At 71.4% G+C, this 57671-nt stretch carries 39 protein-coding genes (1 of these 39 running past the window's edge); 24 read left to right on the top strand and 15 right to left on the bottom strand.

What is annotated here, in order from left to right; translation table 11 throughout:
• From ABT070_RS25040 to ABT070_RS25020, 5 genes are all read left to right on the top strand, one after another.
• On the top strand, positions 1-526 hold the 3' end of the coding sequence (locus ABT070_RS25040; protein ID WP_351764090.1) for a sugar ABC transporter ATP-binding protein. Its footprint begins 1049 nt before the window's first position; 526 of the gene's 1575 nt are visible here — the last part of the coding sequence; the start codon falls outside the window, past its left edge; its stop codon occupies positions 524-526.
• A gap of 2 nt (positions 527-528) precedes the next feature.
• A complete protein-coding gene (locus ABT070_RS25035; RefSeq protein WP_351764089.1) occupies positions 529-1569 on the top strand; it encodes an ABC transporter permease in 1041 nt (346 codons plus the stop codon).
• 84 nt (positions 1570-1653) lie between these two features.
• Positions 1654-2367: a FadR/GntR family transcriptional regulator gene (locus ABT070_RS25030; RefSeq protein ID WP_351764088.1), complete on the top strand. Its 714-nt coding sequence runs from the start codon at positions 1654-1656 to the stop codon at positions 2365-2367.
• A 116-nt stretch (positions 2368-2483) separates the two neighbouring features.
• Positions 2484-5693 carry a glycosyl hydrolase family 95 catalytic domain-containing protein gene (locus tag ABT070_RS25025; RefSeq protein ID WP_351764087.1) on the top strand — a complete coding sequence of 1070 codons (3210 nt, stop codon included), beginning with the start codon at positions 2484-2486 and terminating at the stop codon, positions 5691-5693.
• Between the two features lie 112 nt (positions 5694-5805).
• Positions 5806-6726, top strand: a complete 921-nt coding sequence (locus ABT070_RS25020) for an amidohydrolase family protein (RefSeq protein ID WP_351764252.1) — start codon at positions 5806-5808, stop codon at positions 6724-6726.
• Between the two features lie 150 nt (positions 6727-6876).
• On the opposite strand, the gene nadE is transcribed toward ABT070_RS25020, so the two are convergent.
• On the bottom strand, positions 6877-7707 hold the full coding sequence (gene nadE / locus ABT070_RS25015; RefSeq protein WP_351764086.1) for an NAD(+) synthase: 831 nt from the start codon (positions 7705-7707) through the stop codon (positions 6877-6879).
• A 150-nt stretch (positions 7708-7857) separates the two neighbouring features.
• A complete protein-coding gene (locus ABT070_RS25010; RefSeq protein ID WP_351764085.1) occupies positions 7858-8766 on the bottom strand; it encodes an SMP-30/gluconolactonase/LRE family protein in 909 nt (302 codons plus the stop codon).
• 85 nt (positions 8767-8851) lie between these two features.
• Here ABT070_RS25010 and ABT070_RS25005 point away from each other — a divergent pair, with 85 nt between their 5' ends.
• Positions 8852-9289 carry an Lrp/AsnC family transcriptional regulator gene (locus tag ABT070_RS25005; protein ID WP_351764251.1) on the top strand — a complete coding sequence of 146 codons (438 nt, stop codon included), beginning with the start codon at positions 8852-8854 and terminating at the stop codon, positions 9287-9289.
• Positions 9290-9447: 158 nt separating this feature from the next.
• Here ABT070_RS25005 and ABT070_RS25000 read toward each other — a convergent pair whose 3' ends face one another.
• The 8 genes from ABT070_RS25000 to ABT070_RS24965 form a co-directional block, all read right to left on the bottom strand.
• Positions 9448-10176 carry an esterase/lipase family protein gene (locus tag ABT070_RS25000; protein WP_351764084.1) on the bottom strand — a complete coding sequence of 243 codons (729 nt, stop codon included), beginning with the start codon at positions 10174-10176 and terminating at the stop codon, positions 9448-9450.
• Positions 10177-10385: 209 nt separating this feature from the next.
• Positions 10386-10844, bottom strand: a complete 459-nt coding sequence (locus ABT070_RS24995; RefSeq protein WP_351764083.1) for a DUF3237 domain-containing protein — start codon at positions 10842-10844, stop codon at positions 10386-10388.
• Positions 10841-11662: an ABC transporter ATP-binding protein gene (locus ABT070_RS24990; protein WP_351764082.1), complete on the bottom strand. Its 822-nt coding sequence runs from the start codon at positions 11660-11662 to the stop codon at positions 10841-10843. The genes ABT070_RS24995 and ABT070_RS24990 overlap by 4 nt, the downstream gene beginning before the upstream one ends.
• Positions 11652-12671: an ABC transporter ATP-binding protein gene (locus tag ABT070_RS24985; RefSeq protein WP_351764081.1), complete on the bottom strand. Its 1020-nt coding sequence runs from the start codon at positions 12669-12671 to the stop codon at positions 11652-11654. The genes ABT070_RS24990 and ABT070_RS24985 overlap by 11 nt, the downstream gene beginning before the upstream one ends.
• Positions 12668-13543 (bottom strand): ABC transporter permease, encoded by an 876-nt coding sequence (locus tag ABT070_RS24980; RefSeq protein ID WP_351764080.1) that lies wholly within the window; start codon positions 13541-13543, stop codon positions 12668-12670. The genes ABT070_RS24985 and ABT070_RS24980 overlap by 4 nt, the downstream gene beginning before the upstream one ends.
• A complete protein-coding gene (locus ABT070_RS24975) occupies positions 13540-14490 on the bottom strand; it encodes an ABC transporter permease (protein ID WP_351764079.1) in 951 nt (316 codons plus the stop codon). The genes ABT070_RS24980 and ABT070_RS24975 overlap by 4 nt, the downstream gene beginning before the upstream one ends.
• Positions 14487-16142 (bottom strand): ABC transporter substrate-binding protein, encoded by a 1656-nt coding sequence (locus ABT070_RS24970; protein ID WP_351764078.1) that lies wholly within the window; start codon positions 16140-16142, stop codon positions 14487-14489. The genes ABT070_RS24975 and ABT070_RS24970 overlap by 4 nt, the downstream gene beginning before the upstream one ends.
• A 93-nt stretch (positions 16143-16235) precedes the next feature.
• Positions 16236-17942 carry a CocE/NonD family hydrolase gene (locus tag ABT070_RS24965; protein WP_351764077.1) on the bottom strand — a complete coding sequence of 569 codons (1707 nt, stop codon included), beginning with the start codon at positions 17940-17942 and terminating at the stop codon, positions 16236-16238.
• A 145-nt stretch (positions 17943-18087) separates the two neighbouring features.
• On the opposite strand from ABT070_RS24965, the gene ABT070_RS24960 reads away from it, so the two are divergent.
• The 4 genes from ABT070_RS24960 to ABT070_RS24945 all read left to right on the top strand — a co-directional run bounded on the left by ABT070_RS24960 (position 18088) and on the right by ABT070_RS24945 (position 22043).
• The gene (locus ABT070_RS24960; protein ID WP_351764076.1) at positions 18088-18675 is read left to right on the top strand and encodes a TetR/AcrR family transcriptional regulator; all 588 of its coding nucleotides are present in this window, start codon (positions 18088-18090) and stop codon (positions 18673-18675) included.
• Between the two features lie 371 nt (positions 18676-19046).
• Positions 19047-20504 (top strand): amidase, encoded by a 1458-nt coding sequence (locus ABT070_RS24955; RefSeq protein WP_351764075.1) that lies wholly within the window; start codon positions 19047-19049, stop codon positions 20502-20504.
• Positions 20505-20836: 332 nt separating this feature from the next.
• Complete coding sequence (locus ABT070_RS24950) at positions 20837-21508, top strand: hypothetical protein (RefSeq protein WP_351764074.1); 672 nt, start codon at positions 20837-20839, stop codon at positions 21506-21508.
• A gap of 61 nt (positions 21509-21569) precedes the next feature.
• Entirely contained in the window at positions 21570-22043 is a 474-nt protein-coding gene (locus tag ABT070_RS24945; protein WP_351764073.1) for a GNAT family N-acetyltransferase, read from the top strand.
• Position 22044: 1 nt separating this feature from the next.
• On the opposite strand, the gene ABT070_RS24940 is transcribed toward ABT070_RS24945, so the two are convergent.
• Positions 22045-22872 carry an alpha/beta fold hydrolase gene (locus ABT070_RS24940; protein ID WP_351764072.1) on the bottom strand — a complete coding sequence of 276 codons (828 nt, stop codon included), beginning with the start codon at positions 22870-22872 and terminating at the stop codon, positions 22045-22047.
• A 417-nt stretch (positions 22873-23289) separates the two neighbouring features.
• On the opposite strand from ABT070_RS24940, the gene ABT070_RS24935 reads away from it, so the two are divergent.
• The 6 genes from ABT070_RS24935 to ABT070_RS24910 all read left to right on the top strand — a co-directional run bounded on the left by ABT070_RS24935 (position 23290) and on the right by ABT070_RS24910 (position 32217).
• Entirely contained in the window at positions 23290-24324 is a 1035-nt protein-coding gene (locus ABT070_RS24935; RefSeq protein WP_351764071.1) for a LacI family DNA-binding transcriptional regulator, read from the top strand.
• A 606-nt stretch (positions 24325-24930) separates the two neighbouring features.
• Positions 24931-26025, top strand: a complete 1095-nt coding sequence (locus tag ABT070_RS24930) for an ABC transporter substrate-binding protein (RefSeq protein ID WP_351764070.1) — start codon at positions 24931-24933, stop codon at positions 26023-26025.
• 79 nt (positions 26026-26104) lie between these two features.
• The gene (locus tag ABT070_RS24925) at positions 26105-27664 is read left to right on the top strand and encodes a sugar ABC transporter ATP-binding protein (RefSeq protein WP_351764069.1); all 1560 of its coding nucleotides are present in this window, start codon (positions 26105-26107) and stop codon (positions 27662-27664) included.
• Positions 27657-28619, top strand: a complete 963-nt coding sequence (locus tag ABT070_RS24920; protein ID WP_351764068.1) for an ABC transporter permease — start codon at positions 27657-27659, stop codon at positions 28617-28619. Before ABT070_RS24925 ends, ABT070_RS24920 begins: the two co-directional genes overlap by 8 nt.
• Positions 28616-29650, top strand: a complete 1035-nt coding sequence (locus tag ABT070_RS24915) for an ABC transporter permease (RefSeq protein WP_451102841.1) — start codon at positions 28616-28618, stop codon at positions 29648-29650. Before ABT070_RS24920 ends, ABT070_RS24915 begins: the two co-directional genes overlap by 4 nt.
• Before the next feature lie 206 nt (positions 29651-29856).
• Positions 29857-32217: an AbfB domain-containing protein gene (locus ABT070_RS24910; protein WP_351764066.1), complete on the top strand. Its 2361-nt coding sequence runs from the start codon at positions 29857-29859 to the stop codon at positions 32215-32217.
• A 137-nt stretch (positions 32218-32354) separates the two neighbouring features.
• Here ABT070_RS24910 and ABT070_RS24905 read toward each other — a convergent pair whose 3' ends face one another.
• The 3 genes from ABT070_RS24905 to ABT070_RS24895 form a co-directional block, all read right to left on the bottom strand.
• Positions 32355-34070 carry an MOSC domain-containing protein gene (locus tag ABT070_RS24905; protein WP_351764065.1) on the bottom strand — a complete coding sequence of 572 codons (1716 nt, stop codon included), beginning with the start codon at positions 34068-34070 and terminating at the stop codon, positions 32355-32357.
• Between the two features lie 207 nt (positions 34071-34277).
• Positions 34278-37583 carry a LamG-like jellyroll fold domain-containing protein gene (locus ABT070_RS24900; protein ID WP_351764064.1) on the bottom strand — a complete coding sequence of 1102 codons (3306 nt, stop codon included), beginning with the start codon at positions 37581-37583 and terminating at the stop codon, positions 34278-34280.
• A 157-nt stretch (positions 37584-37740) separates the two neighbouring features.
• Complete coding sequence (locus tag ABT070_RS24895) at positions 37741-38061, bottom strand: hypothetical protein (protein WP_351764063.1); 321 nt, start codon at positions 38059-38061, stop codon at positions 37741-37743.
• A gap of 304 nt (positions 38062-38365) precedes the next feature.
• Between ABT070_RS24895 and ABT070_RS24890 the strand changes: the two genes are divergently transcribed.
• Together ABT070_RS24890 and ABT070_RS24885 are read left to right on the top strand one after the other, a co-directional pair.
• Positions 38366-41500, top strand: coding sequence for an AfsR/SARP family transcriptional regulator (locus tag ABT070_RS24890; protein WP_351764062.1), 3135 nt, complete (start codon positions 38366-38368; stop codon positions 41498-41500).
• Between the two features lie 134 nt (positions 41501-41634).
• Positions 41635-42468 carry a class I SAM-dependent methyltransferase gene (locus ABT070_RS24885; RefSeq protein WP_351764061.1) on the top strand — a complete coding sequence of 278 codons (834 nt, stop codon included), beginning with the start codon at positions 41635-41637 and terminating at the stop codon, positions 42466-42468.
• A 132-nt stretch (positions 42469-42600) separates the two neighbouring features.
• On the opposite strand, the gene ABT070_RS24880 is transcribed toward ABT070_RS24885, so the two are convergent.
• Positions 42601-46029: a CARDB domain-containing protein gene (locus tag ABT070_RS24880; RefSeq protein WP_351764060.1), complete on the bottom strand. Its 3429-nt coding sequence runs from the start codon at positions 46027-46029 to the stop codon at positions 42601-42603.
• A gap of 538 nt (positions 46030-46567) precedes the next feature.
• Between ABT070_RS24880 and ABT070_RS24875 the strand changes: the two genes are divergently transcribed.
• The 6 genes from ABT070_RS24875 (at position 46568) to ABT070_RS24850 (ending at position 57558) form a co-directional block, all read left to right on the top strand.
• Entirely contained in the window at positions 46568-50851 is a 4284-nt protein-coding gene (locus ABT070_RS24875) for a discoidin domain-containing protein (RefSeq protein WP_351764059.1), read from the top strand.
• A 99-nt stretch (positions 50852-50950) separates the two neighbouring features.
• A complete protein-coding gene (locus ABT070_RS24870; protein ID WP_351764058.1) occupies positions 50951-51961 on the top strand; it encodes a LacI family DNA-binding transcriptional regulator in 1011 nt (336 codons plus the stop codon).
• A gap of 384 nt (positions 51962-52345) precedes the next feature.
• Positions 52346-53761 (top strand): ABC transporter substrate-binding protein, encoded by a 1416-nt coding sequence (locus ABT070_RS24865; RefSeq protein WP_351764057.1) that lies wholly within the window; start codon positions 52346-52348, stop codon positions 53759-53761.
• Between the two features lie 148 nt (positions 53762-53909).
• Positions 53910-54872 (top strand): carbohydrate ABC transporter permease, encoded by a 963-nt coding sequence (locus ABT070_RS24860; protein ID WP_351764056.1) that lies wholly within the window; start codon positions 53910-53912, stop codon positions 54870-54872.
• Positions 54873-54891: 19 nt separating this feature from the next.
• Positions 54892-55767, top strand: coding sequence for a carbohydrate ABC transporter permease (locus ABT070_RS24855; RefSeq protein ID WP_351764055.1), 876 nt, complete (start codon positions 54892-54894; stop codon positions 55765-55767).
• A gap of 174 nt (positions 55768-55941) precedes the next feature.
• Positions 55942-57558, top strand: a complete 1617-nt coding sequence (locus ABT070_RS24850) for a glycoside hydrolase family 13 protein (protein ID WP_351764054.1) — start codon at positions 55942-55944, stop codon at positions 57556-57558.
• The last annotated feature ends 113 nt before the right edge of the window (positions 57559-57671 follow it).

The raw sequence follows: 57671 nt of genomic DNA, 5'->3' as shown, positions 1-57671 counted from the left end.
GGTACCGGAGGACCGCCACGTCCAGGGTCTCGTCAGCAGTCGCAGCGTGGCGGAGAACGCGACCCTCACCGTCACCGACCAGCTCGGCCCGTTCGGCACCGTCCTGCCGGGCCGCACCAGGACCTTCGCCCAGCGCATGATCCGCGATCTCGACATCAAGACGCCGGGCGCGGGCACACCGGTCTCCGCGCTCTCCGGCGGCAACCAGCAGAAGGTCGTCGTGGCCCGGGCCCTGGCCACCGACCCCCATGTCCTGGTCGCGGTCCGGCCCACCAACGGAGTGGACGTCAGGTCCAAGGAGTTCCTGCTCGCCAGGATCCGGGGGGTCGCCGAAGCCGGGAAGGCCGCGCTGATCGTCTCCGACGAACTCGACGACCTCCGGGTGTGCGACCGGGTCGTCGTCATGTTCCACGGACGCGTGGTCGCGGAGTTCGACCGCGGCTGGAAGGACGATCAGATGGTCGCCGCCATGGAAGGCGTCGCCGGTACCCCCGCAGCAGCCGACACCGAAGAGCACGGAAGGTAGTCATGTCCGCCACCACCGATGTCACCGACCCCGCAGCGAGCGTGGCGCAGACGACCGCGAAGGGCAGCCGGCGCGGACTCGATCTCGGCCGCTTCCGTGAACTGTCGCTCGTCCCCGCCATCCTCGTGCTGGGCCTGATCGGGTTCATCGTCTCCCCGGCCTTCCTCACCTCCGACAACCTCATCGGCGTGGCCCAGCAGTCCACCGAACTGAGCCTGCTCGTCCTCGCCACGGCGATGATCCTGATCGTCGGCCGGATGGACCTGTCCCTGGAGTCCACGATCGGGGTGGCGCCCGTCATCGCCGTCTGGCTCGTCCTGCCCACCAGCGGCGGCCGGTTCAACGGACTGGGGCTCTTTCCGCAGTGGACGGCGATCCCGCTCTGCCTGCTGGTGGGGGTGGCGATCGGCGCCCTCAACGGATTCCTCATCCTCAAGCTGCGCCTCAACGGGTTCATCGTCACGCTCGGCGGGCTGACCATGCTGCGCGGGCTCCAGGTGGCGCTCTCCGAGGGCCAGTCCATCGTGGATCTGCCCCCTTCCTTCACCTACCTGGGCAAGGCCTCCTGGCTGGGTGTGCCGGCCGCCATCTGGATCTGCGCGGTGCTGTTCGCCGTCGGCGGGTGCGCACTGGCCTGGCTGCGGCACGGGCGGGCGCTCTACGCGATCGGCGGCAACGCGGAGGCCGCCCGGACGGCCGGCATCCGGGTCGACCGGATCGTGTGGGTCGTCCTGATCATCGGCAGCCTGCTGGCCGCGTTCGCCGGCATCCTCTACAGCGGCCACTACGGTTCCATCTCCGCCACCCAGGGCAGCGGCTGGATCTTCCAGGTGTTCGCCGCGACGGTCATCGGCGGGGTCAGCCTCAACGGCGGCAAGGGCTCGGTGTTCGGCGCGCTCACCGGTGTGCTGACCCTCCAACTGGTCGTCAACGTCATGACACTGGCGGGCGTACCGCCGCTGTGGAACCAGTTCCTCAACGGCGCGATCATCATCGTCGCGCTGATCATCTCCCGCTTCGCCTCCGGCGAGAAGCAGGAGTAGACGCGGTACTCGGGGCATCGCGCGGGCCCGCCCGGGGTCCGTGCGGATCCCCGTCGTGTTCCTTCGGGACAGAGAGGCGTCCTCGTGGCACTGACGGACGAGGCGATGGAGAAGATCAAGGCGATGATCGTCGCGGGGGAACTCGCGCCCGGCTCCCGCCTGCCCAAGGAGGACGCGCTCGCCGGCCAGCTCGGTCTGTCCCGGAGTTCGCTTCGTGAGGCGGTCCGCGCGCTGACCGCCATGCGCATCCTGGTCACCCGGCAGGGCGACGGCACCTATGTGTCCAGCCTGGAACCGCACCTCCTGCTCGAGACGATGTCCTTCGCCGCCGACGTCTCCCGCGGGCGGACCGCCCTTCAACTGCTCCAGGTGCGCAGGCTGCTGGAGCCGCCGGCGACCGGGCTGGCCGCCACGTCGCTGACCTCCCGGGACATCGAGGAGCTCGGCGGCATTCTCGAACGGTCCCGGGCGGCCGCCACGGTCGACGAGTTCGTCGCCCACGACATCGCGTTCCACCTGCGCATCGTCGAGGCCGTCGGCAATCCGGTGCTCTCCATGCTGCTGCGTGTCCTCTCCACCCGTACCCAGCGGGTCCGCATCGTGCGGGGGAGCCGGGCCCAGCGCGCCGTGGAGCGTGCGCACGCGGAGCACGACGACATCCTCCGCGCGCTCGAGGCACGTGACGCGCTGCTGGCCGTGTCCGCCGCGACGGTCCATGTGGCGGCCGTCGAGCACTGGCTCGCGGCGAGCTGCGCCGACGCGGACGGGCCGTCAGCCGACGCCCCGTCACTCCTCTAGACATCCGATCTATCTTGCCGCGAAGATGGCCGACGACGACAAAGCCCTCGGCAGATGTCGATGTGGCTGCTCATCCCTCCGTGAAAGAGCCGATGAATGGGCCAGGAGATCTTGCTGTGATCAATGAATCCCAACCGCTGAGACGAAGCATCCTCAAGTTCGGCGGTGCTCTCGCCGTCGCGCCGCTGGCCACTCAGCTGACGGGCGTCACGCCTGCCGGACGGGCCGTCGCCGCCGGGGCCAGAGCGTCGGCGGGCATCCAGTGGCCGACCCTGTCGCGCAAGGCGCTCAAGTACTCCGTCCCCGCCGCGGACTGGCAGTCGCAGGCCCTGCCGATCGGCAACGGACGGCTCGGCGCCATGCTCTTCGCCGATCCCTACGAGGAGCGCATCCAGTTCAACGAACAGAGCCTGTGGGGCGGGGTCAACGACTACGACAACGCCCTGGCCGGCAAGCCGGACAGCGACTTCGACACCGGCATGACCGGCTTCGGCTCGTACCGCGACTTCGGCGACCTCGTCGTCACCTTCGCCGCCCGCCCGAAACCCACGGTCACGGCTCCGGGGGGACCGTACAGCTCCTCCGCGTCGGAGGGCGTCGACAAGACGTACGACGGCGAATCGAGCACCAAGTGGTGCATCGAGGGGCCCGGTTCGAAGGTGCGGTGGCAGGTCGAACTGCCCGACCCCGTCGCGGTCGCCTCCTACCGTCTGACCAGCGCCAACGACGTGCCCCAGCGGGACCCGCAGGAGTGGACGTTCTCCGGTTCCGCCGACGGCGCCACCTGGACCGCACTCGACAGCCGCACCCTGGAGGCGCCCTTCGAGAGCCGCTTCCAGACGAAGGAATTCACCTGTGCCGAGACCTCGGCCTACCGCTTCTACCGGTTCGACTTCGTCCCCGAGGCGGGCGTCAGCCACTTCCAGGTGAGCGAGATCGGCCTGGCAGGCGTCGACCTCGGCGGGGACGGCTCGGTCTACCTGTCGTCGCCGAGCGGGCACTCCCAGGGATCCGGTGCCCGGCCCGGGTCCCGGGCCACGGACATCTCACGTTCGGTGGACCGCGATCCGGCCACCGTCTGGCGGGTCGACGGCACCGCACCCGCCGTCGTCTGGCAGGCCGACCTGCCCCGCCCGGCCGCCGTCACCTCGTACACCCTGACGGCGGCCCCCGACCGCCCGCGGGACGACCCCCGGCAATGGACGCTCGAGGCGTCGCAGGACGGGACCGTCTGGACGACCCTCGACACGCAGAAGCCGGGGACGCCCTTCGCCGGCCGCGGCGAGACCCGGACCTTCGCCCTCACCAACAGCACGGCCTACCGCGTCTACCGGCTCACCCTGACCCCCGGCGCGTCTTCCGCCGGTCTCCAGATCGCGGAGATCGCCCTGGCGGGCAAGGGCTTCGACACCCGCGCTCAGCGCGCGGTCGTCGACTACCGGCGCACCCTCGACTTCGTCGAGGGCCTCCACGTCACCCGCTTCGGCGCGCCGGGACAGCGGGTCCTGCGGGAGGCCTTCGCCGGCCGGTCCGCGGACGTCATGGTCTTCCGGTACACGTCGGAGAGCGCCGAGGGGCTCTCCGGGTCGATCGCACTGACGTCCGCGCAGGACCAGGCCCCCACGACCGTCGACGCCGGCGCCGGTCGTATCGCGTTCAGCGGTGTCATGGGCAACGGACTCAAGCACGCGTGCACCGTCCAGGCCGTACACACCGACGGCGACCTGGACGCCGACGGGCCGGTGCTCCGGTTCAGCGGCTGTACGAGCCTGACCCTGTTCCTCGACGCCCGCACCGACTACAAGCTCGACGCCGCCGCCGGATGGCGCGGAGCCGCTCCGGAACCGGTCGTCGCCAGGGCGCTCGCCAAGGCGGCCGCCCGGCCCTACGGCAAGCTGCGCGACAAGCACATCGCCGAGACCCGCGCCCTCATGAATCGCGTCTCGGTCGCCTGGGGCACCTCCGCCGCGGCCGTCGTCGCCCTGCCCACCGACGCGCGGCTGGCGCGATACGCGGCGGGCGGGGAGGACCCGACACTCGAACAGACGATGTTCGACTACGGCCGGTACCTGCTGATCAGTTCCTCCCGCCCGAACGGCCTGCCCGCCAACCTCCAGGGCCTGTGGAACGACAGCAACCAGCCGGCCTGGGCCTCCGACTACCACACCAACATCAATGTCCAGATGAACTACTGGGGAGCCGAGACGACGAACCTGTCGGAGTGCCACGAGGCGCTCGTCGGGTTCATCGAGCAGGTGGCCGTGCCCAGCCGCGTGGCGACCCGTAACGCCTTCGGCCAGGACACGCGCGGCTGGACCGCCCGCACCAGCCAGAGCATCTTCGGCGGCAACTCATGGGAGTGGAACACCGTCGCGAGCGCCTGGTACGCCCAACACCTCTACGAGCACTGGGCGTTCACCCAGGACCTGACCTATCTCCGAACCGTCGCCCATCCGATGATCAAGGAGATCTGCGAGTTCTGGGAGGACCATCTCAAGGAGCGCGAGGACGGACTCCTCGTCGCGCCGAACGGCTGGTCCCCCGAGCACGGGCCGCGCGAGGACGGCGTGATGTACGACCAGCAGATCATCTGGGACCTGTTCCAGAACTACCTCGACTGCGAGGCGGTGCTGAAGGCGGATCCCGCCTACCGGGCCAAGGTCGCGGACCTCCAGGCGCGCCTCGCGCCGAACAAGATCGGCCGGTGGGGGCAGCTCCAGGAGTGGCAGGAGGACATCGACAGTCCCACCGACATCCACCGCCACACCTCGCACCTCTTCGCGGTCTACCCGGGCCGCCAGATCACCCCCAGGACAACCGACTTGGCCGCCGCGGCCCTCGTCTCCCTCAAGGCGCGGTGCGGCGAGAAGGAAGGCGTCCCGTTCACGGCCGCGACGGTGTCGGGCGACAGCCGCCGCTCGTGGACCTGGCCCTGGCGGGCGGCGCTCTTCGCCCGCCTCCGTGACGGCCGGCGCGCCCAGATCATGCTGCGCGGACTGCTGACCTACAACACGCTGCCCAACCTGTTCTGCAACCACCCGCCCTTCCAGATGGACGGCAACTTCGGCATCTCGGGCGCCGTCGCCGAGATGCTCCTGCAGAGCCACGACGGAGTCATCGACCTGCTGCCCGCCCTGCCGGACGGCTGGAAGGCCGAGGGATCCTTCACCGGGCTCCGCGCCCGGGGCGGCTACGAGGTCGGCTGCGCGTGGCGGAACGGAAAGGTGACGTCGTACGAGATCGTGGCCGACCGGGCGCGGAACCGGAAGGACGTCACCGTGCGGGTGAACGGCGTCGACAGGAGGGTGAAGCCGGCCAGGCCCTGACGGCGGCACCGGCCCGCCGCCCCGGTGACGGATCCCTCACGGAATTCCCGCGCAAAGGAGTGGACCCGCGGCCTCACCCGGGCCGATCGTGGGCCCCATGGATGATCACCACATGGAACCCGTCGACCCTGGTGGTACCGCCGGACCCGCCTTCGTGGGGGAGGAGGCCGGGGAGGTGCGCCGATTCTGGGGCCGGCTCGGTCTTCCCGGCCTGGTCGACGTCCACACGCACTTCATGCCCGAGCGGGTCCTGCGCAAGGTCTGGGCCTACTTCGACGCACTCGGCCCGCAGACCGGCGGGCTCGAGTGGCCGATCACCTACCGGGACGAGGAGACGGAACGGACGTCCCTGCTGAGGGAGTTCGGCGTACGGGCCTTCACCGCGATGCTCTACCCGCACAAGCCTGGCATGGCCCGGTGGCTGAACGACTGGGCCGTCGACTTCGCCAGCCGCACCCCCGACTGCCTGCACACCGCCACCCTCTACCCCGAACCGGGCGTCGAGACGTACGCCCGGGAGGCCGTCGAGGCGGGCGCACGCGTGTTCAAGGCGTATGTGCAGGTGGGGGCGTACGACCCGGCCGACGAACTCCTCGATCAGACCTGGGGGTTGCTGGCCGAGGCGGGGATCCCCGTCGTGATCCACTGCGGTTCCGGTCCCGCACCCGGCAAGCACACCGGACCCGAGCCGATCGCGCGGGTGCTGGCGCGGCACCCCCGGCTGCGACTGGTCGTGGCGCATCTGGGGATGCCCGAGTACGAGGAGTTCCTGGGCCTCGCCGAGCGGTTCGGGGAGGTGCGGCTGGATACGACGATGGCGTTCACCGACTTCGCCGAGGGGATGATGCCGTTCCCGCACCGGGCCCTGCCCCGGCTGGCCGGGCTCGGCGACCGCGTCCTGCTCGGCTCCGACTTCCCCAACATCCCCTATCCGTACGTGCATCAGCTCCACGCCCTGGAGCGGCTGGGCCTCGGGGACGAGTGGCTGCGGGCGGTGTGCCACGACAACGCGGCGGAGCTGTTCGGCCTCTGAGCGGGACGCCGTACCGGAGCGGTGTTCCGACGGAGCGATGTCGCCCTGGCGATGCGGCTGACGGGCGGCCGGACCGCGGCGAACCACGCCGAGTCCGTCGAGTCCGTCGAGTCCGTCGAGTCCGTCGTGTGCGCCCGGGCCCGCCGGGTCTCAGGGCGCGAGGGGCAGCCGGCGCTTGTGGTCGGTGAGCCGATAGCGGTCGACGATCGTCTTGAAGACGCCTTCGTCCACCGGCTTGCCCTCCAGGAAGTCGTCGATGTCGTCGTAGGTGACCCCGAGCGCCTCCTCGTCGGTCTTGCCGGGATCGAGGGTCTCCAGGTCGGCCGTCGGCACCTTGTGCACCAGCTCGGCCGGCGCCCCCAGCGCGTCCGCGACGGCTCGCACCCGGCGTTTGGTCAGGCCGGTCAGCGGGACGAGGTCCGCCGCGCCGTCACCGAACTTGGTGAAGAAGCCGGAGACCGCCTCGGCGGCGTGGTCGGTGCCGACGACCAGTCCGTGGTGCCCGCCGGCCACCGTGTACTGGGCGATCATGCGCTGTCGGGCCTTGATGTTGCCGAGCACGAAGTCCTGGTGGTAGGCGTCGCGGAAGCTCACCTCGGCGCCCAGCGCGGCGTCGAGCGCGGCGTCGCTCGCGGGCTTGATGTCCACGGTCAGCACGTGATCGGGCCTGATGAAGGAGAGCGCGAGCTGGGCGTCGTGCTCGTCGGCCTGGACGCCGTAGGGCAGCCGCATCGCGTAGAACCGTGCCTCGTGCCCGGCTTCGCGGGCTCGCTCGACGGCGAGCTGGCACAGTCGGCCGGCGGTCGTGGAGTCGACGCCGCCGCTGATGCCGAGCACCAGGGAGGACAGGCCGGTGGAGGTCAGCCGCTCCGCGAGGAAGCCCACCCGGCGCTCGATCTCCGCTCCGGCCCCGAAGGTCTCGGCGACCTCGAGTTCCCGGGCGATCTCCTGCTGAAGGGTGAGGGGGGCCTGCTCGTTCACATCTGCTCCTGGTTCCGGTTCGCGTGGCGCCGGCGCCCCACCTCTCGGGGACGGGGAGGATCGCCGGTCGATCAGTGTCGGACGGCCTCGACCGTCCGGCGCCGGGGCGCGCGGGACGGAGTCGCCCGGCCCCTCGGCGGGATGTGCGCGCTAGACGCGGGGGGCTCCCGTCACCGACATCACCAGCGAGTACAGCGAGGTGGTGGCGGTGATGAACAGGCGGTTGTTCTTCGGCCCGCCGAAGGTGATGTTGGAGACCGGTTCCGGCACCCGGAGCCGTCCGATGAGGGTGCCGTCGGGGTCGTAGCAATGAACGCCGTCGTCCAGGGCGGCCGCCCACATACGGCCCCGGTCGTCCAGGCGGATGTTGTCGAAGTGGACGCCCGCTCGTGCTTCGGCGAAGACCTCCTGCCCGGAGAGCGTGCCGTCGTCGTGGACGTCGAAGGCGTAGATGCGGGCGCCGCGCGAGTCGGACACGTACAGCCGCTTCTCGTCCGCGGACAGGATGACGCCGTTGGGCCCGTCGAAGCCGTCGGCGGCGAGCACCACCCGGTCCGTCGCCGGGTCGATCCGGTAGAGGTTGCAGGCGCCGATCTCGGACTCGGCCCGATGGCCCTCGTAGTCGCTGGTGATGCCGAAGTCCGGGTCGGAGAACCAGAGAGTGCCGTCGGATCGCACGACGGAGTCGTTCGGGCTGTTGAGCCGCTTGCCCTGGAAACGCTCGGCCAGGACCGTCACCGTGCCGTCCGGTTCGGTGCGGGTGACCCGGCGGTCGCCCTGCTCACAGGTGACCAGGCGGCCCTGCCGGTCGAGGGTGTTGCCGTTGCTGTGTCCGGCCGGGGCACGGAAGACGCCGACCGCCCCGGTGGCCTCGTCCCAGCGCAGGATGCGGTCGTTCGGGATGTCGCTCCAGATCAACTGACGCCAGGCGGGCAGGTACAGCGGACCCTCCGCCCAACGGCAGTCGCTGTGCAGCACCTCCAGCCTGCCGTCGCCGCTCGTGCAGCGTCCGGTACGGAAGCGCTCGTCCAGGATCTCGTACAGGCCATCGGCGGGCATAGCGTCCCCTCGCATACGCTGATCAGGATCTGATTCAACGTAACACGTAGATCACCGAACAGGATATGGTCGAATCATGAAGCCGATAGATGACATCGATCGTGGCTTGATCGCACTGCTCCAGCAGGACGCGACCCGGTCCTACGCCGACCTGGGCAGGGGCGTAGGTCTGTCGGCGGGCGCGGCCCATGAGCGCGTGCGCAGGCTGCGGGAGCACGGGGTCATCCGGGCCACCACGATCGACGTGGACCCCGAGGCCCTCGACCGCGGGGTCCTCGCCTTCGTGCACATCGACTCGACGGCCTGGATGGGCGACCGGGCCGAGGACTTCGCCGGCGTACCGGAGATCCAGGAGGCCCACGTCGTCGCGGGCAGCGCGACGGTCCTGGTGAAGGTGCGCACGGCGAGCACGGAGCAACTCCAGGACGTACTGCGCCGGCTGTACGCGATCGACGGGGTCAGCGGAACACGGGCGACCGTGGTCCTGGAGACGTTCTTCGAACGGCCCCTGGACGCGGGGTAGTTGAGCCGGGCCTCAGATCGTCCCGCGCCGGGCGGACGGACGGACGCTTCATGGTCCCGACGGCGTCGGGTGACACCAGGTGACCCATCCATGCCGTGCGCCCCGTTCCCGGCGGTCGTGATGCCGGGAACGGGGCGTGCGGGGCTGTTCGTGCGGGGTCAGGAGGCGACGAAGTCGGCGATCTGGCCGAGGACGACCGTGTCCGTCAGGTAGCCGATGTGGGTCTGGCAGAGCACGTTGTTGTTCGTCGCGCCGGTCAGTCGGGTGCTGGTGTACGGGATGATGACGCCGTCGCACGCCGAGTACCAGGTGGCGTACGCGGTGGTGCCCGGTGTCTCGTCGCCCGCGGTGATCTGGGAGATGAACGACGAGCCCGGGTACATCTGCTGACAGGTCGTGTAGATGAGGCAGGCGCCGGCGTACGTCGTTCCGTGGTTCGCGCCCGCGATCGAGGCGAGGTGGCTGACGCTCGTGTTGCCGCCCAGGACCTTCAGGTAGTACTGGCTGACGAGGCCGCCCATCGAGTGGTTGACGATGGCGACCTTGCTCGCGCCGGTCCGCGCCTTCACGGTGTTGACGAAGGTCGCGAGGCCCTGCGCGTTGGTGATGTTGTTGCCGTAGGAGTTGTACTCGTAGGCGAAGAGGTTGGAGCTGGACCAGCCGTTGAGCCGGAAGACGCTCATGGCGGTGGTCCAGTTGGACGCGCTGCCGGTGTAGCCGTGGACGAAGACGACCGGTGTGCTGGTCGAGAGCGGCTGGGCGGCGGAGGCGACCGACGCGGCCGGGCCGGCCGTGGTGGCGCCGGCCGTCGGCGCTGCGGAGAACAGGGTGAACGCGAGGGTGGCGGCCGCGAGAACACCGAGGAGCCGGCGCGGGGCATGACGCATGAAGCCCTCCTGACGAGGATGCGGGTGGCTGGACCTGACCAGAGTCCTGGCGCCGGACGAGGGCGCAATCAGCGAAATCACCGGCGTACGCGATGACGCCGGGCGCCTTGGATCGTGGAGCCCTTCCCGCTGGTCTGCCGCTGTCTCCGCAGCCGGTCTCCGCAGCCCGTCTCCTCCGCCCGTCTTCTCCGGCCTCGCGCCGACGTCGTTCAGTCCACGGTGTAGCAGCGGATCACGATGTGTCCGTCCTCCTCCCGGGCGAGGCCCACGAAGACCGTGCGCGCGAGCCAGCGGTGTTGCGCGGCGTCCGTGCGGAAGACGGGAGCGGTGCGGAAGTAGGTGCCGGCCTCGGCGAGGCGGAGGTCGCCGTCGTAGAGGTCGGGGCTGTCGGCGTGCTCGTGGTAGTAGCCGCGGTTGACGATGTCGATCACGGCACCGTCGTCGGCCCGCAGGAGGTAGCGGGCCTCGAGTGCGCAGACGGTGCCGCGGGTGTCGGACCAGTCGCCCCCGCCGGCCAGGACGGTGCCGTTGAGACGGGGGCCGTGGACCGTACCGCCGGTGATCGGGGTGAACTCGGTGCGCTCGCCGTCGCCGTGGCCGATGTGCAGGCTGGGGGCGACCGCCGCGCGGATCTCGAAGGCGTAGGTCAGGGAAGGTGTCACGGTCATGCCTGGCTTCCGTTCTGAGCGGTGTGGCGGGTCGGCTTCCAGCCCCGGCGGGGCACGGAGTCGCGCAACCTACGGGTGTAGGGGGCTTCGGGGGCGGTCAGGACCGTCTCGGCGCGCCCGCGTTCGACGACGCGGCCGCGGTGCATGACCAGCACGTCGTCGCAGACGTGCCGGACGATGCCGAGATCGTGCGTGATGAACAGGTAGGCCACCTGGGTGCGCCGGCGGATGTCGGTGAGCAGGGTGAGGATCTGGGCCTGCACGGAGACATCCAGTGCGGCGACCGCCTCGTCGAGCACGAGCAGACGCGGCCGGACGGCCAACGCGCGTGCGATGGCGACCCGTTGTCGCTGCCCGCCGGACAACGCGCGGGGCAGCGCGGCGCCCTGGCGTTCGTCGAGCCCCACCTGATCGAGCAGTTCGGCCACGCGGTCCGCGAGGGGCGCGCCACGCAGGTCCGTGTGGAGGGCGAGGATCTCGGCCAGGCTGTCGCCCACCTTCTGGCGGCGGTCGAGCGAGGCGTACGGGTCCTGGAACACCATCTGCACCTCCCGGGCGAAGCGCCGGCGCTCGGCGGTGGAGGCCCGGCGGCCCGGATGGGCACGGCCGCCGAGGAGCACCGTGCCGGCCGTGGGTTCCTCCAGGCCGACGATCATCCGCGCGGTGGTGGTCTTGCCCGACCCCGACTCGCCGACGACGGCCAGGGATCCGCCCGGCACGATCTCCAGGTCCACGTCGTCGACGGCGACGAAGTCCCCGAACGTCTTGCGCAGGCCGGTGACCCGGAGGGCGGGAAGGGAGGTCGGTTCATCGGCCATGGGTGGTGCTCCTCGCGCCGGGGTGCGGTGTCACGGGGGCGTCGGCGACCGGGAAGTGGCACGCGGCCAGGCCCTCCCCGGCCGGCGACGGCGTCGGTCGTTCGGTGTGGCAGATGTCCTGGGCGTGCGCGCAGCGTGGGGCGAAGGCGCAGCCCGGGCCGGTCTCGAAGGCGGACAGGGGGCGCCCGGGGACGGCCCGCAACGGCTCGGCGGTGGCCTCCGGGTCGGGCCGTGAGGCGAGCAGGGCGCGGGTGTACGGGTGGGTCGAACGGTCGTGCAGGTGCCGGGCCGGCAGCTCTTCCACCACGCCGCCGGCGTACATGACGGCGATCCGGTCGCAGACCGCCGCGGCGAGCGCCAGGTCGTGGGTGATGAAGAGCATGGCCAGGCCGCGTTCGGCCCGCGCCTCGTCGATGATCGCCATGACTTCGGCCTGGGTGGTGACGTCCAGGGCGGTGGTGGGTTCGTCGGCGATCAGCAGGCGGGGTTCGCCCGCCAGCGCCGCGGTGATCATCACGCGTTGCAGCAGACCGCCGGAGAGCTCCGGTGGCCGCTGGCGCATCCTGCGGGACGCGTCCGCGATGCCCACCTCGCGCAGGAGCGCGGTGACCCTGGCTTCCGCCTCCCGTGGCCGGACACCCCGTGTGGTGATCAGCCCTTCCGTGAGGAAGTCACCGACCGTGCGCACCGGATTGATGTGGGCCCGCGGGTCCTGGAAGATCATCGCCACGTCGTGGCCGCGCAGTCTGCGCAGCCCGGCCGCGCCCAGCGAGGTGACCTCGGCGCCGTCGAAGCGGACCGAACCGGTGGTGCGGGCCCGGGAGGGCAGCAGCCGCAGCACCGCTCGGGCCGTCATCGACTTGCCGGATCCCGACTCGCCCACCAGAGCGACGGCTGTTCCGGCGGGCACGGTGAGGTCGGCCCGGTGGATCACCCGGCGCATGCCGTCCCGGGTCGGCAGGTCGACGCCCAGGTTCTCGACGACGAGGAGGGGCGGGGTACCGGTCATCGGTCGTCTCCCAGGAGCTGTCGGGACAGGCCGCTGCCGAGGAGGTTGCAGGCGACCACGAAGACGACGACCACCGCACCGGCGTACAGCGACTGCTCGGCGCGGCCGGCCAGGATCCCGGTGGAGCCGTTCGCCACCATGAGCCCCCATTCGGCGGTCGGCGGCTGGGCGCCGAGTCCGATGAAGGAGAACGCGGCGACGTCGAGCAGGGCGTAGCCGAAGGAGGTGGCCACCTGCACCAGCACCAGCGGCAGCAGGTTGGGCGTCAGGTGGCGCAGGCAGATCCGCCGTCCGGACATGCCGAGCATGCGCAGCGCCGACACGTACGGCAGGTTCCGCTCGCGCAGCGCGGCACTGCGCACGACCCTTCCGACATAGGGGAGGTAGGCGAGGGACAGTGTCACGACCGCCACGTGCAGGCCGGCGCCGAAGACGGCGGCGGCCACCACGGCCAGCACCAGACCCGGGAAGCCGAAGACGACGTCCAGCAGGGCGGACACCAGCCGGTCGTACCAGCCGCCGAGCCAGGCGGCGCTCACCGCCAGGACCGTGCCGCCCAGTCCGGCGGTCAGGGTGACGACGGCGGGGGCCAGCAGGCTGGGGCGGGTGCCGTACAGGAGCCGGGACAGGATGTCCCGCCCGGTGTCGTCGGTGCCGAGCCAGTGCGCGGCGGAGCTGCCCTGGTAGACGGCGGCCGGGTCCACGGCGTCCGGATCGTAGGGGGCCAGCAGGGGTGCGAACAGCGCGGCGAGGACGGCCAGGGCGACGACCGCGCACGCCACGACGAGCACACCGCGTCCGTGGGCCAGCCGGCGCAGCCGCGACCGCCGGGCGGCGCCCCGCCCGAGTGCGGCGATCTGATACGTGGTCATGCGGCGCCCTCCAGCGAGACCCGGTGGTCGAGCGCGGCCGTGACCACGTCGACCAGGGTGTTGACCACGACGAAGACCACGACGGTGATCAGCGCGAGGGCCTGGACGACGGCCAGGTCCTGCTTCGCGGCGCTCTGGACGAGCAGGGCGCCGATGCCGTTGATCCCGAAGGCCTGCTCGACGATGGAACAGCCGGCGATGAGTCCGGCGACGGCCACGCCGGAGACGGAGAACAGCGGTCCGGCGGCGTTGCGCAGAACGTGCTTGCGCACCACGAAGCGCTCGGGGACGCCCCGGGCCCGCGCGGTCTCGACGTGTTCCGAGGCCAGTTCGGCGCGCACCGCCGACCGGGTCACCTGGGCGACGTAGGCCAGCCAGGCCGTGGCCAGCGCGAGCGCGGGCAGCGTGAGGTGTTCGAGGCGTCCGGTGAAGCCGTCGCCGGCGCCGTACGCGGGGAGCCAGCTCCATTGGACGGACAGCCACCAGATGAGCACCACCGACATGACGAACGTGGGCACCGCCATCAGGGCGGTGGTGACGACCGTGACCAGGGTGTCGCCGAAACCGCCGCGCAGGGCCGCGACCGTGCCCAGCGTGACGCCGGGCACGATGATGAGGACCGCCGCGTACGCCACGAGGAAGGCGGTGTTGCCGATGCGTTCGGTCACCAGGTGGGTGACGGAGTCCTTGTAGGTGAGGGACTGGCCCGCGTCGCCGTGCAGCATCCCGCTGAGCCAGCGCCAGTACCCCTGGAGGAACGGGTCGTCGAGGTGGTACTGGCGGTGGATCTCGGCGAGCAACCGGGGGCTGGGCGGCTTTCCGCCACCGATGAGGAGGGTGGCGGGGTCGCCGGGAGCGATGAACAGGGCGCCGTACACGGCGACGCTCGCGACGAGCGCGGTCACCACGAGCATGGTCGCGCGACGGGCGACGAAGCGTCCGATCATGACGTGCCCTCGCCCGTGCCGCCGAGCTGGGCCGCCCAGGGCATGTTGATGTAGGCGAAGGACGCGGGGGCGCCGCTGAGGCGCTTGTTGAGGAACATGCGCTCGTAGGGGACGGCGATCGGCACGATGGCCAGGTCCTCGGTGTACAGGGCCTGCGCCCGGGTGAACAGCTCGGCGGACTTCTCCGGGTCCAGCGCGGCGCGGGCCTGCGTCAGCAGCGAGGTCACCTCGGGGTTGTCGTAGCGCGTCCAGTTCATGGGGGACGCGGGCGAGGTGAACATCTCGGCGTACGACAGCGGGTCGGGGATCTCGACGTAGCCGAGGGCCATGGTCGCGTCGAGGCCCTCGCGCAGCGACGCGTCGTAGAACAGGCCGGACATCTGGGTGGGCTGGAGCTGCTTGATGACGACGGTCAGCCCGATCTTCTTCGCGCCGGCCTGGAGGAACGTGAGGGTCTGCAGGGACTGCTGGTCGCCGGCGCCCATCGCGATGGTGACCGTGCGCTTCTTGGGAGCGGCCTGCGCGACGAGCTTCTCGGCGCGGGTGACGTCGGCGTCCGGGACGGCGGGCAGCGCGTCGTAGCCCTCGGCGTAGACGTCGGAGGCCTCGCCGGTCTTCCACACGAGGGACGGGATGAACGTCTTCTCCTTGCGGGCGGCGCCGTCGAAGACGTTCTGCACCAGGGCGTCGCGGTCGAGCACCAGGGAGAGCGCCTGGGTGATCCGGGGGTCGGCGAGGGGCGAGTCCGGGCCGGTCGGGGCGACGAACACGGTCTGCGCGGAGGGTCCGTAGTAGAGGGTGCCGGCGTCGGAGGAGCGCAGGGCCTTGGCGACGGTCGAGGGGATCTCGTAGCTGCCGTCGATCTGGCCCGACAGCAGGGCGCTGGTGAGGGTGCTCGCGTCGGTGACGAACGTGAAGGTCAGCTCGGCGGCCTTGGGCCTGAGGGCGGTGTCCCAGTAGCCGTCGTTGCGGACGGCGGTGACGGACTCGCCCGACTTCCAGCTCTTCAGCTCGAAGGGACCGGTGCACATCAGGCCGCCCTCGGCGGTGCCGTAGGCGGCTCCGGCCTTCTTCAGGTAGGCGGCCTCGCTGACCGCTCCGAAGCCGTTGACGAGGTACTTGAGGAACAGCTCGTCGGGGGTCTTGAAGCGGACCGTGACCTGGTGGTCGCCGGTCGCGGTGATGGTGCTGACGGTGGCCAGGACCTGGGTGTTGACGCTCTGGGTGGCGGGGTCCCGCTGCCGTTCGAGGCTGGCCACCACGTCCTTCGCGGTCATCGGGTGGCCGTTCCAGAAGGTGACGTCGTCGCGCAGTTCGAGCACGAGCGTCTTGGGGTCCGGGCGCTTCCAGGAGGTGGCCAGACCGGGGGCGACGGAGTAGTCGGCCTTCAGCCGCAGCAGCGGGTCGCACAGGTTGGACACCACGGTGCTGGGGGAGTAGTCGCCGACCTTGGCCGGGTCGAGGGTCGTGGGCTCGCCCAGGGGCAGGTTCCAGGTGACCTCGTCCAGGGCGCCGGACGCGGCGGGTGTGGTGCTGGTCAGCTTCGGGCTCTGGGGCGAGGACGACGTGCCGCCGCCGCCCGACGAACAGGCGGAGAGCGCGAGCAGGGTGGACAGGGCGGTGAGGACCAGGGCGGTTCTGGGAGCGTGCATGGTGGTGCTCCTGAGGCAGGGCGGTGGGCCGGGTGACGGATCCTTCGGCGTGGGGGAGCGCGGGCGCGTGGGGGCCCGTGGGGCGCGGGTGGGTCAGCCGGCGGGCGGGGTGAGGACGGTGACGGTCAGCCGGGACGGGGTGACGCCGCCGGTGGCCAGGGTCTGGGTGCTCGGCTTCGGGACGAGGGTCGTCCAGGGGTTCTCCTCGCTGCCCGAGCACGGCAGGTACATGGGGTAGTCGCTGCTCGCCAGGAGCAGCGCCAGCCGGTGGCCGGCGCGCAGCCGGTAGCCGGTGTGGCCGCACTCGACGCCTACCTCGCGGGAGGCGCCGTCGCCCCGGACGGAGACCTGACCGCGCACGACGAGCCGCGCCGTGCCGTCGGGGGCGAGGTCCAGCACCTTGGCGAAGACGTCGAACACGGGTGCCGTGCCGGCGAGATGAAGGTGCAGGCCGACCGGCCCGGCGAGGTCGAGCGGGTCGGTCAGGACCGGGCCGGCGAAGGCGAGGACGTCGTCGCGGGCGGCCAGGGGACCGGCGTCGGGGTGATCGCGGAGGTAGGAGAAGGAGTCGGGGACCAGGGACGGTACGAGGTCGTCCGGGTCGTAGGCCCACTGCGCGCGGTCCTCGTCCGCGACGGGAGCGGTGACGAGCGCGCCGCCCGTCAGCGGTCCGGCCGTCGTGGCCGCACCGGTGAGCCAGAACGTGCGCTCACCGCTGTCGGCGGGCGGCCAGGCGGTCGCCGTCCGCCAGCCGGCGTGCCCGAGTTCCCAGGTCACCTTGGACAGGGCGGTCACGGGGCGGCTGCCCTTGAGGAAGACGTCGAAGAAGTCCAGCGCCGGGCCGGCGTACTCGGGCAGGAGCCGGTCGAGGGCCGCTTCGCTGGTGGCGTGGTCGGTGTCCTCGGTGACGGGCGCGTGGTCGAGGCGGTAGTTCTCGTGGTCGACGGCGCCGGCCCACAGGTACTGGACGGCGTCCCAGCCCGGCCGGGAGGCGAGTGCGAGGTAGTCGTTCATGTGGGGGATGCCGATGTTGTCGTACCAGCCGACACAGTGCAGGACGGGTACGGGCCGGGAGTCGAAGGGGTGTCTGCCGAGGGCGTGCAGGACGTCGGTCTGGCGCGGGGCGAGGAGGTCGAACCAGGCGGAGCGGGCGCCGATGGCCTCGAAGGCCCGCTCGTACTGGTCGATGACCGGGCGCACGCGGCGGTCGGGCTCCCAGTCGTAGGTGTCCTGGTCCACCCAGTGGTGGGCGTAGTACTCGATGCCCTCCACCCACACCGGCCGGCCGACGCCGCTGTCCGTGCCGCGCGGGTCCAGGGCCGTGGTGGCGTTGAAGTCCACCGTGGTCACACGCGGCACGATGGCGCGCAGGGCGGGGTGCTGGGAGGCCACGGCGGCCCACTGCGTGAAGCCGTAGTAGGAGTCGCCGAACATGCCGACCGCGCCGTCGGACCACGGTTGGTGGGTGATCCAGTCGATGGTGTCGTAGCCGTCGTCGGGCTCGCGCAGGAAGGGCAGGGTGCGGCCGCCGGAGCGGAACTTGCCGCGTACGTCCTGCACGACGAGGGCGTAGCCGCGGGCGGTGAAGAGCCGGGCCACCTTGTCGAAGTAGACGTAGCGGCTGTTCTTGTCGTACGGGAGGCGGACCAGTACGGCGGGCAGGGCGCGGTCCGTGGCGGTGGCGCCGTCGGGCAGGTAGACGTCCGTGGCCAGGCGCGTCCCGTCCCGCATGCGCACCAGGTGCTGGACGGCGTGATCGGGGACGGGAGCGGCCCCCGTACGTGCGAAAGGAACTCTCATCGAGTGCTCTCCGGGGAGTTCGGGCTCGGAAAAGCCGGGCTCGTGCTCGGGAATCCGAGATGAAACGGCGTTGTGTAACGGCGTTGTATGACAACATTGCAGCTCCTTGTAAACGGGGTCAACCCTCTGCGTTAAGGTCTGCGACATGCCGATCGAGGTAGACGAGGCGCGACGGCTCGACGAGATCGCCGCCGCCACCCTCCACGTCGCCCGGGAACGGGGCGTCCGTTCCGTCACGATCCGGGCCGTCGCCGCCCAGCTGGGCGGCTCGACGGCCATGGTGACCAACTACGTGGCCAGCCGGTCCGCGCTCATGATCAATGCCATGCGGTGGGCGGAGCGGGAGTGGGGCGCCCAGATGGACGACGCGCTCGTCGGTCTGACCGGTGAGGCCCGCCTGGAAGCCGCGCTGAAGTGGATGTGCACCACCGAGCCCGACGACGAGATCCTGCGCCGGCTGCTGATGGAGATCGCGAGCGAGGGGCCCGACGCCGGGCCGGCGGTCGAGAACGTCCGGCGCGCCACCTCCCGGCGCAACCGCGACGAGCTGAGCGCGCTGGCGGCCGAGGCCGGACTGCCCGACGCCGCACTCGCCGGCGACGTCCTCCACCTGCTCACCCGGGGGTACTGGCTCACCACCCTGGAGGATCCGGAGGGCTGGCCCGAGGAGCGGGCCGCGCGGGCCCTGCTCGCGGTGGCCGACCTGCTGCGCGGCGCGCCGCCCGCGGACTGACCCGGCCGGCGGGGCTTGACACCCGGGGGCGCCCGGGCGCAGGCTGACCGCGAAATAAAACGCCGTTGTATGACAGGCGGCGTCGACGCGGACGCTCCGCCGTGTCCGGCGAGGGCCGGCGCGTCCCGCCTGGTCCGGTGCGACGGTGGGTCGTCGACTCCGTCTGCCCCGCGGGTGCGGGTGCGGCCGTGCTTCCTCCCCGCCCGGCCGCAGCCGTCCTGCCGCGTGAACGGGACGGGCGCCGTTCCTCCCCTCCCCGCTCATTCCCGCCAGGCCGTTCCACCTGTTTCCTTCCGACCTTCCCCGGCCTCACCCACCGACGCCCGCCCCGTGCCGCCGCCGGGCCGGCCCCGCAATCGAAGAGGTATCCGATGGCGACTTCTCCCCGCCCGACGCAGCCGTGGCAGCTTTCCGCGACCGAACTCGCCGCCGCCGTCCGGGCCCGTGAGATCTCCTCCACCGAGCTGGTGCGCTCCTGTCTGGAACGCATCGAGGAGACCAACCCCCGACTGAACGCGCTGGTCGACGTGCGGCCCGAGGAAGTCCTGGAGGACGCCCGCCGGGCGGACGAACGGACCGTCTCGGGCGCCGAACTGGGGCCCCTGCACGGCGTGCCCGTCTCCATCAAGATCAACACCGAGCAGCGGGGCCATGTCACCAGCAACGGCGTCCCCGCCCTCGCGCACCGCCCCGCGGAGGGCGACGCCGCCTGCGTCACCGCCCTGCGCACCGCCGGCGCCGTACCGCTGGGCCGGAGCAACTCACCCGCCTTCTCGCTGCGCTGGTTCTCCACCAACGAACTGCACGGACGCACCCTCAACCCCTGGGACGCCGAACGCACCCCCGGCGGGTCCAGCGGCGGAGCCGCCGCGAGCCTGGCGGCCGGGATGACACCGCTGGCCCAGGGCAACGACATCGGCGGCTCCATCCGCTTCCCGGCCGCCTGCTGCGGCGTCGTCGGGGTACGCCCCACCGTCGGCCGGATCTCCGACTGGGCCCCGCCCGCTTACGCCGACACCCCCGCGGGCCCGGTCGAGCTCGACTTCCCGCCCACCGTGCACTCCTGCGCGGTGCAGGGCCCCCTGGCCCGTACGGTGGCGGACGCCCGGCTCGCCCTGCACGCCATGACCACACCGGATCTGCGCGACTCCAGCGGCGTCCCCGCCGTCCCCCCGCGGCCCCGCCCCGCAGGCCCCGTGCGGGTACGGCTCGTTCGCGGCAACGGCACCGTCAAGAACCACCCGGCCGTCGACCGTGCGCTCGACCGGGCGGCCGCACACCTCGCGGACGCCGGCCACGTGGTCGAGGAGGTGGCCGAACTGCCCCTGCTGGCCGAGGCCGCGCGGCTGTGGGCGCTGCTGATCACCGAGGACATCCGTCCGATGCTGCCCGTCGTCCACCAGCTCGGCGGGGACGACATCCGCACCGCGCTGGAAGCCCACTTCGCGGCCGCCGCCGAACTGTGGGGCGAGCGGCCTGATCTGGAGACCTACATCAACGGATGGGCGCGGCGGGCGACGCTCGTCACCCGGCTCCAGGAGCTCCTGGGCCGCGACGGGATCCTGCTCACCCCGGTGTGCGCCGAACCGCCCTTCGAGCAGGACGCCGACATCACGGACCGGGGCCGGGCGCAGCGGCTGTTCCCCGCCATGTGGCCGATGACCGCCGTGCCCGTCCTCGGCTTCCCCGCCGTCACCGTGCCGGTCCACGTCGAGAACGGCCTGCCGTTCGGGGTGCAGCTGATCGGCGGCCGCTTCGAGGAGGACCTCGTCCTCGACGTCGCCCAGGCCGTCGAGGACCGGGCCGAAGTGCCACGGCTCTGGGGCTGACCGCAGGAGATGCCGGGACCCCGGCTCCGGGGCGGGCCGCGGAGGCGAGCCGACACCCCCGGCTCGCCGCCGACCCGCGCGACACGACGGGCACGCGGGCAAGGACGCGCCGGGACCCGCTGGACGTGATGGGCGCGCAGCGAAGGCCACGCTGGGGCCCGCTGGAAACCGACGGGGGCAACGCGTCCCACTGGACGCGGCGGGCACGATGCGACCGGCCGGACTCGACGAGCCGGACACGATCGGCGCCACGTCCGGTGATCGCTGCCGGGCGGAATCTCCGTTGCCCGGGGCCGCGGCGCCCGCGATCCTGAGGCGATGAGGTACCCCGTATGCAGCTGAGGCTGCAACAGTTCAGGCCCAGGACCGGACCGCACGAGCACCGTGTGGTCCAGCCGAGGAAGGCCCTTCGCCATACGTGGCTCAGTGCCCCCGAGCCCATCGGCCTGTTGCTCGGCGACCATGACGGGCTGAGCCGGCTCGCGGGTCTGTTCTCCTTCGCCGCCTACTCCCGGCACACGATCGTCCATGTGCCGTTGCGCGACGGCATTCGGCCCGACGAGGGCTTCGGCAAGCCGGTCGACCTCGTCCTGGTCCACGACACGCTCGGCCTGCGTCCCAGCAAGTGGCCCGAGCTGCGGCGCAAGCTGGTGAACGGCACTCCGCTGACCGTCGGCACCCACGAGGCGCGCACGGCCGGGGACGCCGCCGGACGGAGTGGGCGCGGACGGCGGGCCGACTGCCGGGACGAGCTGCGGCACGCCACCCACGCCCGCACGTTCTTCCTCTTCGGTGACCGGGAGGTCTTCGCCGAGACCGCCATCTGCCTCGCCGGCGCGGCGGGTTGGGGCCCGCGCAGGAAAGGCGTCACCCAAGGCCACGCGGCAATGATGTCGGCGCTTCCCACGCTGGTCCAGCAACCCGGCGGCGGGCACCCCCTGGAGGTGCTGATCTGCTTCAAGCCGTACCCGCCCTACGCCCACTTCCGGCGGCCGGGGCGCTGAACAGGTCGCCGAACCTGCCCGGCCCGTGCGGACCGCCCGCAACGGCCGAGGCACGCCTGCGATGATCGTCATCATGGGCATACAGATCGCACCGGCGGGCGTTGCCGGCTTCCACCAGGTCCTGACCGATCACGCCCGCTACTGGGGCGATCGCGACCTCCGGTCGCTGCACCTGCTGGCACTGGTGCAGGAGTTCGGTCCCACCTGCCTGGCGGCCCGGGCCGAGGACGGAATCCGGGGGTACGTCTTCGGGTTCGTCACGCCGGAGGGCACGGGGTACGTCCATCTGATCGCCACGCGGGACGACGCCCGGGGCACGGGTCTCGGGCGTCGTCTGTACGCGGCCTTCGCCGAAGCGGCGGAACGTCAGGGCGCACGGCGGTTGAAAGCGATCACGTCCGTCGCCAACACCGGCTCGATCGCCTTCCACCGAAGTCTCGGCTTCGACGTGAAGATCGTCGACGACTACAACGGCCCCGGCCGGGCCATGGCCGTCTTCGACCGGGACCTGGCCGCGCCCGCCCTTGTCCCGTAGCTCAGCCGCGTGCGAATTCGAGGAGGTCCTCGTTGAACTTCCCGGCGAACTTCGGAACCATCGCCAATCCGTGGGGGGCGCCGGAATACACCTTGTACACCGCGCCCTTGACCAGCTTCGAGCTCTTGTCGCCCGAAGCGACGATGGGAACGATCTGGTCGTCGTCCCCGTGCACGATCAGCGTCGGGACGTCGATCTTCTTGAGGTCCTCGGTGAGATCCGTCTCGGAGAATGCCTTGACGCAGTCGTACGCGCCCTTGATGCCCACCGTCATTCCCCACAGCCAGAACTCGTCGCGAGTTCCCTGGGTGACGGTCGAGTCGTCGCGGTTGGCGCCGTAGAAGGCCGCGCTCAGGTCCTTGTAGAACTGGGAACGGTCCGTTGCCACGCCTTCCCGGATCTCGTCGAAGACCTCGATCGGCAGCCCCTCCGGATTCGCGTCCGTCTTCAGCATCAGCGGGGGGATGGCGCCGACCAGGACGGCCTTGGCGACACGGCTCGAACCGTGGCGCCCGATGTAGCGCGTCACTTCACCGCCGCCGGTGGAATGGCCGACCAGGATGACGTTCCGCAGGTCGAGTTCTTCGATGACCGCGGCGAGATCGTCGGCATAGGTGTCGAGGTTGTTGCCGTCCCAGCTCTGCCCCGAGCGGCCGCCGCCTCTCCGGTCGTGGGCCACGGCCCGGAATCCGTTGTCCGCCATCAGTTTCAGTTGCGGATCCCAGGCGTCGGCGGTGAGCGGCCAGCCGTGGGAGAACACGACCGGTTGTCCCGAGCCCCAGTCCTTGAAGAAGATGTTCGTGCCGTCCTTGGCGGAAGCAAAGGGCATGGCTTTTCCCTCTCGTGCTGTTCCGGAACTCCGCAGCGGGGCGGGTTCGACGCTCGAATGGGGTCGATCGAGAACCGTGCAGCGCCCGGCGGCGGGCGCACGTAGGGTCGACGGCCAGGGCAGCGGCGAATGGCGACCGGTAGGAGCACGTCTCAGGGGAAACTGTAGTCGACGGGCAGATGCGGGGCGCGTCGGCCATGTGGCCGGATCACGGCGGGAGCCGCGGATTCGGTGGTCCGGCCCGCCGGCGCGGGCTCGCACCCCGCGACCGCCGTCCGTCACCCGCCTTGTCAGTGTGGCGAGAGCGCCTGTATAACGTTGTAAAAGTCAAGTATGGGGGCTCGGCGCCCGCCCACGGTGACGACCCCGTAGCCGCACCGGCCGTCATCCCGTCGGGACGCTGCGAAAGGGAATGCCGTGCGGGTCAGCCTCAAGGACGTCGCCGCGCATGCGGGGGTCTCCATCAAGACCGTCTCCAACGTGGTGAACAACTACCAGCACATCACGCCCGCCATGCGCGAGCGTGTCCAGCGGTCCATCGACGTGCTCGGCTACCGGCCCAACCTGGCCGCCCGGCATCTGCGCAAGGGGCGTACGGGCATCATCGCGCTCGCCCTGCCCGAACTCGGCAACCCCTACTTCGCCGAGCTGGCGGCCGCCGTCATCGACGCCGCCGCCGCGCACGAGTACATCGTGCTGCTCGACCACACCGGAGGGCACCGCGAGCAGGAGATCCTGGTCAGCCAGGGTTTCCGGGCGCGGGTCATCGACGGCCTCATCCTCAGTCCCATCGAGCTCGAGACCGAGGACCTGCGCGACCGGGCGGAGAACGTACCGCTGGTCCTGCTCGGCGAGCGCGACTACGACCTGCCGTACGACCACATCGCGATCGACAACGTCGCCGCGGCCCGCGCCGCCGTCCGGCATCTGAACGGGCTCGGGCGGCGGGAGGTGGCCTTCATCGGCGCCCGACGCGGGCGCAGCGAGCCCGCGCAACTGCGCGTACGCGGCTGGCGCGAGGAGCTCACCGCGGCCGGCCTCCCGGCCGACGACGGGCTCGTCGCCGCCACCGACGGGTGGGGACACGCGGACGGGGCGGCCGCCATGAACCGCATCCTGGATTCCGGACGGCGCCCCGACGCGGTCTTCGCCTACAACGATCCGATGGCCATCGGCGCGATGCGTGTCCTGCACGAACGGGGACTGCGCGTCCCCGAGGACATCGCCGTCGTCGGCTTCGACGACGTGGTCGAGGGACGCTTCGGAGCGGTGACCCTCACCTCCGTGTCGCCGGACAAGGCGGCCATCGGCCGTCTCGCGGTCGAGTCGGTGCTGGCACGGCTCGGCGGCGGCGAGGCGCCCGAGCCGCGCCGTGTCCGGGCGGACCACCGCCTCGTGGAGCGGGAGAGCACCCTGGGCCGGGCGGCGGCGAGCGGCGGCGGCCGCGGCTGACCTTCGGGCGGTGCGTGTGCGAATCGCTTTCCGCCCGAGCCTTCGCGAGGCTGCGTGACCCGACCGTAGTCTCGGCGGCCCGGTCGAGTGCCTGCCTGCCGGCCTGCCTGCCTGCCGTGTCGGCCGGACTGCCGCACGCCTTCTGACGTCCGCAGGCGAGCGATTCGCCGACTCCGCCTTGTCGGAAGCGCGTTGCTCTTTTGCACATGCGGTCGTGAGCGGCGTGGTCGCGGGCGGGGCTTCTTCGCGAGCGCGTCTGCCGCCCGACGGCGCCGCGAGGCACCTGGATCACCCGGCCGCGACGCGTTCCGGACCGCCGGCCTTGAGGCCGCAGGGGCGGGTGGTGTTCCCCGACTTGCTCGCGGCGGACCCCGCACAGTGCGTGCACAGGGGGTTTACAGCGCTCTTCCAACGATGTAAAAACCACTGTGCGGCGGGTCGAACGACCTTTCCCGCCAGGGGAGAAGCACCTTTCTCGGCTCGGCTACTGCACGGCTACTGCTCAGCTACCGCTCGACCACGGCACGACCTTGCTCGACTTGCTCGGCCTCTGCTCGCTCACCACCTCCCCAGTGTCCTTCCAGCGTCGCCCGGATCGGGGTCACCATGCAGCGCACCACCCACCGTCGTCGTCCTCTCGCCCGCCCCGTGGTCATCTCCCTTGCCGCGGCGGTGGCGTTGACCGCCACCTCCTGTGCGAAGTCGGAGGACGACACGTCGAGCGACACCAAGTCCTCGGCGGCCGCCGACGCCGCACAGAAGGTCGCCTCGCCCGCGCCGGGCGGCAAGACCTGCACCGTCGACGCGTACGGCGGTGAGAAGTTGGACCTCAAGAACGCCACCGTCGGCTTCTCCCAGTCGGAGAAGGAAGCCAACCCGTTCCGCATCGCGGAGACACAGTCCATCAAGGACGAGGCGAAGAAGCGGGGCGTCAAGCTGTTGACGGCCAACGCCCAGTCGCAGTTCTCCAAGCAGATCAGCGACGTCCAGGACCTGCTGGCCAAGGGCGCCGACCTGCTGGTCATCGCCCCGCTCAACTCCGACGGCTGGGACCCCGTGCTCCAGGCGGCCGCGGCCAAGAAGGTCCCGATCGTCACGATCGACCGCAAGATCAACGCCACGGCCTGCAAGGACTACGTCTCCTTCATCGCCTCCGACTTCGTCGAGCAGGGCCGGCGCGCCGCCGACCAGATGATCGAGGCGACCGGTGGCAAGGGCGAGGTCGCCATCCTGCTCGGCTCGGCCGGAAACAACGTCACCACCGAGCGCACCAAGGGTTTCAAGGACCAGATCGCCGAGAAGGCGCCGGGCCTGAAGGTGGTGTTCGAGCAGACCGGTGACTTCGCCCGCGAGAAGGGCCAGCAGGTCACCGAGCAGCTCATCCAGTCCAAGCCCGGCATCAAGGGGATCTACGCCGAGAACGACGAGATGGGCCTGGGCGCGGTGGCCGCGCTGAAGGGCGCCGGCAAGAAGGCGGGCGACGTCGAGATCGTCACCGTGGACGGCACCCGCAACGCCGTCCAGGGCATCGTGGACGGCTGGATCAGCGGCGTCGTCGAGTCCAACCCGCGCTTCGGGCCGCTGGCCTTCCAGACGCTGGACACCTTCACCAAGGGCGAGAGCGTGGCGCAGGACATCGTCATCGAGGACGGCGCCTACACCACGGACAACGCCGAGGCAGGCATCGGCAAGGCCTACTGACCGGCCCGTCAGGGGCCCGCCCGCCCGGCGGGCCCCTCCCGCTCCCCGTCACTTCCTGCATCGCATCCTGGAGGCACAGGTGGCACCCCCCGCCGAAGTGCTCGCCGTCCGCGGACTGAGCAAGACCTTCCCCGGCGTCCGGGCCCTGGACGACGTGGACCTGACCCTGCACGCCGGTGAGGTCCACGCCCTGATCGGCGAGAACGGCGCCGGCAAGTCGACCCTCATCAAACTCCTCACCGGCGTGTACCGGCCCGACGCCGGCGAGATCGTCTTCCAGGGCCGCAGGGTCTCCTTCGCCACGCCGCTCGAAGCCCAGAAGGCCGGGATCTCGACCATCTACCAAGAGGTCAACCTGATCCCGCTGCTCAGCGTTGCCCGCAACCTGTTCCTCGGCCGCGAGCCGCGCAACCGGTTCGGCGTGCTCGACATGGGCCGCATGAACCGCGAGGCCGAACAGACCCTGAGCACCTACGGGGTGCGGGTGGACGTCCGCAGGCCGCTGCGCACCCTCGGGGTCGGCGCCCAGCAGATGGTGGCCCTGGCCCGCGCGGTCGCCACCGAGGCGCGCGTCGTCGTCATGGACGAACCGACCTCCTCCCTCGAACCGCGTGAGGTCGAGACCCTGTTCTCGGTGATCCGGAGTCTGCGCGACGCGGGCATCGCGGTCGTCTACGTCAGCCACCGCCTGGACGAGCTGTACGCCGTGTGCAGCACCGTCACCGTGCTTCGCGACGGCCGCCGGGTGCACCACGGCCGGCTCGCCGACCTCGACCGCCTCTCCCTGGTGTCCACGATGCTCGGCCGCGACCTGGGGGAGGTCCGCGCGGAGGGCCTCACCAAGTTCACCGGCGACCACGGCGCCGCCGACGCCGAACCGGTGCTCACCGCCTCGGACCTGACGGTGCCGCACAAGCTGCACGGCGTCTCCTTGAGCATCCGCCCCGGCGAGGTCGTCGGCCTCGGCGGACTGCTCGGCTCCGGACGCACCGAGACCGCGAAAACCATCGCCGGCGCCCTGACCGCACGCTCGGGCGGGGTCACGGTGGCCGGTGTGCCGCTGCGCGCGGGCTCGACCCCGGCGGCCATCCGCGCGGGGATCAGCCTGCTGCCCGAGGACCGCAAGAGCGAGGGCATCGTCCCCGGTCTCTCGGTGCGGGAGAACATCGCGCTGGCCGTGCTGCCCCGGCTCTCCCGCTTCGGGCTGGTCTCCGAAGCCCGCGTCGACAGCGTCGTCGACACCTTCATCGAGCGGCTGCGCATCAAAGCCTCCTCACCGCACCAGAAGGTGGGCGAACTCTCCGGCGGCAACCAGCAGAAGGTGCTGCTCGCCCGGTGGCTCGCGATGAATCCCAAGGTGCTGCTGCTCGACGAGCCCACCCGCGGCATCGACGTCGGCGCCAAGGCCGAGGTGCAGAAACTCGTCGACGAACTGGCCGCCGACGGCCTGGGCGTCCTGCTCATCTCCTCCGACCTGGAGGAACTCATCGAAGGGTCCGACCGCGTGGTCGTACTGAAAGACGGCGCCGTCGTCGGCGAGCTGACCGGCGACGACGTCACGGAGGACAAGCTCATGCGCACCATCGCCGGGAACGACCCCGCGCGGGACGCCGACGAGGAGGCGGCCGTCGATGGCTGAAGTCGCCCTCCGCAGCGCCCCGTCGGACAGGACCCGACTCCTGCAGTGGCTCCAGGTCTACGGCGTCTACGCCGGTGTGGCGGCCCTGCTCGTCGTCAACACCGTCATCACCCCGTACTTCCTGACCGCGGAGAACTTCCGCACCCAGGCCGTCCAGGTCGCCCCCGTCATCATCGTCGCCCTCGGCATGGCCCTGGTCATCGGCACCGAGGGCGTCGACCTGTCGGTGGGCGCAGTGATGGCACTGGCGGCCTCCGTGACCGCCCTGTACCTCGGCTACGGGCTGCTGCCCGCGCTGCTGGCGGTCGCGCTGTTCGCCGCGGCGGTCGGGCTGGCGGGCGGCGCGCTGGTCGCGTACGTCGGGGTGCAGCCGATCGTCGCCACGCTCGCGCTCATGGTCGGCGGCCGCGGAGTCGCCCTGGTGTTGCTGCCGCAGCTCAAGGATCTGCGCAACCCCTCGCTGGCCTCCCTGGGTTCGGGCGACGTCCTTGGCATCCCCTACCTGATCCTCATCGCCGCGGCCCTGGCCCTGCTGGTGGCCTTCGTGGTGCGCCGCACCACCTTCGGACGCCAGCTCCTCGCCATCGGCGACAGCCGCCCCGCCGCCCAGCTCGCCGGCCTGCCCGTGCGCCGCGTGCTGATCATCGTGTACGTCGTCTGCGCGCTCCTCGCGGCGGTCGCGGGCGTCCTGGCCACCGCCCGCCTCCAGGCCAGCGACCCCACCTCGCTGGGCAACCTGATGGAGCTGTCCGCGATCACCGCGGTCGTCGTCGGCGGGACCCCGCTGACCGGCGGCCGGGTCAACATCGGCGGCACCGTGGCGGGAGCCGTCCTCATCCAGCTCCTCACCGCCACCCTCATCAAGCACGATCTGCCACCCTCCTGGACCCAGATCGCCCAGGCCATCGTGATCGTCGCCGCGGTCTACGCGGCACGGGGACGGGGAAAGCGTTGACCACCACGAACACGGAAGCACCCGTGACCACTGCCGGTATCGCACCGCCACAGGACGCCCGCCCGGTGGGCTCCGCACGCTCCGAACGGCTCAGCGCCCTCGTCCAGCAGCACGGCGCACTGGCCGTCCTGCTGATCGTGTCCCTGGTGGCGTCGTTCTCCTTCGACTCCTTCGCCACCGGCGACAACATCAGCAACATGGCGACCAGTTCGGCCTTTCTGGCGATCGTCGCCCTCGGCATGACCTTCGTCATCATCACCGGCGGGATCGACCTGTCCGTCGGCTCCCTGTTCGCCCTCGGCGGCGTCCTCGCGGCCTGGGGATCGCGGCACGGAACCCTGGTGGCCCTGCTGCTGCCGCTCGCCGTCTGCGGACTCATCGGCGTCGTCAACGGCCTGCTGGTCGCCCGCTCCCGCCTCGCGCCGTTCATCGTCACCCTCGCCGCCATGCTGGGCGCGCGCGGACTGATGCTGGCGCTCACCGACGAGGGCGCCGACACCTACCTCATCGGCAAGGGCTCCTTCCTCGCCGAGCTCGGCCAGGGCAGCACCCTGGGCCTCGCCAACCCGGTGTGGATCACGCTGGCCCTGTTCGTCGCCGGAGCCGTCGTCCTGCGCCGGACCCGCTTCGGGCAGCACGTCTACGCGGTCGGCGGCAACGAGGACGCCGCCGCCCTGATGGGTGCGCCGGTGGCCCGCACCAAGATCCTCGTCTACGCCCTGTCGGGACTGCTCGCCGGACTGGCGGGCGCCCTCAACGCCGCCTGGCTCGCCTCCGGCGTGACCATCCTCGGCAGCGGCATGGAACTCGAGGCCATCTCCGCCGTCGTCATCGGCGGCACCCTGCTGACCGGCGGGCTCGGCTATGTCAGCGGCTCGCTGGTCGGGGTCCTGCTGCTGAAGGTGATCCAGAACGTCATCAACCAGATCGGCTCGCTCGACTCCTCCTACCAGCAGGTCGTCAGCGGCGCGTTCCTGGCGGTGGTCGTGATCGCCCAGACCTGGCTGGGCCGCCGCCGACAACTCATGTGACAGACGCCGAACCGGCCCCCGACGAACCCCGATCCAGCCCCCAGACGAACCCCGAACCGGCCCTGAACGGATTGCGAACAAGCCCTGGACGGTGGGGGAGCCTCGCCCGGCCCCGCCGCCGCGTCCGGTTCCGGGCGGCCGGACCTCCCCCCGGCCGCCCCCCCCGCACGCGCACGTCTCCCCACCCCACGAGTCAAGGAGGCACGATGCGTCGAACACCCGCAGGCCGAAATCCGTTCGCCCGGCTGGGACGACGAGCGCGGTGGGCCACCACCGCGCTCGCCGCGCTCACCCTGCTCGGCGGGACGGCACTGACGGCCACCGGACCCGCGGCCGCCGCCGCCCAGGCGTGGACGCCCAAGCCGTCGCCGATGACCACCCCGTGGACGAACCAGGTCCCCACCGACACCCCCCTTCCCGAATATCCGCGCCCGCAGCTGACCCGCCCGGACTGGGCCAACCTCAACGGCATCTGGGACTTCGCGGTCACGTCGGCCGACGCCGGCCCGCCCGCCTCGTTCACCGAGCAGATCCGGGTCCCGTTCGTCGCCGAGTCCGCGCTCTCCGGCATCCAGCGCAAGATCACCCAGAACGACAGGCTCTGGTACAAGCGCGCCTTCACCGTCCCCTCCGGCTGGAGCGGTCGCCGGGTCCAGCTCAACTTCGGTGCCAGTGACTGGCGTACGACCGTCTGGGTCAACGGGCAACAGGCGGGAGCCGTCCACAGCGGCGGCTACGACGCCTTCTCCTACGACATCACCGGCCTGCTGAACGGCGGCGCCAACACCCTGCTGGTCTCCGTCTGGGACCCCACCGAGACCGGCACCCAGGCCATCGGCAAGCAGCGCATCCGCGACGTCGCCCCGCACGCAGGCGGCGGCATCCTGTACACCGCCGCGTCCGGCCTCTGGCAGACGGTGTGGCTGGAGCCCACCGCGCCCGCCTACGTCAGCCGCCTCGACCTTGTCCCGGACCCGGCGAACAGCCGCCTCAAGGTGACCGTCCGGGGCACCGGTACCAGCGGCCACCAGGCCCGCGTCACGGTCTCCACCGGCGGCGTCACCGTGGGCACGGCCACCGGCGCCGTCGGCGCCGAGTTCACGGTGCCCGTCCCGAACCCGCACCTGTGGAGCCCGGACGACCCGTTCCTCTACGACGTCAGGGCCGACCTGCTCTCCGGCACCACGACCGTCGACTCGGTCGGGAGTTACACCGGCCTGCGCACGATCGGCCTGGCCAGTGTCGGCGGCATGCAACGCCCGGTCCTGAACGGGAAGTTCGTCTTCCAGACCGGCACCCTCGACCAGGGCTACTGGCCGGACGGCATCTACACCGCGCCCACCGACGCGGCCCTGCGCCACGACCTCCAGAAGCACAAGGACCTCGGCTTCAACATGGTCCGCAAGCACATCAAGGTCGAACCGCAGCGCTGGTTCTACTGGGCCGACCGGCTCGGCCTGCTGGTCTGGCAGGACATGCCGTCCATGGAGCGCACCCCCGACGCCGCGGCCCGCACCCAGTGGGAGGCCGAGTACGACCGGATCATCGACCAGCACCGCAGCTCGCCGTCGCTGGTCGTGTGGGTGGATCAGAACGAGGGCTGGGGCCAGTACGACCAGGCCCGGATCGCCGACAGGGTCAAGGCGTACGACCCGTCCCGGCTCGTCGACAACATGAGCGGCGTCAACTGCTGCGGAGCCGTCGACGGTGGAAACGGCGACCTCCTCGACCATCACGTCTACGTGGGTCCCGGCACCACCGTGCCCAGCCCCACCCGTGCCGCCGTGCTCGGCGAGTTCGGCGGACTGGGATACAAGGTCGCCGGGCACGAGTGGTACCCGGGCGGCGGCTTCAGCTACGAGGACCAGCCCGACCCCGCGCACCTGGACAACCGGTTCGTGGGCCTGCTCGACGCGATCCGCGAGGTGCGCATGCCGCGCGGCCTGTCCGCGTCGGTCTACACCGAGATCACCGACGTCGAGAACGAGGCCAACGGCCTGCTCACCTACGACCGTCAGGTGGTCAAGGTCGACGAGGCCCGGGTCAGAGCCGCCAACCGCGCGCTGATCGACGCCTCCCAGGCCTCGACCGCCCCGGTCACCCTGCCGGTCGACCAGTACAGGTCCCTGCGGGTGACGACACCCGGCTACACCGACCGGTACCTGCGCCACAGGGACGGCGCCGGCTTCACCGATGTCGTCACCGCCGGCGGCGACGCGTTGCTGAAGAACGACGCCACCTGGAAGATCGTCCCCGGACTGGCGAACGGCACCTGCTACAGCTTCGAGTCGCGCAACTACCCCGGCCAGTACCTCCGCCACCGCGACTACCGCGTCTACAAGGAGTCCGGCAGCACCGATCTGTTCCGGGCCGACGCCACCTTCTGCCCCGTCCGGGGCGCGAACGGCGGCGTGCGGCTGTCGGCGTACAACTTCCCCGAGCAGTATCTGCGCCACTACAACGCCGAGTTGTGGCTGGCCACTCCGGGCGGTACGCACACCTGGGACGGCCCCGCCCTGTTCACCGAGGACACGACGTGGTCCGTGGAGGCGCCCTGGGCCCCGTGACCCCGGAGCGGCCGCCGACGGCGACGCTCCCGGCCGCGTCCCGGCCGCGGTCCGGCCGCGGTCCTGGTGGCGGTCCTGGTGGCGGGGGAGGCTTTCCTCCCGTCACCGGGACCGACCTCCGTCTCCGCGCCGGCCGGTCAGAGGTCGAGGACGACCTCCGTCACCGGAGTGCCGCAGCACACGAGGGCGGTGCCGGGCTCGGGGAGTTCCAGGGGCTCAGTGGTGTAGGTGACGTCACCCGACACCAGCGGCGTGACGCAGGTGTGGCAGACGCCCGTGCGGCAGGACCAGCGGGTGGGGATGTCGCAGGCCTCGGCGAGTTCGAGGAGCGAGGCGCGCGCGGCGGACCAGGGGGTGGCGAGACCGCTGCGGGCGAAGGTGACCAGGGGCCCGGCCCCCGTGGGGCCCGGTGGCTGGTGCGGCCGCGTTGCCGTGCCGGGGGTGACACCGGGGTTGACGGCGGGCAGCGCGCCGAACTGCTCCCGATGGATCCGCTCGGCACTCGGTCCGTGTGCGCTGAGCACGCCGCCGATGTCGTCCATGAAGGCGGTCGGGCCGCAGAGATAGACGTCGGCGTCGGCGGGAAGGCCCAGGGCCGCGAGCGACTCGGCCGTCGGCCGGCCCGGAGCGACCCGGGGGTCACCGGGCCCGGGGCCGGTCCCCGCCGTGTAGAAGATGTGCTCGTGCGCGTCGGGGAGCTGTGCCAGCAGCGCGCGGGCCTCCTCGGCGAAGGCGTGATGGGCGTGGTCACGGGCGGTGTGGATCCACCAGACGGGGCGTGGATCCCGGGTGGCGGCGAGCCGGTGGAGCATGGCGAGGACCGGGGTGACGCCGATCCCCGCGGAGATCAGGACGACCGGACGGTCGCCCTCCTCGAGTACGAACGTGCCGCGTGGGCTCGCGACGTCCACCAGGTCGCCGGGGCGCAGCACGGTGTGGAGGTAGCCGCTGACCCGCCCGTGGGGCTCGTGCTTGACGCTGATGCGGTAGGCGCCGGGGCCGGGCGCGGAGGACAGGGAGTAGCTGCGTACCGCGGGGGCGCCCTCGCCGACGGGGAGCCGCAGGGACAGATACTGACCCGGGCGAGCCGGGGGCAGGCCGGTGCCGTCGACGGTGTTGAGGTAGATCGACGAGACGGCGGGGGTCTCCCGGACGACGCGCGCGACCCGCAGGCTCTTGAAGCCGGGCCATCCCGCCTCCTGCCCGGGCTGCCGGGCGGCGACGAGCTCCCGGAAGGACTGCCGCCAACCGGGGCTCAGCGCGGGGATGCCGAGCGCTCTGCGCAGCTTGACCGGGTCGCGGTCGGGCAGGTAGAGCAGCGCGTCGGTGTCGGCGACGCTGAGTTCCTCAGGGCCTTTGCGGACCAGGGTGATCTCGTCGCCGGCCGCGACGCGCCCTTCGGTGATCACTCTGAGGTAGAAGCCGGGGCGGTGGTGGGCCACCAGCAGGGAGGCCATGGCCGGTTCGCCCAGGCGCATGCCGACGCGGTAGCAGGTGACGCGGGGCTGGGTGACCTCGAACTCGGCCTCGCCGATGCGGTACCGGTCGCCGATGCACACCTCGTCGTCGGGCAGGCCGTCGACGGTGAAGTTCTCCCCGAAGATCCCGTAGGTCAGGTCGTCGCGACCGAGCTCCTTGCGCCAGTACTCGTAGGACTCGGCCTGGTAGACGAGCACCGCGCGGATGTCCCCGCCGTGCCCGGCCGTATCGCCCTGTCCGTCACCCTCGACATTCAGCCGTCGCACCATCCGGGGTCCGTCCACCGGGGACTTCCAGGCCGAGGTGCGGACGGTCCTGCCCTGCCAGGAGACGTCCTGGGGCAGGCCCACGTTGACGGACAGCAGCGTCACCATCGCGGACCTCCTGGGGATGTCCGGCCGGGGCAGCCCCCGGGCGGCGCCGTGAGATGCGCCGAATCCGATACTAGTTCTCGATCCGCCGCCGTCGCGATCCGACGGCGGCCCGGTCGGGTCGCCGTCCGGCTCATCCCGACGGGTGACGGCGGCGCGGCCTCGCCCCACGAGAGGACAAGGCCGCCACCGTCCACCCGACGCGGCGCCCTAGGGCTTCACCTCCGCGTACAGGGCGCTCACCTCCTCGGCGGTCAGTGCCCGGTCCACGGCGTGGACCTCGTCGACCGCGCCGTTCCAGAAGTCGACGTTCGCGCCGTTCCAGTGGGCGCGTCCCACGGTCAGCGGACCGGTGCTCGGCAGCGCGGAGCCGCCGGTGGCCGTCGCCGCGAGCTTTCCGTCGACGTACAGCCGGATCTGGTTGCTCGTGGCGTCCCGCACGCCGGTCAGGTGGTACCAGCGGCCCGTCTCCGCGGAGACGGCGACCTGGGCGCGGTGCTCGCCGGGGGTGCTGAAGGCGAACGTGCCGTGTCCGTACTGGAGGTAGAAGGAGTTGACCGTGGCGCGGGTGTCCTGACTGACCGCGGTGGCGTAGTTGCCGGGGATCGCGTCGAGCCGCACCCAGGCGGACACCGAGTAGCTGCCGCTGGTGTCGAGCACCGGTCCGGCGGTCTCGGCGTACTGCTTCTGGCCGTCGAACTTCAGGGCGTTCCCGCTGACGCCGGGGGTCCAGGAGGCGCCCTCGCGGAGTGTGAGAGGCCTGGCGTTCGGGCCCTCGTCCCGCGCGGTGGTGCCGGTGCCCTCGTCGAGGCTCCAGTGCCCGCCGCCCTTCAGCGGTCCCTCGCTGCCCGCGGCGGCGCCGGCGGCGATCACCCGGCGGTTGATCTTCCGCACCTGGACGGGATCGACCTTGATCTCGCGCCGGTCGTAGGTGTACAGGCCGTTCAACTCGTTCTCCAGGTCGGTGATCTGCGTGTACACCGAACCGGACAGTTCGGCGCCGGCCTGGTCGAGGTAGAACTGCTCGGTGTTCTCGACGTACTTGCGGGTCAGTTCCTCCTTGGTGTTGACGCCGCTGTAGATCACCGTCGGGGCACCCGGCCACATATGGCCCGGGGTGCGCAGCACGAAGCCGCCGTGCTCGCCGTCCATCGCGGCCCGGCCGTCGCCGGGGAAGGCGGGGTCGGTGTTGTTGTAGTCGTGATGGTCGATAATGTCGCCGTTGCCCGAATCACCCTTGGAGTTACAGCAGTTGACACCACTGTGGGCGTTGACGACCCGGGACGGGTCGGCGGCCTGGACGGACTCGGTGATACGGCCGGTCTCCTCGCGGTTCCACTCGCCCCAGCCCTCGTTGAAGACGATCCAGCCGATGACGGAGGGCGAGTTGTGGTGCTGGCGCACGATCTCCTTGCCCTGGTCGACGAACGCCTTCCGGCCCGTCTCGTCGGTGAGGTTCCCGGAGACGAAGTCCTGCCAGACCAGCAGGCCGAGCCGGTCGGCGTGGTAGAACCAGCGCTGCGGTTCGACCTTGATGTGCTTGCGGACGGCGTTGAAGCCGAGCTTCTTGTGTGCCTCGAGGTCGAAGGCCAGGGCTTCGTCGCTGGGCGCGGTGTAGAGGCCGTCGGGCCAGAACCCCTGGTCGAGCGTGGCGAGCGAGAAGATCGGCTTGCCGTTGAGGACGAGCTTGTCGAAGCCGCCCACCTTCTCGATGCCGACCTCGCGCATACCGAAGTAGCTGCCGACCCTGTCGGTCGACCTGCCGTCGGTGAGCGTGACGTCGAGGTCGTAGAGGTAGGGGTCGTCGGGGCTCCACAGATGCTGTTTCGCCACCGGCAGGCGCAGTTCGCGGCCGGCGGCTCCGGTGACCCTGCCGACGACCTTGCCGCGCGCGTCGCGGGCGACGGCCTCGACCAGGGCAGCGGGGGAGGCGCCGTCGGCGTTCACCGTCACCGCGAGGGTGCCGGTGTCGATGTCGGGCGTGGTGACGATGCCCTCGATCGAGACGGGTGCGACCGGCTCCATCCAGACGGTCTGCCAGATGCCGGAGGTCTGGGTGTAGAAGATGCCCCCGGGGTTGGTGGACTGCTTGCCCGTGGGCTGGTCGGCACCTCCGGTGTCGGTGACGGCGACGATGATCTCCTGCGGGCCGGTGCCCTTGAGCGCGTCGGTGATGTCGGCGCTGAAGGCGTTGTAGCCGCCGGTGTGTTCGGCGACCTTCGTGCCGTTGACGTAGACGGCGGCCCGGTAGTCGACGGCGCCGAAGTTGAGCTTGAGCCGGTTGGCCCGGCCGCTCTTGCCCACCTTCCAGCTCTTCGGGACGTCGACGACCTTGCGGTAGAACATGTGGTCCTCGTGCCGCTCGAGACCGGACAGCTGGGACTCGACCGGGAACGGCACGATGATCTTCTCGTCGAGCTTCTTGCCGAAGACCGGCTGCTCACCCGCCTCGGCCGCCCCGAACTGCCAAGGGCCGTTCAGGTTCAGCCACTTGGAGCGCACCTGCTGGGGGCGCGGGTACTCCGGCAGCGGGTGCTTCCTGTCGATCTCGTCGCCCCACTCGGTGGTGAGGCGATGGGTGGAGGCGTTGTCGGCGTAGCGGATGACCTTCGGCACGCTCTCGCCGTCGGCCGTGAGGTCGCCCTCACCGTCGTAGGAGGCCCTGACCAGTTGGTCCTTCTGGATCGGCGCCGCGAGGTCGACGTTCAGCGAGCTGGGGTCGCCGGGGACGGCCGTCACCGACTCGATCGGCATGGCGGTCGTGTCGGCCTCGACCTTCAGATGGTCCTTGAGGCCCTGGAGGCCGCCCACCCTGCCCTCGAACCGGGCGCGCAGCCGCCGCCCGTTCTCGGCGACGGACATCTCGACCGGGTACACCTCGAAGTCGGCCGGCGGGGTGAACGCGGACATCGGCACGATCTGCTTGGCCGTCGTCGGCGTCGACCAGCGCAGGTACATGTTGGCGCCGCCGGTGTCCTGGAACAGCTCCAGACGGAAGTCGTGCTGCTCGCCGGCGGTCAGCCGGACGGCGGCGCTGGTCTGCTCACGGTCCCAGTCGCCCACCCAGTGGTCGATGACGGGCTGGCCGTCGACGAAGAGCCGGAAGCCGTTGTCGCCGATGGCGTAGAAGGTGTAGTCACCGGTGGCCGGGGCCTCGATCCGGCCCGTCCAGCGCGCGGTGGTGTGCTCCGTCCTGCCGGTCAACTCCTGGAAGGTGCCGGTCAGTCCGGAGAAGTTGATCTGCGGGTCGAGCAGGGTGCCGCCGAGTCGGTCGAAGTCCCGGGCGCCGGGCGCCGACATGCTGAAGTACTCGCCCTTCAGGCCGTGCGTCTCGACGGCCGCCTGCTCGACGGCTGTCCGTTCGGCGGCTGTCCGTTCGGTGGCGGGTGCCGACGCGCTGCTCGACCGCTCCGCGGCCGCCGCGGTGGGAAGCAGCCCGCTCGGGGGCAGGATCAGGGCCGCCGCGGCGAGCAGCGCCCAGACTCTGGCTCTGGGGCGGGTGTCGTGTCGTGTCATCGAGCCCTTCCTCGTACAGAGGCCGTGACCACGCCCGGCGGGAGCGGGGGCTCCTGGCCGGGAGCCCGGGGAAGACGACTGCACACCGGTGACGGGACGCTCGGTCGGGCGGCCTTTTCAACGTTGGAAATTCTGTGACAGCGGTATGACAGCACGCTCACAGATGAGTGTCCAGACCTCGCGCAGCGCTCTGTCCGCCTCCTTCCCCACGCGTCACGGCCGGAGCGGCGCGAAGCCGTCGCCCACGACACGGGGCCCGCGTCGCGGATCGGGGCCGGTCGGGGCCGGTCGGGCCGGGCGGCTCGATGCGGCGGGTCCGGACGTGCCCGTGGACCATCGCGGTCCGCGCGTCGGCGACTTCGGGGCCTTCGACGAGGCGTTCGACGACGAAGGCGTGGAAGCTGTCGACGTCCGGGACGGCGAGGCGGACGAGGAAGCCGGCGTGGCTGGACGCGGTGGCGCCCGACAGGGGAGGCACGTCGGGTGCCACCGGCCCGCGGAGGGGCTGCTCACCCCCGTGGGAGCAGCCCGTCCGCGGGCAGCGCAAGGAGCGCCGTGGGGGAGCGTCCGATGCGCCGTGTGTGGGGTGTTTCTCCATGGGCCGGGGGCCCGCGCGCGAGCCCCGAGTCCGCGTGGGGCGTGGCGGGTTGGTTGCCAGGAACACCGTGCACGGGTGAGGTGGTCGACAACCTTGCGCAAACCTTGTCTCGCAGGTGGCCGGGTGGTTGGGTGACGCCTGGTGGGGAAGGGCGACGAGCGCAGGGTGGGGCGGGGGAGACGACGTGACGGGATTTCGGCTGCTGGGGCCTGTGGAGTTATGGGTGGCGGGCCGCCCGGTGGATCTGGGCCCCGCCAAACGGCGCACGGTCCTGGCGGCGTTACTGGTCGACGCGGGCCGCTGGGTGGCGGCCGAGACGCTGATCGACCGGGTCTGGGGCGAGGACCCGCCCGCACAGGTGCGCGGCACGCTCTACGCCCACATCGCCCGGGTCCGCCGTGTCCTTCAGGGCACGACCTCGGACCTCACCGGCGGCGCCGAAGGCCCGCCCGGCGCACCGTCGTTGCTGCGCGGCTCGGGAGGCTACCGGCTCGACGTCGCCCGGGAGCTGGTCGACGCGCACCGCTTCCGGAGCCTCGTCGAGCGGGCCCGGCAGGCCGACCTCACCGACGCGGTACGGGTGGGGATCCTGCGCGAGGCGCTGGGCCTGTGGCAGGGCGATCCGCTGGCCGGACTGCCCGGTGACTGGGCGGCGCGCACCCGAGAGAGCTGGCTGCACCAGCGCATCGACGCCGTCCTGGCCTGGGCGGACGCCGAACTCCTCGTCGGCGGCCACGGCGTGGTCGTCGACACGCTGTCTGTCCTGGTCGCCGAGCACCCGCTGACCGAGCCGCTCGCTGTGGCGTTGATGCGGGGGCTGCACGCCGCCGGGCGCGCCCCCGAGGCACTCGCCTGCTACGCGGCCCTGCACAAGCGGCTGGCCGACGAACTGGGGACCGCTCCGGGAGCCGAGGCGCGGCGGGAACACGAGGCGATCCTGAGCGGGCGGCCCGCCGCACCGGCCGTCCGTCGCACCCCGCCGGGCACGGGCGCGAGTACAAGTACGGCGACGACCACGGGCACGGGCACGGGCACGGGCAACGGCCTCGGGAGCGGTAGAGCCGTGCCCGCACAACTGCCCATGGAAGCAGTGGGGTTCACCGGTCGCGAGGAGGAACTGGCGCGGCTGGAGAAGGCCCTGGGCGCGGCAGCGGAGCGGCCGACCGCGGTGGTGGTCTCGGCGGTGTCCGGGACGGCGGGCGTGGGCAAGACGGCCCTGGCGATCCACTGGGCGCACCGGGCCCGGGACCGTTTCCCGGACGGCCAGTTGTACGTGAACCTGCGCGGCTACGATCCCGAACAGCCCATGACCGCCCCCGACGCGCTGGTCCGGTTCCTGACCGCGCTCGGGGTGTCCGGACAGGACATCCCGCTGGAGACGGACGACCGCGCGGCGCGCTACCGCACCGCGGTCGCGGGCCGGCGCATGCTGATCGTCCTCGACAACGCCGCCACCGTCGAGCAGGTCCGCCCGCTGCTGCCCGGCACCGGCTCCTGCGCGGTCCTGGTCACCAGCCGCGACAGCCTCGCCGGGCTGGTCGCACGCGAGGGCGCCCACCGCCTCGACCTCGACCTGCTGCCCGCCGCCGTCGCCCGCACCCTGCTGCGGCGGCTCGTCGGCCCCCGCGCCGAGGCCGAACCCGATGCCGTCGACGCCCTCGCCGCGCAGTGCGCCCGACTGCCCCTGGCCCTGCGGGTCGCCGCGGAGCTCGCCGCCGCCCGCCCCGCCACCTCGCTGACCGACCTCGTCACCGAACTCGCCGACCAGCAGCGGCGGCTGGACCTGCTCGACGCGGACGGCGACCCCCGCGCCGCCGTCGCCGTCGTGTTCTCCTGGTCGCTGCGGCACCTCCCGGCGGACGCGGCGCGCACCTTCCGGCTCCTCGGCCTGCACCCCGGCCCCGACCTCGACGCCCACGCCGCCGCCGCGCTGACCGGCAGCAGCCCGGCCGACGCCCGCCGCGCCCTCGACGTCCTCGCCCGGGCCCATCTGGTCCAGCCCGTCGAAGCCGCCCGGTACGGAATGCACGACCTGCTGCGCGCCTACGCCACCCGCCTCGCCACGGCCGAGGACGCGCCGCAGGCCCGCGAGGCGGCGCTCGACCGGCTCTTCGACCACTACCTCGCCACCGCAGCCGCCGCCATGAACTGCCTCCACCCGGCCGAGGCGCACTTACGGCCCGCCGCTCCCGAATCCGCGACACCTGTGCCCGACCTGTCCGATCCCGACGCCGCGCGCGCCTGGCTGAACACCGAGCGGCCGTGTCTGACGGCGGTGTCCGCCCACACCGCCGCCCACGGCCGGCCCACCCACGCCATCCGGCTCTCCCTCACCCTGTACCGCTACCTCATCGGCGGCCATCACACCGACGGCCTCACGATGCACGGCCACGCCCGGGACGCCGCTCGCCTGATCGCCGACCCGGTGAGCGAGGCCCGGGCGCTGCTCGGTCTCGGCACCGCCTACTGGCAACTGGCCCGGCACGAACCGGCACGCCGGCACCTCCAGGAGGCGCTGACGTTGTTCCGGCAGGCCGGTGACCCGACCGGCCAGGCCCGTGCCCTGGTCAACCTCGGCCTCCTCGACGAACGGCTGGGCCGTTTCCGGCCGGCCGTCGGACACCTGGAACAGGCGCTTTCGCTGTACCGGAGCGTCGACGACCGGATGGGCGAGGCGATCGCCCTCAAGGACCTGGCCTCCGTCGAGGGGCAGTTGGGCCGCTACGGACAGGCCGCCGACCATCTCCAGCAGGCGCTGACCCTGCTCCGGCTGGCCGGCAACCGTTACCTGGAGGCCCATGCGCTCAACGACCTCGGCACGGTCGAGTCGCGACTCGACCGTCTGGAGTCGGCCGCTCGCCGCCAGGAGCAGGCACTCGTCCTGTTCCGCGAAGTCGGCGACGGGTACGGCGAGGCCGGGGCGCTGCACAGCCTCGGCGTCGTCCACTCGCGGCGGGAGCAGCACGCTCAGGCCGCCGAATGCCACCGGCAGGCGCTCACCCTCTACCGTCTCAACGGCGACCGGGACGGCGAGGCCAGGGCGCTCAACGGGCTCGGCGAGGCCGCCTCCGCCGCCGGCCGGCCCGCCGAGGCCCTCGCCCACCACACCGACGCCCTCGCCATCGCCGAGGACATCGGCAGCCCTGGCCAGCTGGCCCGCGCCCTCGGCGGACTCGGTGAGGCCCATCACACGCTCGGCGAGACCGCCCCCGCCCTGTGCCGCTACGAGCGTGCGCTCACCCTCTACGCCGAACTCGGCATGCCCGAGGCCGATGCCATCAGGACCAGGCTGGCCACGGTGACCGGGTCCCGCCCGTAGCCCCGGCGGGGCGGGTCGAACCGTGAGACAGTCATATGAGGCGCCGGAGTCGGCGAGGCTGCGGCGCAGCGGTCCGGGGCGGTGGCCCCCGCCCGGAACCGTACGCATACGGTGCCGCAGCGGAGGGATCCGTCATGTCCGAGGCGAGTGAGGCCACCCAGGCCGACCGGGCGCTGAAAGCGAAGCATCGTGCGATGTGGGCGCTGGGCGACTATCCCCTCGTGGCCACGGACGTCATCCCGGACCTGGGGCCGGAGCTCGTACGGGAGAGCGGCGTCCGGCCGGGGACCCGTGTGCTCGACGTCGCGGCCGGTTCGGGGAACGCCGCCATCCCCGCGGCCCTCGCCGGGGCGGACGTGGTGGCGGTGGACCTGACCCCGGAACTGCTGGAGGCCGGCCGTCGGCTCGCCACGGAGCGCGGTGCCGAGCTGGAATGGCGTGAGGGCGACGCCGAGGAACTGCCTTTCGCGGACGCGGACTTCGACGCGGTGGTGTCCTGCGTCGGCGTCATGTTCGCCCCGCACCACCAGCGGGCCGCCGACGAACTGGTCCGCGTCTGCCGGCCCGGCGGGAGGATCGGCCTCGTCAACTGGACTCCGGAGGGGTTCATCGGGCAGATGTTCGCCGCCATGCGCCCGTACGCGCCTCCGCCGCCGCCCGGAGCGCAGCCGCCGCCGCTGTGGGGCGACGAGAGCCATGTGCGCTCCCTGCTCGGCGACCGCGTGACCGGCGTCGACGCCCGCCGTCAGCTGCTGCGCATCGAGGCGTTCTCCGGTCCGGAGGAGTTCCGGGACTTCTTCAAGCGCTGCTACGGCCCGACCCTCGCCGTCTACTCCGCCATCGCCGACGACCCCGACAAGGTGACCGCCCTCGACACGGCGCTCGCGGACCTGGCCGCCGGACACCTCGCGGACGGGGCCATGGAATGGGAGTACCTGCTGATCACGGCCGACAAGGCCGCCGCCTAGCAAGGGCGTTCGGCGCTCTGGTCCGGGCGGGCGGTGCGCCGGCGGGGCCGAGCGAGGTCGGGCCGGCCCCGGGGTTGCGTGACGGAGCCAGGAGGTGGTGGGCCCCCGTTCTCGGGGGCCCACCGGTTGTGCTCAGTAGGCGTCGCGTCGCCCCGCCGCCCCGTTCGGGGTGCCGGTGACGGTGAACTGCGAGCCCGGTTCGATGAGGACGTCGCCCTGGGCCGAGCCGGTGATCGTCACCCCGGACAGGACGGCGCTGCCGCGGGCGCCGCTCATCGCGAGGATGCCGGAGCCGTTGGTGGAGTTGTCGATGCGCACGTTCGTGATCTTCACGCCCGGCATCGCGCCGCCACCCGTCTTGAACTGGATGCCGTCGTACGTCGAGTCGTGGATCTCGGTGTCCCGGACGGTGACGCCCGGGATGTCCTGGCCCTGCGCGAACAGGGTGATCGCGCCGAACTCCTGGTCCTCGTTCCAGAACGCGCCGCCCGTGCGGTACAGGGCGTTGCCCGCGATCAGGGTCTCACCGGTGAAGGGCAGCGGGTCGTGGTCGGTGGCCAGCATGATGCCCGGGTAGTTCATGGTGTCGGAGACCACGTTGTTCTCGATGGTGTTGCCGTAACCGCCGTACACCGCGATGCCGTTGGCCCGCCAGGGCAGCTGGATCGTGTTGTTGCGGAAGTGGTTGTCGTGGCCGACGTCCACCGAGGTGTCCTTCACGTACTTGCTGGCCCACACGGCGAGCGCGTCGTCGCCGGTGTTGCGGAACGAGGAGTTGTAGACGGTGGAGTTGCGGGTGCCGTTGGCGAAGTTGATGCCGTCGGCGTAGGTGTCGCGGATGCGTACCCCGGTGAACTCGAGCCCGTCGCCGGGGCCCCACAGTTCGGGGATGTTGGAGTAGTCGCGGCCCACCCAGACACCGACGTTGGCATGCTCGATCCACACGTTGGTGATCTTCGTGCCCTTGCCGAAGCGGCCGTTGAGACCGACGCCGCCCTCGGCGTTGCCGTCGCCGCCGCGGATGGTGCCCGAGCCGAAGACGGCGATGTCGGAGATCTGGGTGTTGGAGTCGATGTCGAAGCCGAAGTTGCCCTCGTGCGGATGGTTGATGCCGCCCGCGTCCTGCGGCGGGGTCAGCGTGTACAGCTGGGAGTGCCACATGCCCGCGCCGCGGATGGTGACGTCCCGGATGCCCACCTGGTTGAACTGCCCGCGGTTCAGCGGATCGTCGGTGAGGATCTTCTGCTCCTGGCGCCACTGCCCGGCCGGGATCCACACACAGGAGATCTGGCCGTTCTGGTCGGCGGTGACCGCCCGCTGGATGGCGTCGGTGTCGTCGAGGCCGTCGTTGGGCACGGCGCCGTACTCCGTGATCGAGGTGCAGGCGGCCGGCTTGGACGCGGCGGGGGCCACCTGCTCCAGGTCGACCAGGTCGATCACCTGGAAGGCGGCCGAGTCGCCGGCGTCGCGCTGGAGGCGGAACACGGTGCCCGCCGGGTAGCTCTTCGACAGCAGGGCGTGGGACTCGTCGAACAGGCGTCGCGCGTCACCGCCCGGCCGGTTGGTCAGGCCCTCGGGGTCGTCGGTGGCGCCGTACAGCCAGCTGTGCTTGGACGACAGGGTCAGCTTCTGCACGAACGCGCCGTCGGCGTACAGGCTGACGGTGGCGTCCGCGCCGCCGCCGGACGCGGAGTCCGGGACGGAGTTGCGCACCACGAGGGAGTTGGCCGCGTCGGTCGAGGTGAACTCCACGTACTGGCCGGTCGAGGTGAGCCGGACCGACCGGCGGCCGGAGGACTCCGTGGCGAAGTTGGTGTGCCCGAAGGTCCGTTGGGCGTCGGCGGTGAGGAGGGTGCCGGTGTACCGGCCGTCCTCCGCCTCGTACTCGGTGTACGGCACCGCGGCGCCGCGTCCGACCACCAGGGACTTGGTGAGGACGTTGTTGTTCTCGTCGGTCTCGGTGACGACCCCGGTGGCGTCGGCGGTCGCGGTGAGGGTCGCTCCGCCCGCGGTGGCCGTCCAGGTCCCGTTGATCGCCACGTTCACCGTGGCGTCGGGGGCCACCTGGCCGGTGGTGCCGTTCAGGGTGGTCGAGCCGGCCTGGAGCCGGGTCACCGAGCCGGCGGGAGCGGCGCTGATCCCGCGGTTGTGCACGGTGACGGTGAAGGAGACGGGCTGGCCGACGGCCGGGTTGGCCGGGCTGGTGGTGATCGAGCGCACTTCCAGGTCAGGGCCGGGAGCCTGGGTGACGACCAGTCTGTTCGCGGCCGTACGGCTGTTGTTGCTGTCGTCCAGCTCCGGGACGGTGCCCCGGGGGTCGACGACGGCCGACACGCCGTAACTGCCCGACGCACGGGTGCCGGTGGCGACGTCCACGGTCGCCGATGCGCCCGGGTCCAGTGCCGGAACGGCGGCGCTGCCCGCGACCGTGCCCTCCACACTGACCTCGACGGTGGTGGCGGCGGAGCGCGCGGTGCCCGCGTTGCGCACCGTGGCCTTGACGGTGACCGCGTCCCGCTCGCTGGGCGCGGCCGGCGTCCAGTCGAGGGTGGTGACCGTCAGGTCGGGGGCGGGCGCGGCGGTGCCCACGACCTGGAACTCGGCGACCTGCCCGCCGGGGGCGCCGGAGTTGGCGGTGAAGTGCAGCCGCACGTCGGACCAGCGGCCGCTGACCGGAACGGTCACCGTGTTGCCGCTCGCCGGGCTGAAGGAGTACGACTTCGCGGCGGCCAGTGAGGTGAAGCCGCTCGCGGACTGCTGCCTGCCGAGGACCTGGACGGTCTGGGTGCGGGCCGCCCACACCGGGGCGGGGTCGAGCTTGAGGACCACGCCGGTCACGTCGGCGTCGGCGCCCAGCTTGACGGTGAGGTCCGAGGGCTGACCGGCCGCCTCCCAGTAGGTGGAGACGGAGTCGTCGGTGGCGTTGGCGGCCACGTAGGACTGCGTGGAGGAGGTGGCCTCGGCCGGCTTGTTGCGGGCCAGGTTGGTGCCGGCCGGCGGCGGGTCGCCCGGGTCCGTGCCGCCGTCCTCGCCGTACACCTCCAGCTCGGAGAGCTGTGCGGCGTTCCAGCCGGTGTTGCCGGAGACGTTGACACGGACGTACCGCACGTCCGCCGGGGCGGCCAGGGCGACGGACACCGTGTTGGCCTGGGCGGGGTCGAACACCCGGACCGCGGAGGCCGCGAGCGTGCTGAAGCCGGAGCCGTCGCCGCTGCCCTGCAACGACAGGGTCTCGTTGCGGCTGCCCCACCCGGTGGGGAGCTTGAGCACCACCCGGTCCACCTCGCGGGCCGCGCCGAGGTCGACCTGCGCCCACTGCGGGAAGGACCCCGCCGGGCCCTCCCAGTAGGAGGCCTGGACACCGTCGGTGAGGTTGCGGGCGGGGTACTCGGCGTGCGCGCCGCCCGCCGTGGCGGGGCGGCCGAGGGCGAGGTTGACGTCGGCCGCGGCGGGAGCCGCCCGGGCGGGGGAGACGAAGGCCAGCGGAAGCAGGCCGGTCGACAGGAGCCCGGCGACGACCGCGCCGGTCACGGGCCGGCGGCCCGGTGGTCTCCAACTCATGAGGTCCTCTGTTCGGTCGGTGAACACGGGAGAGGGCACGGCGGTTCGGCCCCGGAGGTGCGGGGAGGCGCAGAGGGTGCGGGATACGGGGAGGAGAGTGCGGGACCGGCCCCGAGAGGGGCGACCCGAGGTGGGGGAAGCCAGCCGTGCACGCAAATTGAGTTGAACAGTCGATTCTTTGCGGAAAGTACGCCCACAGGTTTCTAGCGTGTCTCCGCTTTGTCAACGGTCCCGGCAGTAGCGGGAGTTGACTACGCAAGCCGCTTGCGTTCCTTGCGGATCCGCTTGCGTTATCGCGAAAGCCCGCACGAAAGTCGCTGTCCCGGCCCCTGTGCAGGTCCACCCGGGGGTGGGCGGGTCGGATCCGGCACGGTCCCGACGGTGGACGAACCCTGGTCTGTCTGCAACTCTCTGATCGATTCACGCAAAAGCGGTGCCCTGCCCCGCACATTGAGGCGTGTCCGGTGCACCGTCGAACCGTCCATCCACCAACCGTGTCCCTCCGCACCACGACGGACGGGACGGAGATCGGGGAGAGATGAGACCGAAGCGCAGGGGATGGCGGGCCCTGGCCGCCGTCCTCACGACCAGCCTGCTGATGCTGGGCGCGTCGTCACTGACCACCGCCTCGGCGGCCGACGGCCCCAACCTCGCTGCCGGACGGCCCGCCGCGGCCAGCAGCGCGCACTCCGAGTACGCCGCCCGCAACATCACCGACGGGGACCAGGGCTCCTACTGGCAGAGCGCGGACGGCAACCTGCCGCAGTGGGTCCAGGCCGACCTCGGCTCCACCGCCCGCGTCGACGAGGTGGTGCTGAAGCTGCCCGCGTCCTGGGAGAGCCGCAGCCAGACCCTGTCCGTGCAGGGCAGCGCCGACGGCACCGGCTTCACCACCCTGAAGGCCTCCGCCGCCTACACCTTCAGCCCCGGCGCGGCCAACACCGTCACGTTGGCCTTCCCGGCCGGCCAGACCCGCTACGTACGGGTCGAGATCACCGCCAACACCGGCTGGCAGGCCGCCCAGCTCTCGGAACTTGAGGTGCACGCGGCGGGCGAGTCCTCCACGAACCTCGCCCGCGGCCGCACCCTCACCGCGAGCAGCCACACCGAGACATACGTGCCGGCCAACGCCGCGGACGGCAACAAGGCCAGCTACTGGGAGAGCCGCAACAACGAACTCCCGCAGTGGATCCGGGCCGACCTCGGCTCCTCCCTCGGCGTCGACCGCGTGGTGCTGAAACTCCCCGACGGCTGGGGCGCCCGCACCCAGACCCTGAAGATCCAGGGCAGCGCCAACGGGACCGACTTCACCGACCTCACGGCCTCGCGGGCGTACCAGTTCACCCCGGCCGACGGGAACACGGTGACGATCACCTTCGACACCGCCACCACCCGCCACGTCCAGGTCCTGGTCACCGCCAACACCGGCCGGCCCGCGGCCCAGTTGTCCGAGCTGGAGGTCTACGGTCCGGCGACCGGCGACACCCGGGCGCCCACGATTCCCGCGAACCTGGCGTACACCGAACCTGCCACCGGGCAGATCCGGCTGACCTGGAACGCCTCCACCGACGACACCGCCGTCACCGGCTACGACGTCTACGCCGACAACGCACTGCTGACCTCGGTCGCCGGCAACGTCACCACGTACACCGACACCCGGGCCGCGAGCGCCACGGTCTCCTACTTCGTGCGGGCCAAGGACGCCGCCGGGAACGTCTCCGGCAACAGCGACACCGTCACCCGCCGCGGCGGGACCGGCGACACCCAGGCGCCCACGGCTCCCGCGAACCTGGCGTACACCGAGCCGTCCGCCGGGCAGATCCGGCTGACCTGGAACGCCTCCACCGACGACACCGCCGTCACCGGCTACGACGTCTACGCGAACAACAGCCTGCTGACCACGGTCGCGGGCAGCGTGACCACCTACACCGACAACCGTCCCGCCACCACGACCGTGTCCTACTTCGTGCGGGCGAAGGACGCCGCCGGGAACGTCTCGGGGAACAGCAACACCGTCACCCGCACCGGTACCTCGGGCCCCGGCTCCAACCTCGCGGTCGGCAAGCCCATCACGGCTTCCTCGACCGTTCACACCTTCGTGGCCGAGAACGCCAACGACAACTCCACCGCCACCTACTGGGAGGGCTCCGGCCACCCCGCCACGCTGACGGTGAAGCTCGGCGCCAACGCCGACGTCACCTCGCTGGTCCTGCGCCTCGACCCGGACAGCTCCTGGGGCCCGCGCACCCAGACCGTCCAGGTGCTGGGGCGCGAGCAGTCCGCGAGCGGCTACACCTCGCTGGTCGCCGCCAAGGACTACGCCTTCAGCCCGGCGAGCGGCAACACGGTGACCGTCCCGGTGGCCGCCCGCGTCGCCGACGTCCAGTTGCGGTTCACCGCCAACTCCGGTGCCCCCGCGGGGCAGATCGCCGAGTTCCAGGTGATCGGCACCGCCGCGCCCAACCCCGATCTGGAGGTCACCTCGCTGACCGCCTCGCCGGCCTCGCCCGTCGAGTCGGACACCATCACCCTGTCCGCCACCGTCCGCAACAGCGGAGAGACCGCGGCGCCCGCCAGCAGCCTCGCGCTGCGACTGAACGGCACCAAGGTCGCCACCGCCGCCGTCGGCACCCTGGCCGCCGGCGCGCAGACCACCGTCAGCGCCTCGATCGGCGCCCGTGACACGGGGACCTACCAGCTCAGCGCCGTCGCCGACGAGGGCGGCACGGTGATCGAGCAGAACGAGTCCAACAACACCTACACGGCGCCCACCGCGCTCACCGTGCGCCCGGTCAGCAGCTCCGACCTGGTCCCGGTGGTCACCACGTCCCCGTCCGGTCCGGCCGCGGGCGACACGGTCACCTTCCGGGTCGCCGTGCGCAATCAGGGCACCGTCGCCTCTACGGGCGGCGGCCACGCCCTCACCCTCGTCCTGGTCGACTCCAAGGGAGCGACCGTCCGCACCCTGACCGGCTCCCACGACGGGGTGATCGCCGCCGGCGCCACCACCGCACCCGTCGCCCTCGGCACCTGGACCGCCGCCGACGGCACCTACACGGCGCGCGCCACGGTCGCGGCCGACGGCAACGAACTCCCCGTGAAGCGCGAGAACAACACCGTCGAGCAGGCCCTGTTCGTCGGACGCGGCGCCAACATGCCGTACGACCTGTACGAGGCGGAGGACGCCACCACGGGCGGCGGCGCCACCACCGTCGGCCCCAACCGCACCGTCGGCGACCTCGCCGGCGAGGCGTCCGGCCGCAAGGCCGTCTCCCTCAACGGCACCGGCGAGTACGTGGAGTTCACCACCCGGGCGGCCACCAACACCCTGGTGACCCGCTTCTCCATCCCCGACGCACCGGGCGGCGGCGGGACCGACGCCACCTTGAACGTCTACGTCGACGGCACCCTCCGCAAGGCCCTGCCGCTCACCTCGCGGTACGCCTGGCTGTACGGCGCCGAAGCCTCGCCCGGCAACGCGCCGTCCGTGGGCGCCCCGCGCCACCTCTACGACGAGGCGCATCTGATGCTGGGCGAGACCGTCCCGGCCGGGGCGAGGATCCGGCTCCAGAAGGACGCGGCCAACACCTCGCGCTACGCGATCGACTTCGTCAGCCTGGAGCAGGTCACGCCGATCGCCAACCCGGACCCGGCGGCGTACACCGTCCCGGCCGGCCTCACCCACCAGGACGTGCAGAACGCCCTCGACCGGGTCCGGATGGACACCACCGGCAAGCTCACCGGCGTCTATCTGCCGCCGGGCGACTACCAGACGTCCTCCAAGTTCCAGGTGTACGGCAAGGCCGTGCAGGTCGTCGGCGCCGGACCCTGGTACACCCAGTTCCACGCCCCGGCCGGCCAGGAGAACACCGACGTCGGCTTCCGGGCCGAGGCGAGCGCCAAGGGCTCCGCGTTCCGCGGCTTCGCCTACTTCGGCAACTACACCTCGCGCATCGACGGACCGGGCAAGGTGTTCGACTTCGCCAACGTGTCGGACATCGTCATCGACGACACCTGGACCGAGCACATGGTCTGCCTGTACTGGGGCGCCAACACCGACCGGATGACGATCAGCAACTCCCGTATCCGCGACACGTTCGCCGACGGCGTCAACATGACCAACGGGTCGACGGACAACCACGTCGTCAACAACGAGTCCCGCTCCACCGGCGACGACAGCTTCGCGCTGTTCTCGGCGATCGACGCGGGCGGCGCCGACATGAAGGGAAACCTCTACGAGAACCTGACCTCGCTGCTGACCTGGCGGGCCGCGGGCATCGCCGTGTACGGCGGCTACGACAACACCTTCCGCAACATCCACATCGCCGACACCCTGGTCTACTCCGGCATCACCATCAGCTCGCTGGACTTCGGCTACCCGATGAACGGCTTCGGGACCGACCCGACGACGGTGGAGAACGTCTCCGTGGTCCGTTCCGGCGGGCACTTCTGGGGCGCCCAGACCTTCCCCGGCATCTGGCTGTTCTCCGCGTCCAAGGTGTTCCAGGGCATCCGGATCAACGACGTCGACATCGTCGACCCGACCTACTCCGGAATCATGTTCCAGACGCAGTACGTCGGCGGCCGGCCGGTGAACCCGATCAAGGACACCGTCCTCACCGACATCTCGATCACCGGCGCCCGCAAGAGCGGCGACGCCTTCGACGCCAGGTCCGGCTTCGGACTGTGGGCGAACGAGCTGCCCGAGGCCGGTCAGGGTCCGGCGGTCGGCGAGGTCACGTTCAACGGGCTGCGCCTGAACGGCAACGCCGTGGACATCCGGAACACCACCTCCACCTTCAAGATCAACATCAATCCCTGATCGCCGACATGCAAGAGAGCCATGAATCCTGACGGAAACTGAACATTGAGGCCTTGGTTGGCGCAAGCCGCTTGCGTGGCTTGCGCTAACCTTGCGCCCATGACGCGACGACTTGCTCAGGTTGCCAAGAAGGTAGGGGTCAGCGAGGCCACGGTCAGCCGGGTGCTCAACGGCAAGCCGGGGGTCTCCGAGACCACCCGTCAGTCGGTGCTGACCGCGTTGGACGTGCTCGGCTACGAGCGCCCCACCCAGCTGCGCGGCGAACGCGCCCGCCTGGTGGGACTCGTCCTGCCGGAGCTCCAGAACCCGATCTTCCCGCTGCTCGCCGAGGTCATCGGCGGCGCGCTGGCCCAGCAGGGGCTGACCCCCGTGCTCTGCACCCAGACCAAGGGCGGCGTCTCCGAGGCGGACTACGTCGACCTCCTCCTCCAGCAGCACGTCTCCGGCGTGGTCTTCGCCGGAGGGCTGTTCGCGCAGGCCGACGCCCCGCACGACCACTACCGGCAGCTCGCCGAACGGCGCATCCCGGTGGTCCTGATCAACGCGCCCGTGGAGGAACTGGACTTCCCCTGCGTCTCCTGCGACGACGCCGTCGCCGTGGAACAGGCCTGGCGCCACCTCTCTCTGCTGGGCCACGAGCGCATCGGGGTCGTCCTCGGGCCCCGCGACCACATGCCCTCCCGGCGCAAGCTCGCCGCCGCCCAGGCCGCGGCCGAGGCGGCCGGCGCCCCGCTCTCCGACGACCGGGTGGAGCGCTCGATGTTCTCCCTGGAAGGCGGCCAGGCGGCCACCTCGCGCCTGCTGGACCGCGGGGTCACCGGCATCATCTGCGCCAGCGACCCGCTGGCCCTCGGGGCCATCAGGGCCGCCCGCAGGCGCGGTCTCGCGGTGCCCGAGCAGGTGTCCGTCGTCGGCTTCGACGACTCCGCCTTCATGAACTGCACGGAGCCCCCGCTGTCCACCGTGCGCCAGCCCATCGAGGCCATGGGACGCGCCGCCGTGGACCTGCTGTGCACCCAGATCCAGGGCGGCGAAGTGCCGCCCGGTGAGCTGCTGTTCGAGCCCGAGCTGGTCGTGCGCGGCTCGACGGCCCAGGCGCCGCGCGACTGACGGGGCCCGTCCCGCCCGGCGCGCGCCCCTCGCGTACACCCTGCCCGTCGCGTCATCGGCCGGCCCACGGAACCTCGTGGGCCGGCCGCGTCATGTCACCGCCCGTCCGGATCCGTCCCTCCCGGGGTGCCGGTCCTGGGCTGTCGGTCCCGGGCTGCGGGTCCCGGGGTGCCGGTCCGGAAGCGGTACGCAATGTTCCGTACTCGACATCGACTTGCAGGGAATCGCCGGGTGCAGACCGCTCCATCTGCGTTGCTCTGTCAAGCAATTACGAAATCAGCGCGAGATATTGCGCAGTCTTGTTGGCGGTGATTGAGTGTGCGGCGCCCCACCTCGTACCGGCGAGGGGGCGCCTTCCACGTTCATGCCCGAAGGGGACCACCCATGAGAAGAGCTCGGTTCCGCCGCACCCGCCGCGCCGGCGCGGTCACCCTCGTCTCCGCCCTCACACTGACGGCGCTCGCCGCCTGCGGCACGAGCAGCAGCGACGACGGCGACAACGGCGACGGGAACAGCGCGAACGCCAACCCCGCCGCGCCGCTGGATCCCAAGACCAAGGTGACCATCACCATCGACTGCATGCCGCCGGCGGCCAAGAAGGCCGAGCTCAAGGAGTGGAACGAGGACGTCAAGGAGTTCAACAAGACATACCCCAACGTCACCGTGCAGGGCCGCTCCACCCCGGGACAGTGCCTGGAACCGCCGCGCTTCACCGCGATGCTCAAGGCCAAGTCCCAACCCGACGTGTTCTACACCTACTTCACCGACCTCGACCAGGTCCTCGACAACGACGGCGCCCAGGACATCAGCGCCTACGTCAACGACAGGACCGTGCCGCTGCTGAAGGACATCGACCCCGACGTCCTCGGCTCCCTCAAGAAGGACGGCAAGCTCTACGGCCTGCCCACCAGCAACTACCGGATGGGCCTGCTCATCAACCGCTCCCTCTTCGAACAAGCCGGCCTCGACCCCGACACCCCGCCCGCCACCTGGGAGGACGTCCGGACGGCGGCCAAGAAGATCGCCGGACTCGGCGGCGGCGTGGCCGGCTTCGGCGAGTACAGCGCCGGCAACACCGGCGGCTGGCACTTCACCGCGCAGATGTACAGCCTCGGCGGAGAGGTCGTCGACGCCTCCGGCACGAAGGCCGCGTTCAACGACGCGACCGGCAAGCAGGTCGCCCGGAACCTCCACGCGATGCGCTGGGACGACGACGCCATGGGCAAGACCCAGCTGCTGAAGTGGGGCGACCTCCAGAAGCAGATCGCCACCGACAAGCTCGGCATGTTCCTCGCCGCGCCCGACGACGTGACCTACATGGTGCAGCAACTCGGCGCCAAGTACGAGAACTTCGGCATGGGCCCGATCCCCGGCGGCAAGAACACCCTCGCCGGCGGCAACAACTACATGATCAAGAAGGGCATCTCGTCCGACAAGGTCAAGGCGTCGATCGCCTGGCTCAACTTCAAGTTCACCACCGTCGGCAAGGGACAGTACGACTGGGAGCGCACCAAGGCCGACAGCCTCCCCGTCGGGCTCCCGCAGCCCAACCTGTGGCTGAACGAGAGCAAGACCAAGGACGACGCCGCCCGTCAGCAGTTCGCCACCATGCCGGTGCAGAACTTCAAGGCCTTCATGGACAACCCGGTCCCGGGCAAGGCCGAGCCCCCGAAGGCGCAGGAGATCTACAAGGTCCTCGACAACGTGATGTCCGGCATCCTCACCAACAAGGACGCCGACATCGACAAGCTCCTGTCGACGGCGGAGACCCAGGTGAACCAGGTCCTCGCCAACCAGTGACCCCCGCGGGGCCGGGCGGCCGTCCGCCGCCCGGCCCGCGAGCGGCCCCACGGCCCGCCCCCGCCCGGCGGGCCCGGCGCCCGTCCGCCCACGTCACGCATCCGGACCGTCCCGTCCGGCGACACCGCAGTCCGACCGAGGAGCACCCATGTCGGCCCCCACCCTCACCCAGGACCCGGCGGCCAAGGAACGCCGTCCCCGCCGGCCGCGCGCTGGCACCGTCCGGCCGCCGGCCGGAGGCCTCGGCAAGGCCCTGCGCCGCAATGTCACCGCCCATGGATTCCTCATCGGCGCGGTGCTCTGCTTCGCCTTCTTCTCCTGGTACCCGATCGTCCGCGAGTTCCTGCTGGCCTTCCAGAAGACCGAGGACGGCCGGGTCAGCTGGACCGGCTGGGACAACTTCGTCACCATCTGGAACGACCCCGCCTTCGGCCAGGCCTGGCGCAACACCCTCTGGTTCACGGTCCTCGCCCTCGTCCTGGGCTTCGCCGTCCCCTTCGTCACGGCCCTCGTCATCAACGAGTTCCGGCACGGCCAGGGCTATCTGAGGCTCCTGGTCTACCTGCCCGTCATGCTGCCGCCCACCGCGTCCGTACTGCTCTTCAAGTACCTCTACGACCCCGGGTACGGCATGTTCAACGAGGTGCTGGACGTCTTCGGCGTACCCGCCCAGCAGTGGCTCCAGGACCCCGACACCGCGATGCTCTCCGTGGTGGTCGCCTCCACCTGGATGAACATGGGCGGCGCGACCCTCATCTACCTGGCCGCGCTCCAGAGCGTCCCGGGCGAACTGTACGAGGCCGCCGAACTCGACGGGGCCGGCCTGCTGCGCAAGGTGTGGCACGTGACGATCCCGCAGACCCGGCTGATCCTGGCGCTGATGCTGCTCATGCAGATCATCGCCACCATGCAGGTCTTCATCGAGCCCTTCCTGCTGACCGGCGGCGCCGGACCCGAGGGGTCCACCACGACCGTCGTCTACCTGATCTACCAATACGCCTTCAACTTCAACAACTACGGTGCCGCGGCGGCGCTCGGCCTGATCCTGCTCGTCACGCTGGCCGCCTTCTCGGCCGTGTACGCCAGGCTCAACCGCGCCACGGAAGAGTAGGACCGGGGGAGACACGGACATGTCCACACGCACGCTCATCTCGCCCGCCGCCCTCACCCGCCCACGCGGCAGGCTGCTGTACTGGCTGTGCTTCGCGCTCGTCGTCGTCCTGTTCACGCTGGCCTTCCTCGGCCCGCTGTACTGGATGGTGTCCGGCGGGCTCAAGACCACCCAGGAAGCCGTCCAGACACCCCCGACCTGGGTGCCCGGCTCCGTCCACCCGGAGAACTACCAGCGGGCCTGGGAGGTGATGGACCTCGCCCGCCTGCTCCTCAACACCCTGTACTACGCGTTCGGCGCGCTCGCCTTCCAACTGGTGCTGGACGTCGCCGCCGCCTACTCCCTGTCCAAGCTGCGCCCCGTCCTCGGCAGGGTGATCCTCGGCCTGATGCTCGTCACCCTGATGATCCCGGCGACCGTCCTCGTCGTCCCGCAGTACCTCACCGTGCTGGACATGCCCGTCATCGAACGCAACCTGCTCAACTCGCCCTGGGCGATCTGGCTGCCCTCGGTGACCAACGCCTTCAACATCTTCCTGCTGAAGCGGTTCTTCGACTCCATCCCCAGGGAACTCCTGGACGCCGCCTCCATGGACGGCGCGGGCCCGCTGCGCGTCCTGTGGTCCGTCGTCCTGCCGATCTCCCGGCCCATCCTCGGCGTGGTGTCCATCTTCGCGGTCGTCGGCGTCTGGAAGGACTTCCTCTGGCCGATGCTGGTGCTGCCCGACCCCACCGGCCAGACCCTCGCCGTCGGCATCTACTCGCTCGCCACCAGCGTGCCCGAGAACGTGCTGATCGCCGCCCTCACCATCGCGTCCCTGCCGACCCTGCTGCTGTTCCTTCTCTTCCAGCGCAACATCATGGGCGGACTGACCGCGGGCGGCCTCAAGGGCTGAACCCGACCTCCCCTCCCGGTACCAGCGTCCACCCGGCTCCTCCCGCCGGCCGTGGGCGCCGGGCCCGCCCGGCCCGTCGGTACCCCTTCCGATCCTCCGCCGCCGCCCCGTCCTCGACGCCTCGCTGTCCGGGGCGGCGGCGGAGAACCACCCCTGCCCCGAAAGGACCGTCACGTGGCAGCCCCGCACCCCGACAAGACCCCCGCACCCTCGGACGACTGGTGGCGTGGCGCCGCCATCTACCAGGTGTATCCCCGCAGTTTCGCCGACGGCGACGGCGACGGCACCGGGGACCTGGCGGGCGTACGGGCGAGACTGCCCTACCTCGCCGAACTCGGCGTCGACGCCATCTGGTTCACCCCCTGGTATCTCTCCCCGCTCGCCGACGGCGGCTACGACGTCGCCGACTACCGCACCATCGACCCCGCCTTCGGCACCCTCGACGAGGCCGAGAAGCTGATCGGAGAGGCCCGGGCCCTCGGCATCCGCACCATCGTCGACATCGTCCCCAACCATGTCTCCGACCAGCACCGGTGGTTCCGGGCCGCGCTCGCCGCAGGGCCCGGCAGCCCCGAGCGCAAGCTGTTCCACTTCCGCCCCGGACGCGGCGAGGACGGCGAACTGCCGCCCAACGACTGGCCGTCGCAGTTCGCCGGCCGGACCTGGACCCGGGTCGAGGACGGCGAGTGGTACCTGCACCTGTTCACCCCCCAGCAGCCCGACCTCAACTGGGCCCACCCGGCGGTCCGCGAGGAGCACGAGGACGTCCTGCGCTTCTGGTTCGAGCGGGGCGTGGCCGGCGTCCGCATCGACTCGGCGGCCCTGCCGGCCAAGGACCCCGACCTGCCGGACTTCGTCGAGGGCCGCGACCCGCACCCGTACATCGACCGCGACGAACTGCACGAGATCTACCGCTCCTGGCGGAGCGTCGCCGACGCCCACGGCGGTGTCTTCGTCGGGGAGGTATGGCTGCCGGACGCCGAGCGCTTCGCCCGCTACCTGCGCCCCGACGAACTGCACACCGCCTTCAACTTCAACTTCCTGGCCTGCCCCTGGGACGCGGAGCGGCTGCGCGCGGCCGTCGACGACACCCTGGCCGAACACGCCCCGGTCGGCGCGCCCGCCACCTGGGTGCTGTGCAACCACGACGTGACGCGCACGGTCACCCGTTACGGCCGTGCGGACACCGGATTCGACTTCGCGACCAAGGAGTACGACACCCCGACCGACCTGGCGCTCGGCACCCGCCGGGCCCGCGCCGCCGCCCTCCTCACCCTCGCGCTGCCGGGCTCCGTCTACCTCTACCAGGGCGAGGAACTCGGCCTGCCCGAGGCGGAGATCCCACGCGAGCGCATCCAGGACCCGATGCACTTCCGCTCCGGCGGCGCCGACCCCGGCCGTGACGGCTGCCGGGTCCCGCTGCCGTGGACCGCCGGCGCCCCGTACGCGGGTTTCGGCTCGCGCACCGAGCCCTGGCTGCCGCAGCCCGCGGGCTGGTCCGCGTACGCGGCCGACCTCCAGGCCGCCGACCCCGGTTCGATGCTGGTCCTCTACCGCACCGCGCTGCGGCTGCGCCGTACCGAGGCGGGCCTCGGCGACGGTCCACTGGAGTGGCTGCCCGCCCCTGCCGGGGTCCTCGCGTTCCGCCGGGCCCCCGGCCTGGTCTGCGTGGTCAACCTGGCCGCCGCCCCGGCCGTCCTTCCCGAGCACGAACACGTCCTGCTCGCCAGCGGGCCCCTGGACGCGGCGGGCCGGCTGCCGGGCGACACCGCGGTCTGGCTGCGCGCATGAGCGAAACGTCCGTTCTCGCCGGGCCGGGGGCGGGGGGCGCCCCCCCCCCGCCCCCCCCCCCCGGGGGGGGGGCCCCCCCCCGCGCCCGCCCCGCCCCCCGGCCCGCGCCCTGG

It is taken from the genome of Streptomyces sp. NPDC002884 (assembly GCF_040295245.1).
In the GTDB taxonomy this organism is placed as follows: domain Bacteria; phylum Actinomycetota; class Actinomycetes; order Streptomycetales; family Streptomycetaceae; genus Streptomyces.
Note: the sequence above shows the minus strand (reverse complement) of the source record. Positions and strands in the feature narration are given on the sequence as shown.

Excerpts from the sequence above, each read along its gene's own strand:
- ABT070_RS25035 (WP_351764089.1), top strand. The coding sequence starts at position 529 with ATGTCCGCCACCACCGATGTCACCGACCCCGCAGCGAGCGTGGCGCAG.
- ABT070_RS25020 (WP_351764252.1), top strand. The coding sequence starts at position 5,806 with ATGGAACCCGTCGACCCTGGTGGTACCGCCGGACCCGCCTTCGTGGGG.
- ABT070_RS25010 (WP_351764085.1), bottom strand. The coding sequence starts at position 8,766 with ATGCCCGCCGATGGCCTGTACGAGATCCTGGACGAGCGCTTCCGTACC.
- ABT070_RS25000 (WP_351764084.1), bottom strand. The coding sequence starts at position 10,176 with ATGCGTCATGCCCCGCGCCGGCTCCTCGGTGTTCTCGCGGCCGCCACC.
- ABT070_RS24995 (WP_351764083.1), bottom strand. The coding sequence starts at position 10,844 with ATGACCGTGACACCTTCCCTGACCTACGCCTTCGAGATCCGCGCGGCG.
- ABT070_RS24990 (WP_351764082.1), bottom strand. The coding sequence starts at position 11,662 with ATGGCCGATGAACCGACCTCCCTTCCCGCCCTCCGGGTCACCGGCCTG.
- ABT070_RS24985 (WP_351764081.1), bottom strand. The coding sequence starts at position 12,671 with ATGACCGGTACCCCGCCCCTCCTCGTCGTCGAGAACCTGGGCGTCGAC.
- ABT070_RS24980 (WP_351764080.1), bottom strand. The coding sequence starts at position 13,543 with ATGACCACGTATCAGATCGCCGCACTCGGGCGGGGCGCCGCCCGGCGG.
- ABT070_RS24975 (WP_351764079.1), bottom strand. The coding sequence starts at position 14,490 with ATGATCGGACGCTTCGTCGCCCGTCGCGCGACCATGCTCGTGGTGACC.
- ABT070_RS24970 (WP_351764078.1), bottom strand. The coding sequence starts at position 16,142 with ATGCACGCTCCCAGAACCGCCCTGGTCCTCACCGCCCTGTCCACCCTG.
- ABT070_RS24965 (WP_351764077.1), bottom strand. The coding sequence starts at position 17,942 with ATGAGAGTTCCTTTCGCACGTACGGGGGCCGCTCCCGTCCCCGATCAC.
- ABT070_RS24960 (WP_351764076.1), top strand. The coding sequence starts at position 18,088 with ATGCCGATCGAGGTAGACGAGGCGCGACGGCTCGACGAGATCGCCGCC.
- ABT070_RS24955 (WP_351764075.1), top strand. The coding sequence starts at position 19,047 with ATGGCGACTTCTCCCCGCCCGACGCAGCCGTGGCAGCTTTCCGCGACC.
- ABT070_RS24950 (WP_351764074.1), top strand. The coding sequence starts at position 20,837 with ATGCAGCTGAGGCTGCAACAGTTCAGGCCCAGGACCGGACCGCACGAG.
- ABT070_RS24945 (WP_351764073.1), top strand. The coding sequence starts at position 21,570 with ATGATCGTCATCATGGGCATACAGATCGCACCGGCGGGCGTTGCCGGC.
- ABT070_RS24940 (WP_351764072.1), bottom strand. The coding sequence starts at position 22,872 with ATGCCCTTTGCTTCCGCCAAGGACGGCACGAACATCTTCTTCAAGGAC.
- ABT070_RS24930 (WP_351764070.1), top strand. The coding sequence starts at position 24,931 with ATGCAGCGCACCACCCACCGTCGTCGTCCTCTCGCCCGCCCCGTGGTC.
- ABT070_RS24920 (WP_351764068.1), top strand. The coding sequence starts at position 27,657 with ATGGCTGAAGTCGCCCTCCGCAGCGCCCCGTCGGACAGGACCCGACTC.
- ABT070_RS24910 (WP_351764066.1), top strand. The coding sequence starts at position 29,857 with ATGCGTCGAACACCCGCAGGCCGAAATCCGTTCGCCCGGCTGGGACGA.
- ABT070_RS24905 (WP_351764065.1), bottom strand. The coding sequence starts at position 34,070 with ATGGTGACGCTGCTGTCCGTCAACGTGGGCCTGCCCCAGGACGTCTCC.
- ABT070_RS24900 (WP_351764064.1), bottom strand. The coding sequence starts at position 37,583 with ATGACACGACACGACACCCGCCCCAGAGCCAGAGTCTGGGCGCTGCTC.
- ABT070_RS24885 (WP_351764061.1), top strand. The coding sequence starts at position 41,635 with ATGTCCGAGGCGAGTGAGGCCACCCAGGCCGACCGGGCGCTGAAAGCG.
- ABT070_RS24880 (WP_351764060.1), bottom strand. The coding sequence starts at position 46,029 with ATGAGTTGGAGACCACCGGGCCGCCGGCCCGTGACCGGCGCGGTCGTC.
- ABT070_RS24875 (WP_351764059.1), top strand. The coding sequence starts at position 46,568 with ATGAGACCGAAGCGCAGGGGATGGCGGGCCCTGGCCGCCGTCCTCACG.
- ABT070_RS24870 (WP_351764058.1), top strand. The coding sequence starts at position 50,951 with ATGACGCGACGACTTGCTCAGGTTGCCAAGAAGGTAGGGGTCAGCGAG.
- ABT070_RS24865 (WP_351764057.1), top strand. The coding sequence starts at position 52,346 with ATGAGAAGAGCTCGGTTCCGCCGCACCCGCCGCGCCGGCGCGGTCACC.
- ABT070_RS24860 (WP_351764056.1), top strand. The coding sequence starts at position 53,910 with ATGTCGGCCCCCACCCTCACCCAGGACCCGGCGGCCAAGGAACGCCGT.
- ABT070_RS24855 (WP_351764055.1), top strand. The coding sequence starts at position 54,892 with ATGTCCACACGCACGCTCATCTCGCCCGCCGCCCTCACCCGCCCACGC.